We start from the raw sequence: 57,671 nt of genomic DNA on the forward strand, positions 1-57,671 counted from the left end.
CGACCGTGCCGGTGGCGATGGTCGAAGCAAAGCCGGTATGGCGCGAGCGCGGGGTCTATGTGATCACCGGCGGTTTTGGTCGACTGGGCTTGGCGTTGGCGGAGGAGCTGGCGCAGGGCTGGCAGGCGCGTCTGGTTTTGCTGGGCCGCCGCGGCGCGGCCGCGGCGCCGGAGCGGGTGGCGGCGTTGGAGGCGGCGGGAGCGGAGGTCATGGCGGTGGCGGCCGATGTGGCCGATGCGGCGGCGATGCGCCGGATGCTGGATGACGTGGTGCAACGCTGGGGAGCGGTGCACGGCGTCGTGCACGCGGCGGGTCTCACGGGGGCGGAATCGGTGGTGCCGGCGTTGGGCGAAACAACGGCCGCACAGATCGAATTGTTGTGTCGGGCGAAGCTCGAGGGCTGGCGAGCCCTGGCGGCGGCGACGGCGGAGCGGGAGCTCGATTTTCGCGTCGCGATTTCCTCCTTGGTCACGGTGGTGGGAGGCGCGGGCCTGGCCGCGTATGCGGCCGCCAACGCCGCGATGGACGCGGCGATTGAGGCCGAAGCGTCGTCGGGGTGGATCAGCATTGCCTGGGGCGCGGTCGGCGCCGGGGCGGAGTTGAACGGCGCGGTGGGACGTGACGTGATCGAACGGCTGGTGGCCCGGGGCGAACCGGGCGTGTGGGCGGTGACCTTGCGCGGGACGGCGAGCGCGGGACAGCCGGCGGCGCCGGTCGCGGCGGAGAAGCCGGCTTGGTCGCGCGCGGAAACCGAGCGTCGTCTGGCCGGGTTGTGGGAAGAGGCGGTGGGGCAGGCGCCGGCGAGTTTGCAGCAGAATTTCTTCGAGGCGGGTGGCGACTCGCTGATCGCGGTGCAGTTGGTGGCGCGCATCAACCACACGTTTGGTGCGGAGCTCAGTGTCGCGGCCTTTCTCGATGCGCCGACCGTGGCGGAGGTGGCCGGTAAACTGACGCCGCCGGCAACCTCGCCCGCACCTCGGACAGCGGCGACCGACGAAGGCGCGGACGTGGTGCCGGTGCGGAGGGGCGCCCGCCGCCGGCGTTTGCGCGAGTTGGAACGGGGAGGTGAGTCATGAGTGCGGCGATCGATCCCAATGCGATTGCCATCACCGCAGTGGCCGGTCGGTTTCCAGGCGCACCGGACGTGGAGACGTTTTGGACCAACCTGCGTGGCGGGGTGGAGTCGATCCATCGCTTCACGGACGCGGAGTTGCGCGCGGCCGGAGTGAGCGCGGACTTGTTGCGTGATCCCAACTACGTGAAGGCGCGCCCGGTTTTGGCGGAGGTGGATCAGTTCGACGCCGCCTTTTTTGGCATCCCGCCGCGCGAGGCGGAGGTGATGGATCCGCAACAGCGCCTCTTCCTTGAAATCGCGCACGAGGCGCTGGAAAGAGCGACGCTCGTGCCGGAGACCTTCGCGGGGTTGGTGGGCGTGTTTGGCGCGACGTCGACGAGTTCCTACCTGCTGCATCACCTCAACGGGCACCCGCGGGCGGCGGAGGCGGGGGCGGCGCTGGGCACGGGTAACTTTGCGGACAACCTCACCACGCGCGTGAGCTATAAACTCAACCTGGGTGGCCCGGCCTTCACGTTGCAGACCGCCTGTTCGGGATCGCTGGTGGCGGTGCATGTGGCGGCGCAGAGCCTGCTCAATCTGGAGTGCGACGCGGCGGTGGCCGGCGGAGTGAGTGTGAGTCTGCCGCAGAACACCGGTTATCTCTATGCGCCGGAAGGCGTCGCCTCGCCGGACGGGCATTGCCGCACCTTTGATGCGCGGGCGCGAGGGACGATTTTTGGCAGCGGAGTGGGCGCGGTGGTGTTGCGGCGGCTGGCGGACGCCCAACGAGACGGTGATCCGATCCTCGCGGTGATCAAGGGATCGGCGATCAACAATGACGGGGCGGTCAAGGCCGCCTTCACCGCACCGGCGGTGCGCGGCCAGGCCGAGGTCATCGCCGAGGCGCTGGCGAACGCGGGGGTCTCGGCGGCGGACATCAGCTACGTCGAAGCGCATGGCACCGCGACCCCGCTGGGTGACCCCATCGAAATCGCGGCGCTGACCCAAGCGTTCCGCGAGACGACCGACCGCCGCGGCTACTGCGCGATTGGTTCGGTGAAGACCAACATCGGTCACCTCGACGCCGCGGCGGGAATCGCCGGTTTGATCAAAACCGTGCTCGCACTGCGGCACCGCGAGTTGCCGGCTTCGCTGCATTTTGAGAAGCCGAATCCCAAGATCGATTTTGCCCAGAGTCCCTTTGTGGTGAACGCGGCCCTGCGTCCCTGGTCGGTGTCGGCCGACGGGCAACCGCGTCGCGCCGGCGTGAGCGCGTTCGGCGTCGGCGGCACCAACGCCCACCTGATCCTTGAGGAAGCGCCCGCTGTCCGCGTGGAGGCGTTGTCGCCGAGCCGCACCCGCACCCGCGAAGTGCTGGTGCTTTCGGCGCGAACGGAAGCGGCCTTGCAGGCGGCGACCGCCCGCTTGGAGACCGCGCTGGGTGCGGATGACACGCCGGACCTGGCGACCGTGGCGCAGACTCTGCGCGAAGGGCGGCGGGCCTTTGAACACCGGCGAGTGGTCGTGGCCCGGGATGCGGCGGATGCGCGGGCGGCGCTCGTGCAGGGTGACGCGGCCCGGGTGGCCACGGGGGTGCTGAAACCGGGCAGCCGCGAAGTCGCGTTCTTATTCCCCGGTCAAGGTGCGCAAGCTGTCGGCATGGGGCGCGAACTCTACGCCACGGAGCCGATCTTCCGCGACGCCTTCGATCGCTGCGCGGCGCTGTTTCAGCCCTTGCTGCAGCGGGACCTGCGCGCGGTGGTGCATTCGGACGCGGCCACGCCGGCGGCGGAGGCCGAGGCAAGGTTGCAGGCGACCGATCTGGCGCAACCGGCTCTGTTCGCGATCGAGTGGTCCTTGGCGGAGATCTGGCGGGCCTGGGGTGTCGAACCGGCGGCGTTGTTGGGGCACAGTTTGGGCGAAGTCACAGCGGCCGCGGTGGCCGGCGTGTTGTCGCTGGAGGATGCGGTGCGGATGGTCGCCGTGCGCGGGCGCCTGATGCAGGCCCTGCCGCGAGGAGCCTTGCTGGCGGTGAGCCTGCCGCCGGCGGAAGTGAAACCCTTGCTGCCGCTGACGGTGTCGCTGGCCATCGTGAACGGACCGCGCGCCTGCGTGGTCGCGGGCACGCCTGGTGAAATCGCGCGCTTGGAGGACACCTTGCGCGAACGCGGCGTGCCGGCGCGGGTGTTGCCGACCTCGCATGCCTTTCAGTCGCATCTGATGGAGCCGGTGGTGGCGCCCTTCCTCGCGGAAGCCCGCCAGCTGACCTATCATGCCCCGCAGATTCCCTTCATCTCCAACGTGACGGGGCGCTGGATCACCGCGGCGGAGGCGACCGATCCAAGCTACTGGGCGCGGCAGTTGCGGCAGACCGTGTATTTCGGAGACGGGATGCGCGAACTCGCCAAGGAGCCCAACCGTGTCTTCGTCGAGGTCGGTCCCGGTCGCATCCTCGCCGGTTTATTGCGCCCCAATCTGGATGCGGGCGACGCGCGCAGCGTGTGGGCGACCTTGCCCGATGTGCGCGAGCGCAAGTCGGAGGAGGCCACCCTCTTTGGCACCCTGGGCCGTTTGTGGATGGCGGGCGTGCCGGTGGATTGGCGAACATTCCGGGGCGCGGAGCCGACCCGACGATGTGCCTTGCCGACCTATGCATTCGAGCGCCAACGCTTCTGGCTGGAGCCGGCGCCGCCGGCCATGTCCGCAACCGGGCCGGGCGAGCGGCGCGAACCCTTGGAGCGCTGGGCTTACACGCCGCGCTGGAAACAGGCCGAGTGGGACGAAGCTGAGCCCGCGTTGCCGGCGAATGCGAGTTGGATCGTGTCGACCGATGCACAGGGCTGGGGCACGGCGCTGGTGGAACGTTGGCGCGCGGAGGGACGCACCGTGGTCGTGCGCGCAGCGCGACAAGCTTGGACGGAGGTGTTGGCGGCGGCGATTCAGGATGGTCGACGGCTGGCGGGGATCGCGTGGCACAACGTTGTCGACGCACGCACGGCCGAGCAGGCGACGGCGGCGTTCCACGATGGCATGGCCTTGGTGCAGGCCCTGGTCGAACACGGTGTGACGGACCCCTTGCGAATGGTGGTGCCGACCTGCGGCGCTCAACGCGTGCTGCGATCCGACGCGGTGCAACCGGCGGGCGCCTTGGCGCTGGGTTTGGCGCAGGTGCTGCCCGTGGAGCTGCCGATGCTGGATGTGCGGGTGGCCGATTTCGCGGCGGACATCGATGTCACCACGGCGGCGACGCAGCTGGCCGACGAATTTACCCAGGCGGACGGTGCGCGCCTGGTGGCGTGGCGGGCACAATCTCGCTGGGTGCCGCATTTTGAGCCCTTGCCCTTGCCGGAGGTGCCAGCTGCCCCGCTCCCGTCGCGAGCGGTGGTGGTCATCACCGGTGGCTTCGGCGGGGTGGGCCAGGCGATCGCCATGGCCCTGGCTCGGCGGGTGCAGGCGCGTCTCGTGTTGGTGAGCCGGCGCGGCGGAGCGGGACAGGATGCGGCTGTGGCGGCCTTGCAGCGCGCGGGGGCCGAGGTCCTCGCGGTCGCGGCGGATATCGCGACGCCGGCGGGTTGGCGCGACGTCTTCGCGGCGGCGCAGGCACGCTGGGGGCGGGTGGACGGCATCGTGCACGCGGCGGGGGTGCCCGGCCGGACGATTGCGGCGCGCAAAACCCCGGCCGAAGCGGCGGCGGTGTTTGCGCCCAAGGTCGACGCGGTGGTCGCCTTGAGCACGGTGCTGACGGAGGACGGGTTGAAACCGGAGTTCGCCGTCCTGTGTTCTTCGCTGGCGGTGTGGTCTGGCAGCGCCGGACAGAGCGACTACGTGGCGGCCAACGCCTATCTGGATGCGGCGGCGCAGGTCCTGACCGCCGCCGGCACGCGGGCCATCGCGATCAACTGGGACCTTTGGAGCGACGTCGGCATGGGCGCGAGCGAGGCGGCCGCGACCGATCTGGCGATCCGGCCCGACGAGGGCGGCGAAGCCTTGCTGCGCGTGCTCGCGGCGGCGCGGGGCAACGTGATCCTGTCGACCGCGCGGTTGCCCGACCGGCTGGAACGTTTGCAGGCCGCGACCACGGCGCCGGCGGCGGGGGAGGCGTCGGCCGCGGGGCCGCGTTACCCCCGACCCGCGCTCACGACCGAATACGTGGCTCCGGCGGCGGGCCTGGAGGCGACCCTGGCGGCGCAATGGGCGCAGGTGCTCGGGCTGGAGCAGGTCGGGGCGGACGACAATTTCTTCGAACTGGGCGGTGACTCGCTTACGGCGATGCAGGCCATCGCTGCCCTCCGTCGCGACCCCGGGGTTTCGCTGGCGGTGACGGTATTCTACGACCAACCGACCCCGCGGGGGCTCGCTCCGCTGGTCGCCGCCGAACGCGCGGCGGCGCGCGGTGACGCCACATCGTGACTTGTTCCGTCTTGGCCCCGCCCGCGATGGCCCCCTTGCTAACACTTCCTCGCCTTTCTGACTGCCTATGAAGACCCCTTCGGCATCCTCCCTGGATCCTCAAAAACACATCGCCATCGTCGGCCTGCAACTGCGCTACCCGGGTGCCACGACCTTGGCGGAGTTTTGGCAGAACCTGCGCAACGGCGTGGAGTCGATCAGCTACTTCACCCCCGAGGAGATGATCGAGGCGGGTTACCCGCCGGAACTGGTCCGGAGCGCCAACTTTGTGCGCGCCAATCCGCACGTCGGAGACACGGCGGGCTTTGATCCGGCCTTCTTTGGTTTTACTCCGCACGAGGCCGAGGTGATGGATCCGCAAATCCGCCTCATGTTGGAGTGTTCCTGGCAGGCGCTGGAGGATGCGGGGTATGACGCGGAGCGATTTGATGGCCGCATCGGCGTCTTCATGGGCGCCAACCTGAGCAATTATTTCATGGCCAACCTCATGCCCCAGATGGACGACCTGCTGGCGGGGCAGGGCGGCATCTCGGCGCTCACCCTGTTCAACGACCGCGATTCGTTGGCCACGATCATTTCCTACAAGCTCAACCTCACCGGGCCGAGCGTGACGGTGCAGACCTATTGCTCGACTTCGTTGGTGGGCGTGCACCTTGGCTGCCAGAGCATCCTGGCCGGCGATTGCGAGATGGTGTTGGCCGGCGGCGTGTCGTTGAACAACGAAGTGGTGTCGGGTTACTCCTATGAGGAGGGCAGCATCAAATCGCAGGACGGCCATTGCCGCACCTTTGATGCGCAGGCGAGCGGCACGGTGTTTGGCAACGGCGTCGGGGTGGTGGTGCTCAAGCGCCTCGACCGGGCGATCGCCGACGGCGATTTCATTCACGCGGTCATCCGTGGCTCGGCCATCAATAACGACGGATCGGTCAAGGCCGGTTACACCGCGCCGAGTGTGAAGGGGCAGGTCGAGTCGATCGGCGCGGCGCTGGAACGGGCGGCGATCGATCCGGAAACGATCGGTTTCGTTGAAGCGCACGGCACCGCGACGCTGGTCGGGGACCCGATCGAGGTGTCGGCGCTCACGCAGGCCTTCGATGCCGCCGGCGCGAAGCGGCGCCAGTATTGTGCGCTGGGATCGGCCAAGACGAATTTTGGCCACCTTGACCGGGCGGCCGGCGTGGCGGGCCTGATGAAGGCGTCGCTGGTCGTGCGCGAAGGGCTCATTCCGCCCTCGCTGCATTACACCAACCCGAATCCGAAGATCGATTTCCCGAGCAGCCCGTTCTTTGTGAACACCAAGCTCTCGCCGTGGGAGCGCACCGACGAGGTGCCGCGTCGCGCGCTGGTGGCGTCGCTCGGTGTGGGCGGCACCAACGCGCACGCGGTGGTGGAAGAGCCCCCGGTGACCGAACCCTCCGGGCCGTCGCGGGCCGCGCAGCTCGTGGTGGTGTCCGCGCGGTCGGAAGCCTCGCTCGGCGCGGCGACCGACCAGCTCGTCAAATTCCTCAATCAGAATCCGGACGCGCCGCTGGCCGATGTCGCCTTCACGCTGCAGCACGGCCGCAAGGTTTTTGGCCATCGCCGCATCGCGGTGGGGCGCGACGCGGGCGAGATCGTCGCCGCGTTGCAGGATCAGCGCATGGGCATGAGCGCGGTGGGCGGCGGCAAGCCCCGCCGGCCGGTGGCCTTTCTCTTCACCGGACAGGGTTCGCAATACGTCGGCATGGGCCGTGACCTTTACGCCACCGAGCCGGTGTTTCGGGCCGAGGTGGATCGTTGTGCCGAGCTGCTGCAGCCGCACCTCGATCTCGACCTGCGCTCGGTGCTGTATCCAGAGGGTGGTGACGTCGAGGCGGCGGCGGAACAGCTCAAACAGACCGCGCTCACCCAGCCGGCCCTCTTCGTGATTGAGTATGCGCTGGCCCAGTTGTGGCGCAGCTGGGGCGTGCAGCCCGAGGCCATGATCGGCCACAGCATCGGCGAATACGTCGCCGCGACACTGGCGGGTGTGTTCAGCGTGGAGGATGCCCTCGCTTTGGTCGCGGCGCGCGGTCGCCTGATGCAAAGCATGCCGGCCGGCGCGATGCTGGCGGTGCCGCTGACCGAGGACGAACTGCAGCCGCACCTCGGTGAAGACGTGGCGGTGGCGGCGATCAACGCACCGGGTTCGTGTGTGGCGTCGGGGCCGTTTGCCGCGATCGATGCGCTGGAGGCTCAACTCGCCGAGCAGGGCGTGCAGGCGCGACGTCTGCAGACCTCGCACGCGTTTCATTCCGGCATGATGGATCCAATCCTGGCGGAGTTCACGTCGCGGGTGGCCGAGGTGTCGCGCGCGGCGCCGCAGATTCCCTACGTGTCCAATCTCACCGGAACTTGGATCACCGCCGAGCAGGCAACCGCCCCGGCCTACTGGGCGCAACATCTGCGGGGCGCGGTGCGTTTCACCGATGGCGTGGGCGAGCTGCTCAAGGACGGCGTCCGGCTCGGACTCGAGGTCGGCCCTGGTCGCACCCTCAGTTCACTCGCGCGCCAACGACCCGAAATCGGCGCGGCCCTCGCGCCGGTGACCTCGTTGCGCCACCCGCAGGAAAAGACGCCCGACGATCTCTTTATCCTGACGGCGCTGGGCCGACTCTGGATCGGTGGCGTGACCATCGACTGGGCGGGTTTCACGGGCGCGGAACGACGCAGGCGCGTCGCCCTGCCGACCTATCCCTTCGAGCGTCAGCCGTATTGGGTGCAGGCGAAGAAGGTGGAGCCGGTGGCGCTGCCGGCGGCCGCCAGTGCGACGGCGGCGCCGGTTGCTTTTCAACGGCAGGCCGATTTGGCCGATTGGTTTTATGCGCCGGAATGGACGGCGACGCCGGTGGGCGCGGCGGCCACGCCCGCGAGTCCGGCGTGGTTGGTGTTGGCGGAGCCGGGCGAACTGCGTTCGGCGCTGCTCGCCCGGATCGAGGCCGCCGGCGGCCAGGCGACGGTGGTGGAAACCGGCGACGCGTTTTCATTGGTGGCCGACGGGCACTATGCCATCAATCCGGCCAACGCGGAGGACTATACGACCTTGTTCACCTTGCTGCGCGGGGAGAAGCGCCTGCCGCACACGATCGTGCAGGCGTGGAGCGCGACGCCGCATGATGGCGATCCGTTGGATACGTTCACGGCCACGCAGGACCGTGGCTTTTTCAGCCTGCTGCAATTGGCCAAGACGCTCGGCGACGAAAACCTCTCCGAGCCGGTCCGGCTCGGCATCCTCTCCACGCAACTGCAGAGCGTGCAGGGCGAGGCGATCGTGGCGCCGGAGCGCGCGACGTTGATCGGTCCGGCGAAGGTGATCGCGCAGGAATACCCCGATATCGCCAGCGTGGCGATCGACGCGGCGGGCAGCGTTGACGAGATCGCCGACGCGGTTGTTGCCGAACTGGGTGCGGTGCCGACCGAACCGGTGGTGGCGTGGCGCGGGGCCGAACGATTTGTGCAGACCTTTGCGCCGCGGCGTTTGGATGCGCCGGGCGCGGAGATTCCGCTGCTGCGCACCAACGGCGTATACCTGATCACCGGCGGCCTGGGAGGCATCGGCCTCAAGGTGGCTGACTGGCTGGCCCGCAAGGTCAACGCCCGCCTGGTTCTCACCAACCGATCGCCCTTGCCGGCGCCGGCGGAGTGGGATGCCTGGGTCGAAGCCCATGGCCAGACCGACCGCGTTTCCCGCCGCATCGCCGCCGTGCGGTCGCTGGAGGCCAGCGGCGCGGAGGTGTTGCTGCTCACGGCCGACACCACCGACCTGCCGGCGATGCAATCGGCGGTGGCGACGGCGCGGGAGAAATTCGGTCGCATCGACGGTGTGATGCACGCCGCCGGCGTGGCGGGTGACGGCATCATTCAACTCAAGGAGCGGGCGGTCGCCGCCAAGGTGATCGAGGCCAAGATCAAGGGCGCACTCGTCCTCGCGGCCGCCCTCGGCGAGGAGCAGCCGGACTTCGTGGTGCACTATTCGTCGATCGCGGCGGTGGTGGGTGGCTTTGGCCAGGTTGACTACTGCGGCGCCAATTCCTGTCTCGATGTGATGGCCGCCGCGGCGGCGACTCAGGCCGGTGCGCCGCCGACCCTGTCGATCAACTGGGATGCCTGGGCCGAAGTCGGCATGGCGGTGGAAACCGTCGCCCGACCCAACGCGGCCAAGGCGCTGCAACAAGCGGCCGCGTTTGAAGAGATCGAGCACCCGCTCTTCCAGCGGATGCGCGCGCACGGCGACGAGCTGCACTACATTGCGGAGTTTTCCACGGCGGGTCCGTGGTTGATCACCGATCACGAACTCTACGGTAAACCCACGCTGCCGGGCACCGCGTATCTGGAGATCGCCCGGGCGGCGTTCGCCCGTCACGTCGAGGCGGAGAGCTATACCTTCTCCGACATGTTCATCCTGGCGACCTTCTCGGTGGAGCCGGGCCAGACCCGATCACTGCACGTGGTGCTGACCCAGGCCGAGGACGGCTACGATTTTGTGATCAAGAGCCGGCCGCCCGGTGGCGGCGACGATGACTGGCTCGAGCACTCACGGGGCCACCTCGCCGCGGGCACGAGCGAACCGGCAAAGCAGGTCGACGTGGCCGCGATCGAAGCGCGCTGCACGGCCGACTTCATCGAGGTCAATGCCGCCGACCAGATCGAACCGGGCAAGATGGTCGACCAGGCCGCGCACTTGCGGGTGGGACCGCGTTGGATGACGCCCGATTGGGTGAAGCTCGGCGAACGCGAAGGCATCGCCCGACAGCGCCTGGGGACCGATTTCGTCGACGACCTCAAGGATTTCCCGCTGCACCCGGGCCTCGTCGACCTTACCTCGTTCTTCCCCTTCAAAACCTCGAGCGTCTACATCCCGTTCTCGCATGGTTCGGTGCGGGTCTACGGTCCGCTCACGCCGCAGATCAGCAGCTACATCCAGCAGCACGATGACCTGTTGAGCGGCCGTCCGACGGCCAACTTCTCGGTGCAACTCTTCGATCCGAACGGTCGCGAACTGGTCGTGATGGAGGACTACCTGTTGAAGCGGGTCGACGCGACCAGTGTGAGTGCGGCCAGCGGCGGCCAGGATGCGGCGGCGGCGAAACCGGTCGACCGTTTTCCTTTCCTCCCGGGGGCGGAGAACTTTCAGGTCAACATGGCGGCGCTTGGTCAGCTCGACACGCTGGCCTTGGAGCCGAGCGAGCGGGTCGCGCCGGGCGCGGGCGAGATTGAAATCCAAGTCCACGCCGGCGGCCTCAACTTCAAGGACGTCCTGCGCGCGTTGGGCATGTTGTCCTCCGAACACGACGCCGGTCTCGCCCAGGGATTTGGCGGCGAAGGCGCCGGCACCATCGTGCGGGTGGGCCCGAACGTGACGGAGTTCAAACCGGGCGACCGGGTGATCCTGATGGGCGCGAAGTGCTTTAGTGGATACGTGACCGTGGCCGCCAACGCGGCGGCGCCCTTGGCGCCCGGCCTGTCCTTTGAAGACGCGGCCACGATCCCGTTGGTCTTCCTCACCGCGCACTACGCCCTGCAGGTGCAGGGACGTCTCGCCAAAGGTGAGCGGGTGCTCATTCACGCCGCGGCTGGCGGAGTAGGTCTCGCGGCCATCCAGTGTGCGCAGCGCGTGGGGGCGGAGGTTTACGCGACCGCCGGCAGTCCACAGAAGCGCGACTATGTGAAGTCGCTGGGCGTCGAGCACGTCTTTGACTCCCGCTCGCTCTCGTTTGCGGACGACGTCATGGCGGCGACCAACGGCGAAGGCGTCGACGTCGTGCTCAACTCGCTCTCGGGCGAATTCATCCCGAAGGGACTCGGGGTGCTCCGGCAGTTCGGGCGCTTCGTGGAAATCGGCGCGCGCGACATTTACCAAAACAGCCAGTTGGGTCTGCGCCCCTTCGCCAACAATTTGTCCTTCCTCGCGATCGAGCTGGGACCGCTGATGCTGCAGCGGCCCGACTACATTCGTTCCATGCTGGATGAGATCATGGGTTACTTTGCGGCCGGGCAGTTCCGCCCGCTGCCGACGGAAGTCTTTCCGATCACCGACGTGGGTGAAGCTTTCCAAACCATGGCGGGCGCGCGGCATATCGGCAAACTGGTCTTGGCCATTACCCCGCCCGCGGTCGCGGAAACCCTCGCCGGTGTCGATGCGACGATGGCGGACGGCGGCCTGGGCAGCGCGACGGCCGACTCCATCAAACCAACCGAAGGCATCGATGCGCTCGAGCGCATCCTGGCGGCCGGGGGCGCGCAGCTGGTGGTGTCGCCGCGACCGCTGCAGCCGATCATCGATCACGTGCGAGGCCGCGGGCAGACGGCGGCGCCGCCCCCCGAGCCGAGTGCGGCCGCCGCGGCCCCGAAGCCGGCGGCGCGCAAACGCTATCCGCGACCGGCCCTGGGCAACGCCTATGTGGAACCCCGTTCGCCGCTGGAAACGGACTTGGCCGAGATTTGGCAGAGTCTGCTCGGCATCGAGCAGGTGGGCGTCGAAGACAATTTCTTCGAGTTGGGCGGCGACTCCCTGATCGGCGTGCAACTCGTTTCGCGGGTGAAGAAGGAGTTTGGCGTCAACTTGGCCTCCTCCGCGCTCTATGAAGGTCCGACGGTGGCGGAACTCGCCCTTGCCATCGAAGCCGCGCAAGCCTGAACCCAGCTCCCTCAATCCCTGTTGCCATGAGTGCCTCTTACGAACGCCAGATCCGTTTCGCCGATGTCGACGGCGCGGGCTTTGTTTACTTCTCCAACTACCTGTCGATCTGCCACGAAGCCTACGAGGCGAGCGTGGCAGCGGCGGGACTGGAGCTGCGCAGCCTGTTTGCCGCCCACCAGTTGCTCATCCCGATCGCGAAGTGTCAGTCGCAGTTCCTTGGTCCGCTGCAGAGCGGGGACCGCGTGCGGGTGGAGTTCACGCGCAAAGTCTCGGGCCCGGACAGCTTCACGCTGAACTACCGCGTCCTCAACGCCGGCGCGGGCAACAAGCTGGTGGCGGTCGCCTTCACCGATCACGTTGCGATCGACCTGCAGACACTGGAGCGCAAACCCCTGCCCGAGGCTTTCGTGGCGTGGCTGAACCAAACGGGAGCCTGAACCATGTGGGTGCTTGGCTTCACCGGCGGACTCGATCCGATTCACAGCGAGGCGCACGCGCTGCCGTATGACTTTATCCATGACGCCGCCGCGGTGTTGGTGCGCGACGGCGAGGTGGTGGCGGCGATCGAGGAGGAGCGGCTCAATCGCATCAAACACTCCAACAAGCGCCCGCACCGCGCGCTGCGGTTTTGTCTCGAAACGGCCGGCATCGGTGTGGGCGATCTCGATGCGATCGTGTTCTATGCGACCGAGCCCTACGTGAAACGCGTCCTCGAGTCGCTGCATCTCGGCGATCTGACGCAACGCGAACTGCTGACTCCGCGGGCGATGGTGCAGCGGCTGGTGCGCGATGAGATGGGCGCGGAGATCGACCCGCAAAGGATTCACTTCGTCGATCACCACACCGCGCACGCCGTGAGTGCGTTGGCGGGGTCGGGATTCGACGAAGCGCTGGTGGTGACGCTCGACGGCCAGGGGGAGGGCATCGCCGGGGTGGTTTATGACGGACGGGGCCGCAGCCTGACACCACTGCACCGCTACCCCGAGCAGCACTCGCTGGGTTACCTTTACCGCGATGTCATCCGGTTTCTCGGTTACGAGATGTTCGACGAATACAAGGTGATGGGCATGGCGCCCTACGGCGACCCGGCGCGCTACCGCGCGCTGTTTGGCACCTTCTACGACCTGCTGCCGGACGGCGATTACCGTCTCCATCTCGGACGGATTTCAGCGCTGTTTCAAATCGCGCAGCCGCGGCGCAAAGGCGACCCGTTCACCGAGCAACACCAGCACATCGCGGCGGCCTTGCAGGAGGCGGTCGAGGTGATCGGTCTGCATGTGCTGAAACACTTTCGGGAGCAGACCGGCCACCGCCGGCTGTGCTTGGCCGGCGGCGTGGCCCACAACTGTTCGATGAACGGCCGCGTGCTTTATGAAGGCGGTTTTGAGGAACTCTACGTGCAGCCGGCGGCGCACGACGCGGGCTGCGCGCTGGGGGCGGCGCTGGCGGTGCAGTTGGCGCTGGCGCCGACCTCACCGGTGCAACCGCTGCGGCATGTGTTCCTGGGCAGCGACATCGGCGGGAATGCGGAGATCGAGCCGCAACTGCGCGGATGGGAGTCGCTGGTCACGCTTGAACGCTGCGACGACATCGTTGCGCGCACGGCGGATCTGTTGGCCGAACGCCAAGTCATCGGCTGGGTGCAGGGGCGGTCGGAGTTTGGCCCGCGCGCGCTGGGCAACCGCAGCATCATCGCCGATCCGCGACCGGCGGAGAACAAGGACATCATCAACATGATGGTGAAGAAGCGCGAAGCCTACCGGCCGTTCGCACCATCGGTCCTGCGGGAGCACGTCGACGACTACTTTGTGACGACGGCGACGCAGAAGGATTTTCCGACGATGAGTGTGATCCTCGACGTGCGGCCGGAATGTCGCGAGTTGCTCGGTGCGATCACGCACGTGGACGGGACCGCGCGCGTGCAGACGGTGACCCGGTATACGAACGCGCGCTATTGGGAGCTCATCCGCGCTTTCGGCGACCGCACGGGAGTGCCGATGGTGCTGAACACCTCCTTCAACAACCACGCGGAGCCGATCGTGGAGACGGTGGCTGAAGCGGTGACCTGTTTTCTGACGACCGACCTGAACGCGCTGGTGGTGGGCGACTGGTTGGTGTGCAAGCGTGAGCCCGCGCCGGACCTGTCGGCCTGGCTGGCTCTCGTGCCTTCGCTGCCGCTGATGGTGGCGTTGCATGAAGAGCGCCATTGGACCTCACCGACCGAGAGCGGGTGGCGCCGGCAAATCCGACACACCTACCACCACGGCAAGCGCTTCAACGTGTCGGAGTCGGTCTACCGGTTGCTCGGCATGGCCGATGGCGCGATGACCCTGGGGGCCTTGATGGACCGAGTGGACCTCCCCCCGGAAGCCCGGGCGGAGGTGGTCGCCGAGCTGCGCGAGCTGTGGGGCAACCGGATGATCGGGCTGGCGCCGGGGGCCTGACGCCGCCCCCAAAAAAAAGAAAAACGCCGGGGTTGCAAACCCGGCGTGTCATGAAAAAGGTGATACGGGCGCGGGGTCGCGCGGCTCAGAACTTGTATTCGAAGCCCGAGGTGATCGTGAGCGAATCCTTCTTCTGGGCGTCGATCGTGACGGTGGTGCCGCCGAAGGGGAAGCTTACCGGGCCGAGCGAGTTGTCGTAGGTGTAGGTGAGGCCCACGGAAACGCCGAGTTTGGCGGAGAGCATGCCCTTGAAGCCGAGGTAGGCGTCGACGAGGTAAACATCGGAGTCCTCAAAGCTCTGGCGGAAGAGCAGGCGTTGTTCGATGGAGGCGGCGGCATGCGGGTAGAAGACGAGGTTCTGCAGGAAGCCGCCGCCGACCTGCAGGTCGCCGTCGTTCACCGTGCCTTTCTTCTCCTGCAGGGCGACGAGGCCGGGCACGATGTCGAACTTGAGCTGCTGCTCGTCGATCACCTTGTAGCCCACGCCGAACATCTGCAGGGCGGAGTAGTCGATGTTCTTGATCTGGTCGACGCTGTAGGAGGTGCGGCTGACGGTGTAGCTGCGGTCGCTCAGTTTGTGATTCCACATGAAGGTGGCCGAGTAGTTGTCGGTCTGGGTGCCGGCCGGCTCGTAGTCGACGTAGTTGTAGGCGAGGTCGAGGGCATGCACATCGGACAAGGTCGCGCGCATGAAGGAGGCGCTGGCTTGCACGCCGAGAACCTTGCCGGGCAGACCGAGGGCCGCGCCGGTGGTGCCGGCCGGGGTGTTGGGGATCTGGCCCTGAATGTAGGTCGGGCTGACGTAGTTGCCGCCGACTTTGAGGGTGCGGGTCCAGACGGGTTTCTGCGGATTGTCCTTTTGGCCCTGGAAGTTGGAGTTGTTGGCGGTGGAACCGCCGCTGGCCGGAGCGGCCGCGGAGACGTTTTCGCCGACCTTGAAGGCCACGACATCGGCCTCGTTGAAGGTGATCTCGCCGAAGAGGTCACCCTTGAGGGTCACCTTGCCGTTGGCGCGGTTGGTGATCTTGCCGGTGAGGGTGTCGCCATTCTTGAGGCGAACCACATCCGCGGTGAGTGCGGTGGCGAAAAACGTGAGCAGCGCCGTGCAGGCGGCGAAGGTTTTCGATTTCATGGGGGGACGATGACAGAGGTTGGCGTGGGAGGTGAGTTGACGGGACGGGGGACCGCGATTGGGGGTAGATGCGTGGTCAGGTCTTGGCAGGGGCCATGGGCTGGGGGGAAACCAGATACATGTCGATCTCGCCTTTGCCCTTGAGCTCGATCTTGCCGCGGTAGTCGCAGGCGTGGCGAGCCCGGACTCGTTCGTAGGTATAGGCGGAAAGGTTGATACGACCGGGTTCGCCGTGGCTCTCCATCCGGCTGGCGATGTTCACGGTGTCGCCGAAAATGTCGTAGATGAGACGGCGTTTGCCGATCACTCCAGCCACTACGGCGCCGGTGTGCACGCCGACGCGCATCTGCCATTTTACGGCTGAGTCCCGGTTGCGAGCGTCGATGCAGGCGGCCATGTCGAGGGCGGCATCGACGGCCCGGATGGGCGCATCCTCGGCAGTCTCGGGCATGCCGCCCACGGCCATGTAGGCGTCGCCGATCGTTTTGATCTTTTGCAGGCCGTGGCGGTCGATGATGTCGTCGAACTGGTTGAAGATGTCGTTGAGTTCGGCGATGAGCCGGTCGGCCGGCATCGTGGCCACGGTGTTGGTGAAACCTCGAAAGTCGCTGAAGATGACGGTGACATCCTCGAAGCGGCGAGTGCGGGCGTGGCCGGTGGCCTTCAGCTCATCGGCGGCATCGGCCGGGAGGATGTTGTAGAGCAGGTCGTCCGACTTCTGTTTGGCTTCCTGCAGCTCCGCGGTGCGGGCCGATACGAGGGCTTCGAGGTCGCGGTTGCGGTCGGTGATGAGGCGTTGTTTTTCCTTCTCCGCCGCGAGATTGCGGCGGGACAGGTCCTCGACCTCCACGAGCTTCGCAGCCAACCGGTCCGAGACGGCGATGAAGTTGCGGGCGACGATGAGGGACAGGGAGATCAACGCGCACAGACCTCCATACGCCGGCAGGTAAACAATGCCATTGAAGCTCGGCCCGATCCCCAGGGTGGCGAGCAGGCTCACAAGGATCGCGCCGGCGAACAAAGCCATGCCGGTGCTCAGAATGCCGGCGCTGGGTGCGTGGGTTTTCCAACCTTCAAAGATCCACCAGCCGGCTACGACCGAAGCGAGGATTAGCAGGCCGATGAGCGCGACGTAGGCGGGGTTGCCGGGCGCCACCAGGCTCCAGGCCGCGACTCCCAGGCTGAGCGCGGCCAGAGTGGTGAGCCGCCTCGACCGACGAATCTCCAACAACGTGTGAAGCGTAGCCAGCCAGGCGAGGGTGGCGATGGCGGTGGAGCTGAGAAAGAGTTGCGCCAGCGGCAGGCTGAACGTGGCGGTGTCCAAGCCGGCTTCGAAATTCACGAAGATGACGATGCCCAAGGCCAAGGCGAAGAGGGCGCAGAGGAGATTCTCGCGCCGTTGCCGTTGAAACGCGAAGAGCCCGAGATGCAGCGTGGCGAGCATGAGCGCGGCTCCGGCGAAGAACATCTGGTGTGCGCGGAGCGTCGACGGATCAATCGCGATCAGGGAGCTGTTGATATCCGGAGGCATGCGAGGGCGAAGGTTTGTTAATGACGCTGAATCATCCAGATAAAACCGGGAGCCGTCGCTGGCAGAATGCCGGGTAGATCGCGCACGACGTCGTCCAGCGCGGAGTCGGGGTGGGCGGCCAGAAAGACCTGCAGCGCGGAAGCATCTTCAGGCGCGAGCTCGGCCAAAGGCAGAAACGCGCCGGTCGCCGCAGGCAGATCCAACGCTTGCAGCTTCGAGCCTTCTTGTTGCCAGGCCGTCCAGGTCTCGGTGTCGAAGTGCAGCACGCGCAGGTGCCGCAGACCGAAGGTGGCAAGGGTGTCCTGCAGCGCGGCTTTCCAGTCCGATTGGCGGCAAGCTGCGATGAGGTATTCCTGGGCTGCCTGAATGCGCAGTGGGTTCTGCAACGGACCGGCATCCGGCAAGAGTCCGAGGTAGGCGAGGTTGCCGCCGGATGGAAGCGTGAGGGTGTGGTGCAGCACGACGGGTGAACCCACCCGCACCAACACGCCGCGGATCCCGGCCAGGGTCCAGTCATCCGGTTGGGAGCGCTCCGGGGTAAAAACGGTGGCGAGCGCGCGATCGTTGCGGCCGAAGTCGCGATCCAGAATTGAACGCCGCGTCTTGGCCAAGGTCTCTTGCAGCACGCTGTGCATGACCTTGAGGATGTCGCCCACGTCAGCGACTTCCTTGATGCGGGTATCGGCGACGTTATCGGGAAACTGTGACTCTCCGAGCGTTCCGGCGACGTGGCCGAGGCGTTTGAATTCATGGGAAATCAGCCAGGCGAGGGCACCGCAGACGGCGAGGCCGCCGAGCAGGGTCCAACCGGCCAACCAACCGGCATGGCGCAGGATGGCGGCCCGGCGTTCCCGGTAGAGTTTGGCGTTGAGTTCCAGGCCGACCCGCAAGCCCCGGCCCGCGTCGACGAGGATGGGGCGCACCCATTGCCCGTCTTCGTTTGGTCCCACCATCCCGAGGTGCAGGCCTTCCGGTGACAGGGGACTGGCCGGATCCACCCGGGGGGCGTGGCCGGAGTGCCCGGTGTCAACCAACGTCCGTCCCTCTGTATCGAAGACGAGGATACGCTCGAGCTGACCGGCGCGCCGCAGGCGCTCAAACACCTCCGCGCAGGCCTCCTGTTCGGCGAGGCCGAGCGTGCCGGGCGTGGCCGTGGGAATGACCGGCAGGAACTCGCGCATCGCGACGGCCGCGGTGGTGGCCTCGGTGTCGAAAGACTTTTGTTCCGCCGCCAGTTGCAGCCAGACCGTCAGCGCCGAGCCGAGCGCGGCCAGGCCGACGAAAAGCGGCATGACGTAGAGCAGAATCTGGCGGCGGGTGGTCATGTGCGATGGGGTCCGGGCAAATCGGGTCCGGTGAGCAAGGCGTGCACAAATTGCGGACACTCCCGCATGAGGGTGAACACGTAGCCGCGCCGGAGCACGATGATGGCGGCGCCGTCCGGACCAGCGTTGAGGGCTTCGCCGGGCTGAGAGTGCAGCAGGCCGAGGAGGCCGTTGAGTGGCGACGCGGCGGTGCCATCGGCGAACACGAGGCTGCCGGCCACCGTGACCCAGAGGCTGGTAAACGGGCGGTCGCCGGAAAAGGCCGGCTCATGGGCCGCGAGCTGTCGGGGTTCGGCGACCTCGGCGAGCAGCGTCAGCTCCTCCTCGGTCAATTGGTCAAACGGCGGCACCCGGCGCAGCGCGAGGGTGCGGCCGAGGAGGGTGGTGATCGTGGGCGCGTCCTTTTTCATGCCGGCAGATGGACGAGGATGAAGTGCCCCGAAGGCAGTGCGGTTTGCAGCGAGCGGAGGTAGGCCGAAGCGGCGGTGCGTTCGGCCGGCTCTGGCAATGGTTGCGCGGGCGGCGGGCTGATCCAAACGCGGGCTTGGTCGCGATCGCCGAGGCGGGCCTCGAACCACCGCACGGGCGACGACGTGCCGAGTGAATCGGTGCCGTGTTGGGTCAACTGCAGCCAGGTGGTGTCGGGGGAGACCTGCGCCAGCGCCGCACCGAGATCGGCCGGGTCGGCGGCGTGGCGGGCGCGCAGGGCGCGGGCTGTCTCGGCCAGCACGGCACGGCGTTGGGCGGTTTCCGCCGGGCGGGTGCCGGGGTCCGCCGGTCGGAACCAGGCGATCATGGCGGCGCCGTCGGGGATGGCGCCGTGGCACAGGGCATCGAGTGAATGCAGACCGGCACTGGGGCCCCAGGCCCACGCACCGTGTTGGCCGCTGGCACCGCCGAGCTCTTGCAGGCGGCTCTGGAGGGCGTTGCGGTTTTGTCGCTGTTGGCGTTCGCGGATGGCGGCTCCAAGGGAGGCGATGAGGGCGTTGAGTTGGCTGGTCGACTGGGTGAAGGCCCGGGCCACGCGCTGGAGTTCGAGCGGCGAAGCGACCGCAACGGTTTGGGCGTAGTTGCCGGCCGCCGCCTGCATGGCCGCTTGGCGAATGATGTCGAGCGGCGCGGTGATGCGGCGGACGATGCCCAGGGAGAAGACACCGGCGAGGACCATCAGGAGCACGCCGGCACCGATGGTGACGACCAAGGCGCGGTGGGTGGTTGTTTCGATCGCGCTGATGTCGATGTCGGCGCCGGCCATGGCCACGACCGCATCGCTTTCCGGATCGCGAATGGGCGCGAAGGCCGTCTTGAGCAGCCCCCATTGGTCCCACTCCAGGACATCGCTGACGTAGACCTTGCCGGTGGTCTGCAACTCGTGCACGGGCTCGACCAGCTCATCCGGCACGACGTCGACCGCCAGCAGTGAGGTGTGGTCCTCGCCAATGGAGGCATCGAGTCCGTAGCGCAGGTTGGCGCGGTCATACACGACCTGGGTGTAGAGGTAACGCGTGCCCACGGTGGCGTGCAGGTTGCGCATCGGAGCAACGTAACGCAGGTAGATCGGAGCCAACTCGTGACCGAAGGCGGGGAGGCGTTCGCCGGTGGAGACGTAACCGGTGTCGCGGTCGATCAAGAACAGGGAGTGGGAGGTCGCAAACAATTGCCCGGTTTGGTGGTCCCAATCGAGCGCGGTGAGGCGGACCTGCTCGCTGGGGTTGATGTGATCGGCGGGCTGATCGGGATCGTAGTTGAGGGTCTGGCGTGATTTGATCTCGCCGGTGATGGGATCGATTTCGACGAGGTTGTTGCCCGTTTGATCAAGCGCCCAAAGCACGCCGCGTTCGGTGTCGTAGGTGAGGTCGCGCGGGGCAAAGGGCAGGTCGGCGAGCACAGTGGTTTGGGCGGTGGACCAGTCGTAGCGCAGGAAGTCGCGGCCGGCGATGAACAGCCAGCCTTCGGCGGGGGCGGAGGCGAGGGTATGGAGCGGAGGTTCGAACGCGGAAAAGGGCGCGAGTTCACGCGTGCCGAGGTCGAAGGACCGGATGACGCCGGTGCCGCCATCGACGACCAGCAGGTGGTCGGGGTCCTGTCCGGAAGCCACCACGGAAAAATCCTGCGGAAGAGCGATGTCGGTCCACGTGGCGATGCCGGTGCCGCTGTCGATGTGCACCAACCTGCTTTGCGCGAGGTCGGCGCTCCAAAGGCCGCCCGCGGCATCGTCGGAGACCAATCCGCCGAAGTGCGGCGGTTCCATCAGTCGCCGGTGGTCCGCGGGGTCGATGAACGCGGCGGTGGTGGTGCACACGGCGGTGAGCATGCGGTCAAATCCCTCGAGGATGGTGGTCCGCAGTCCACGGTAAGTGAGCACCGCATAGGCTACGGTGAGGAGGCCGAGCCCGGGCAGGGTGCACAAGAGGAACCAGGTGCGGAGGGCGAACTTGCGACGGGTGGTCCTCACGGGCGGACTTTTCGCTTGAGCATGAGAATACCGAAGGCGGCGTGCGTTTCGATCGCGTGGCGGATCGCGTGCGCCGGCACATGCAGCACCCGGCTGCCGGGCTGGGCGACCAGCGCCGGGGCCAGGGCTTGGCCGGCAAAATAGGCGTCGAGGCCGAGGGTTTCGCCGGCCCGGTGCACCTTGCCGTTGGCGGCGCGCACCTCGCCGGCGAGCACCTGCCAAAAACCGTCGGGCGCCGTGGCGCCTGGGTGCAGGGTATGGGCATCCGTCGCGGCGAGGTGGCGCAGGTTGGCGGCGAGCGCCTCGTGGTGAAGAAAGCGGGCCTCGGCGAGTGCGGGGATGTGCATCAGCTCATGCACGAGCTCGACCGGGGTCGGCCGGTCGACGGTGCCCTGGTCGCGTTGGAGCAGGGTGAGGTAGGTCGAACGGGGCATCGCCTGCGGCTGGGTGCGCAGGCGTTTGAGGATCGCCTCGCGCGACACCTGCGGGTCACTCAGGTGCAGGGCTTGGAGTGCGGCGGAGGCTTCAAGCGGAAAACGCGCGGTGAGCGCCCGGTGCAGCACGGCGGTGGAATCGGTGGACGTGATAAGCCCCTCCTCCCGGCCGTAGGCCACTTGCTCCTCAATGGAGCGACCGTCGATGAGGGGACGCAGCAGGGCGAAGATCCGGCGCGTGCAGGCCTGTTCCACGGCTTCGATGGCGTAGCCACGTTCCTTGGACTGGCCGCTGCCGAAGGAAATGATCGGCGCTTCCTGTCCGGACAGACGACCGGCGATGGTCAGGATCTCGAGCGTGATATCGACGGTGAGCGCGGGGAAGTCGCGGTAGATGCGGGTCAGCACCGCGAAGCTGGGGTCTCGGTCGGCGAGCGCAGCCAGGGTATGGTGGTTGGCGAGGTAGGTGTAGGAACGTTTGAGCGTGGCCTCGATGAGGGGTTGCGCGACCGAGTCGACTTGGGCGGCGGAGAGTTTGCCGATGCCCTGCAGGGCGATGCTGCGCGCGGCCATGGTGAATCCCGGGCTCTGCGCGACGGCCGAGAGCACGGGCACCGCGCGGGGACCAAACTCGACGACGAGGCGCTTGGCGCGCCGGCGTTCGGCAGGGAGAAATGCGCCGGCGCGTTCCAGCACCTGTGGGATGATCTGGGAATCGCCGATGCGTTCGATGGCGTCAAAGGCCAGGCGGCGATCTTCCGGCGAATCGGAAGCCAGGGAGGCGATCAGGTCACTGAGCAGGGAGTGACCGGTTTCCCCGACCAGGCCCGTGATGGCCCGGAGCGCGGTGGCCCGGACGGCCGGTTCCTTGTGGTCGAGAAAATCGCGCAGGCGGTAGGCAAACTTGCCATCGCGCATGAGACCGAGGGTTTCGATGCCGAGGGTGACATGGTCGGGCTGATCGGAGGTCAGCAGCTGTTCGATTTCGGCCAGAGCGTGGTGGTTGTCCGGCAGGGCGGCGCTGCGCCACAGCATGACGGCCCCGGAGGCGCGCGCGCGTTTTTCGGCGGCGATGAGCAGGGCCTTGGCTTGGTCGGGTGCCAGCAGCCCGTGGCGACCCAGGACCTCGATCAACTCAATGTTTTCGATCTCCGGTTGTTTCTCCAGCCAACGCTGAATCTCGAGCGCCGCCTCGGAGCCGCGGTCGGCCATGATTTGGTCAAACAGGGGGCGGGCGTGTTGGCGGTGCAGCGCGTTCGGGTGCCCCAGCATGCGCATGAGCGCCGGGGCTGCGCGGGCCGGATCGTTGAGGCTGAGGAAGCGCAGCGCGAGGGCCGCTTCGCGGGGATCGGCGGACTCGACGCTGGCGAGCGCCAGCTCGACCTCGGCGGGGGTGCCGCCGGTGAGGGCGGTGTCGTGGCGGCGGGAGAAATCCAACCACTCGAGGCGCAGGTTGGCGGCAATGGCGGCGGGGAAATCCGTTTTGATGATGAACACCAGGATGAGACAGCCCGCGGCGGCGAGAATGCCCCACATCGACAGTTCGGCCCCGCTAAGCCGGGTGCCGGCGAAGAAGAGAAACACACCGGCGGTGGCGGTGGCGAAGGGTTCGCCAAAACCTTCGATGAAGGTGCGGATCTGTTTGCGCCGGGCGGCAGGCAGGCCGGAGAACAACAGGTTCACGTTGTTGTAGTCGATGGCCGTCATGATGCCTTGGTAGGCGAGGAAGCCGGCGGCGGCGGAAAGGAACCCGCCGTCCAGCAGCAGCCACGTGAACACGATGCCGTAGGCGATGGGCTGGATGAGCGCGACGTTGGGCACCCCGAGACGCGCGACGAGCTTGTTGAAGAAGAAGAGGGTGAGGGCGAAGTTCAGGACGTTGACCATCGCGTTCAGCCGACCCAGCAAGCCGGCGAGCTCGGCCTGATCCAGTCCCTGCGAGAAGATGCCCATGTATTGGTATTCGCAGATCGTCGCGGTGACGAGGGTGCCGAAGAGCAGCAGGGTCAGCACGATGGCGTAGCGCGAGTCGAACAGCGCCCGGAAGCCTTCCAGCGGGGAGTCAGTTTCGCCCGTCTCGACGCCTTCGCCATCGTCGTCATCCTCGGCGTCCAGACGCTTGAAGCGGTGGCGGATGTTGGCGAGCAAGGGCCACGCCAGGAGAGCGGTGGCGGACCAGGTGAGAAACAACAACGCCACGCCAAATCGCTCGGAAATGGGGCCCACCAACGAGCCTCCGATAATCGCTCCGATCGCGGAACCGGCGGCGAAAATCGAGAACACCCGCTTGGCATCGACGAGGTCGAAGAACCCGTCGATGAAGTTCCACAGCAAGGTGTAGAGTCCGACGATCCACAGCGCGACGTAGAGCTTGGCCGCGTAGCACAACAGGATGGGCTCGGCGCCGGCGGTTCGGTGGAAGGCGAAGGCCAGGGCGCCGCCGCCGGCGATGAGCAGGCCGAGGGTCAGGTCGAACACCCGGTCGATGCCCCAGCGCGATTGCAGGTAGGAATAGGTCGGGATGTAGGCCAGCATCATCACCGGGGTGAGCAGGTAGATGTGCGGCAGCTTTTCCGCGCCGACGTTGACCAGGAAGAGGGAGTCCGCTCCCGCCATCCCGAGGGCCAGCCCGGCCTGCACCAGCAGACCCAGCAAAGCGAAGCGAACCACCTTGGGGCCCTCGCCGGCTTCGACCGGAATCAACTTCTGCAGAACGCTCATGGGGGGCAGGCCGCGGGCAACTCAGGTCAGCGAGCGGCGGGCGAGCACGATGCGACTCCGGTGGTGATGGTGTTCAGTGCGAAAGTTGGGGTGCGCCTCTTCCTCCCAGTCGAGTTCGCGAGCCGTCACGGTGGTCAGACCGCTGCGTTCCAGCAGCGCGTCGAACTCCGCGGGTGCGTAGAAACGGAAGTAGTATTTTTCCTGATACATCCAGCCGCCGGACTCCCCGGGTTGCATGTCGATCCCGGCCACCCCGTCATCGGGTCCGGGAATGTTGGCGAGCAGGAGTCCGCCGGGAGCCAGCAGGCGGGCGAATTCGCGCAGCACGGGTTCCGGCTCCGGCAGGGTTTCAATCACGTCGCTGGCGAGGATGAACGCGAAGCTGTCATCGGGTTCGGGAACGTGCGCGAGGTCGCAGGTGTGGGTGCGCAGGTGCGGTCGCAAATCGGCGGGGATCTTGGCCAGGGCGGAAGGCGAGGCGTCGCAGGCCACCAAGGGCCGGCCCAAGCGCGCGAGCACCGGCAGGTTGCGGCCTTCGCCGCTGGCCGCGTCGAGCACCGCCCCGGTGGGGGGCAGGTCTTCGGGGCGCGGCAGGGCGGCGGCGAGAAAACCCACCGGTTGACGGCCCCAAATGGCGTCGTCGGTGGACGAGTAAAGGTGTTCCCACGCAGACTTGTTCCGAAAATTGAGGTCCATAAAAGGGCGCTGGATCGGCGGTCAGAAGTTCGTCGCCCCGTGGGGGACGATAAAGGAAAAAGTGGATCGATTGCGCGTGGGGGCCCGGTCTACTCCACCCGGTCGGCGGCGGCGCCGAAACCGCATTGCAGCAGGGAGAGACCGGCGGCGGGTGTGTGGATCGCGCGGCGCGGGGCCAGTTCCCCCAGGGCTTCGAGTCGGGGTCGGGGCAGGACGCCGCCATTGAGCCAGACCTCGGTCGACCAGGCGCGTTGGGCCAGACTGCGCAGGATGAGCTCATGCAGAGCCGTGGGGCCGCCGAGCGGGTAGGCGGAGATCGGCGGCATGGCGTGATAGTGGATCGAGCCGCGTTCCGGGTCGTAGAGCGTGTCGTCGTCGCCCCAGGGCGGATCGCTGTAAACGAGGTCAGGTGGGGGCAAGTCCTCCGGCCAGCTGTCGAAGAGGTCGCTCTCCACCAGCCGGACGTCGAGGCCGAGGCGCTCGGCGTTGGCGGCAGCGACAGCGAGCGGATCCGGATCAATGTCGAGCCCCACCAGCGTCACCGCCGGAAGATGTTGTTTGATGCTCAGCGCCAGCGACCCGCAGCCGATGCCGATTTCCGCGATGAGCGGCGGGCGGCCATAGGTGCGGGTGAAACCCTCGGCGGCGGCGATCACCGCGTCGACCAAGTGGGTGAGTTCCGGGTCGGTCACGTAGGCGCGTTTGTCGATGTGCAGCTCCAACTCGCGGAAGCGCAGCACGCCGGTGATGTGGGCGAGGGGTTCGCCGGCGGCGTGACGTTTGAGCCAACGTTTCAGTTGGGCCGGGTCGGTCGCCTGCTCGGCGAGCAGGGCGATGTCGTGCGCCGGCAAGGGCGGCAAGGGACCGGTCTCGGCGGTGAGTTCCGCCAAGACGCGTTGCGGGTTGGCGACGCTCATCGGGCGCGCGGGGGCAGCAGCACCTCGGAAAATTCACCGCGCAGGCAGTGGTTGCTCGCCATCGCCGCGCCGTAGCCGCCGGCATTGAGGAAGGCGACCAAATCGCCGTTGCGCAGAGGAGGGAAGGGGATGCCGGCGTGCAGCACGTCGAGCGCCTCGTTGATGTTGCCCACCAGGGTCACAGGGCGAAGAGGCGTGCGGGCGGAAGGTTGAATACAAGTCACCGGATGAAGCGGAAGGGAATAGAAGGCGGGTTCGGGATGAAGGGAAAATCCGCCGTTGGTCCCAGCATAAAGCGTGCGACCCTTGGTTTCGACGGTGTTGACCTCGAGCACCAGCACGCCGGCGTCCTTGCTCAGGTAGTCGCCGGGCTCGCACCAGATCTCGTCGGCCGCGCCGGCCCAGTGTTGGCGCACGAGTTTGGCCCAGGCGTCGAGGTCGAGCGCGCGGTCGTCGGCCGTGAGCGGGATGCCGAGGCCGCCCCCGATGTTGAGGTAGCGCAGGTGGGGTAGCTTGGCGACGAAGGGTTCACAGGCCTGAAAGATGCGATCGAGCACCGGCAGTTGCGGCGTCAGGTAGCCGCAGCCGGAGTGGACGTGCAGGCCTTCGATCACGAGGCCCGCCTGACGGGCGCGGCGCAGCGCGGTGGCGAACTGTTCGCGGTGGATGCCGAATTTGGTGCCACCGCCGCCGGCGTAGCGCAGGAGGCGATTGCGGCGGTAACCGATGCCGAGTCCCGGGTTGATGCGCAGCCCGATGCGGCGTCCGGGCGCGAGCGCGGCGACGCGTTCGATGTCGTGGAGCGAGTCGCAGTTGAGGACGAGGTCCGGGTGCCGCATCAGTTCGGCCAGGTCTAGGTCGCTCAGGGACGTGCCGGTGTAGGAGATGTCGGTGGATTTGAAACCGGCCCGGCGCGCACGCCGCACCTCAGCGGGCGAACAGGTGTCGATGCCGCCGACCCCCGCCCGGCGCAACCCGCGCAACAGGTCCAGGTGGCGGTTGGACTTCATCGCATAGAGCACCCGGTGGGACAGTCCCACGGCATCGAGGGCGGATTGCAGACGGTGGAGGTTTTGGCGGATGCGCTCGCCGTCATAGACGTAGAGCGGCGTGTGGTGAGTCCGGGCGAGTTCGGTGACGGGAACGCCGCCCACTTGCAGCACGCCGTCGACATATTCCAAGCCGGAACGCTGCCACCAGGGGACGGAGGAGGAAGGCTTGGCGGAGGGACGTCGCGGCATCCTCGTCACAACGTCATTTGCGCCGGGCGGATTCAATGCGAATTGGCCTCGCCGCGCGCCGGACGCGGCTCGATTCCCGCCATTTGCACACAAAAACGCCCGGAAGACGCGAGGTCGTCCGGGCGCAGTTGCCACGCGCAAAATGGTGGAGGTGGCGGGAATTGTTCAGCCTGGCGAAGCCGGGCTAGCTTGACACCCGCGCAGACGCGGCTCGATTCCCGCCATTCGCACACAAAAACGCCCGGAAGACGCGAGGTCGTCCGGGCGCAGTTGCCAGGTGCAAAGTGGTGGAGGTGGCGGGAATTGAACCCGCGTCCCTCTGGCCTTCTCGGCCCGCGTCTACCGGCGTAGGTTCAGTTTGATCTCGCTGACGTCAGGCAGTGAACCCAGCCAAAACGTCAGCCAACCCCCGGGTCGAAGATACGGCGCAAACTCCGCGGGTCGCAGAATGCGCTATGCCTGAAGTCGGCGATCACGTCAGCTATCAGGCGTCACTGGGCGATCGTCGCGGCGGTTATTAAGCCGCGAGGGGCATTTCTTCGTAGGTGCCGTTTATTTTTGTGCGAAGGAGATTTATCGAGAGACCTTCATACTCGGCCGGCAGCGAGACAATCCAACCAAAGGTCGAATCCAGAACACCCCCGAAATGGGAAGGGTGACTCACGGGGCGGTGAAGCCGCCGCGAACCACGTGTTCGATTGAGAACTCGCTCAATCAAAGAACGGACCGCTCAGCGTAGGGCCGCCTCTGCTCAACGCAAGCTCGGCGCGAGGGACATTTTTTACGTGCACTGCCCGCCGCCTGCACCTTTGGTCAAAGGCGCTGTGTTGAGCGACTCCCAACTCAAGCTCTTCAGCACTGCCTGTGTTGAGCTCTATCGTCCTGGCCTCGGTTTGGGGAATTACGCGGAACGCACGTTTGCGTTCCTCGAACAACTGGTGCCGAGTGAGTTGATTGCCTTCGGCTCCCTGAGCACCGAGACCTCGCAGCTTGACATCGGCTTCAACAACACGGTGCCGCAGCTCGAAACGGCGATGGAGGCTTTCGGCGCGTTGATGCTGAAGTATCCGCTCTACCGCTGGGACCAAACCGTCAACGATGGCAAACCGTTTGCCCGGAGTGATTTTTTCTCCCGGCGGGAGTTTCGTCAGACCGACATCTTTGCGGAGGTCTACAAGCGGCTCGGCATCGATGATCATTGTGCGGTTTTTGTGCCGGGCACGGCGGGTGAAGTGTGTTTCTTCGGATTGGAGCGCTATAAAGGAAGCGACTTTTCGACTGCTGAGCGCGAACTGTTGCAGTTCGCCCAACAACACCTTGGCAACGCCCGCGAACTGGCCAGGTCGTGCGATGAGTTGGCCCATCGCGGCGCGTCGCCCGAACCCTTGGTGCGCGCCGGTCTCACGGTGCGTGAGGCGGAGGTGCTGGCTTGGCTGGCGGAAGGCAAGTCCAACGAGGAGATCGCCATCGTTCTTCGCCTGCAGCTCTACACGGTGAAAGGCTATGTGAAGACGATCTTCCAGAAAACGGGCGCGCCCAACCGGCTCGCGGCGGCACTTTGGGCCTTGCGCGTCTGCCGGCAGGACGAAAGCCGTGACGCGGGGACCGCCCGGCGTTTCGTGCAGGTGCCGGTGGCGGAGCCGAACTGAGGTCGGGGAGGGAACACGCGTCGGCCAACAGGCCGAAGCAGGGGCTTCCCCCCAAAAGAGGGGTATGCAGATCTTGGCCAATCCGTAGGATACGGTCCTGATCGTGGTGAATTCTACCCCCAACCTCCGTTCTACCCGATGCCGCGCGAATGCGGGCGCCGGCCAGCTCCGTTGACGATGGCGGTTCGGCGCGCCGAGTTTGAGCAACCTTTTGCCCTCGAGGCTCTCGAGCCTCGCATCATGTTGTCGGCGGATGGTTTTGCGGCGGGGGTCGGCGTGGCGGTGGCGGAGGCTGGCGCCCGCATCGAACTGCTCGCGCAGGCCGACGATTTTCAAACTGATGCGCTCGCGATCGTCGATGAATTCGGCGGGAGCGACGAACCCATCGCGATGGCCGACGAAACCATCGAGGCGACCTGGATCGATGCCGATGGCGGCGACTGGAACGACAGTGCCAATTGGCAGGATGGGCACGTGCCGGTCGCCGGCGACGATGTGGTCATCGCGGGCCTCAACGAGGGTGCCAGCATTTCGCTCAGCGGCGACACGGCGGCCCTCGCCAGCCTGAGCATCGACGGCGCGACCGTCACGATTTCCGGCACGCTCAGCACGGTCGATCTCGACGTCAGCAACGGCGGCGTCCTCCACCTGCAATCGGGGGCCAGCACGATCACCGGCAACGTGACCTTCGCGGCCGGCACGAGTTTCGAGCTGCAGTCCGGCGCGAGTCTCACCTGGTCGGGCGCGACGTGGGACCAGGGTGGTTTCGCCCACGTCACCGCCAGCACCACCTTCACGCAGACCAGCGGCGTGCTGAGCACGAGCGCCAGCAGTCAGTTTGCGATCAGTGAATCCTATGTGATGACCGGCGGTGAACTGGTCGTGAACGCCGGCGGCGTAAACCTCTACCACGATTCCAGCCTGCAGGTGACCGATGCGACGGTCACCCTGAACAACGGCACGCTTTCCGCCTACAATGAGTCGGTGGTCACGTTCACCAACAGCGTGCTGCAAGGTAGCGGCACCTATCGGCTCAACCAGCAGCTCAATTTCGTTGATTCGACCCTGCGTCCTGGCGGCGCAGATACAGCCGGTTCGATCGATTTTGTTTACGGCGAGGACAACGTCTCCGGGACGTTCAACTTCAGCGGTGCGTGGGCGATTGAGTTGGAGGTGTTCGACGCGAGCAGCGTCGACACGGTGTCGATCCAGGCGGCGGTTGCCTTCGGCGCTTCTGGCGCAATCGACCTCGATGCGTCGGCGGCCGACTTTGGCGACACGGCGCACGAAACCTCGCTCGGCAATCTGCTCACCGTGACCGGCGCCGGCGTGACCGGTGGCGCCCCGACGGTGCAGATCACGGCGGGCGCCGATGACACCGTGACGGCGGCTTGGAGCGACGATGCGCTGACGGTCCAGACCTACTCGCCTTTGGTTGCCACGTGGATCAACGCCGCCGGCGGCGATTGGAGCGACACCGCCAACTGGGCCAATGGTCGCCTGCCGAACGCGGGGGCGTCCGTCGCCATCACCGGCCTCAATAGCGATGCCGTGATCACCGTTGATGGGCTGGCGCTGGCCCTGGGTGACCTTTCCCTTGATGCGGGCACCTTGAGCCTGAGCAATTCGGCCTATCTGGCGATCGGCACCGGTGGGAGCCTTTCGCTCTCCGGTCTCTCCCTGGTCGGTTCGACAGTCACGCTGTCCGGCAACGCCACCGCCACCACCAGCGGCGACGTCACGGTCGACACGTCCTCGCGGATCGAGGTGCAAGACACCGCGCACTGGCAGCAAATGGGGGGCACCTGGAATCTCAACGGCGCCGCCTACCTGCGCCTCAGCACCAGCGCCCGGTTCACGCAGAGTGACGGCCTTTTCGCATCCAACGATACCTCAGTGCTGCGGGTCGAGGATGCGTCCACCTGGACCTTCAGTGGCGGTGAATACCGCCTGGTGGCCGCGGCGAGCGCGGAGTGGTTCGACACCGCGGCCCTGGTGATCAATGGCGGCACCTTGAACTTGTTGGAGTCCGGCGCTCATCTGCGGGCGGCGGCCGCGATCGACTTCAGCGCCGGCACCTTGACTGGTCAGGGCCTGCTCACCGCCAACGGCGGTATCACCATCGCCGGGGCGGTTGCGCCGACCGGCGCGCTGCGCATCGCGGGCGGTCAGGCCATCACCTTCACCGGGGCGTGGAGCGTGACCCTCGACATCCTCGCGACCGACGACTTCGACTCGCTGAGCCTCACCGGCACCGTCACCTTTGGCGGCACCGGCGTGATCACGCTGGATGCCAGTGCGGCCGATTTCTCGGGCATCGATGAAGGCACCGCGATCGATGACCTCGTGGTTATCACGGGCTCGATCAGCGGTGATCCGGCCGCGGTCAACGTGACCGCTGGCACCGAGTTTAGTGTCGCGGCGGACTGGGACGGCACGACGTTCAACGTGACCACGATTGGCGGCGTGCCGGCGGAAACCACCGCCGATGTGGTCAACGCCGGTCTCAGTGCGGCAAGCACCACGGTGCAGGGGCTCGTCAACAACTTCGATCTTTCGACCTCCACCCTAGCGGTGCCGACCCTGCCGACCGCGCTGGACGATCTCTTCGAGCTCGGCGCGCTGAGCGCCTCGCTGGCCTTGCCGACCATCAGCGGTGCCACCGACTTGGCCTCGACCATCGCCGCGTTGCAGAGCGCCGGCTACACCGTCGACACGAGCGTGGCGGGGACGGACTTCGTCGCGACGTTCACCCGGACCGTGGCGACCGATCGGACGCAGGCCAGCGCGTTCGACACCGCGTGGGTTCAACCGGCGGATCTCTTTGCTGGTTTCGCCGACAACGCGAGTTTGACCGCGGTCCTCAACCTCGCCGCGAGTCTGGTCCAGCACGTGGTCTTCGAACTGCGCGACGGTGTCTTCAACCTGCTGGCCGATACCTACCTGGCGCTCGCCATGGCCGGCGGTGCGACGCTGTCCGGTTCAGTCCGCCAAGGCGGTCGCACCGTGGCAGCGACCGGCAGCAGCACGGTCGACGTGGAAGTGCGGGTTCACCACGGAGCCGATGGCGCCGCGGTGACAGGGGAGGGCACGGTCGACACCAGCTTCGCGCTCACCTCCGGTCCGCTGGAACTTATTTATGCTCGCGACTACGGCCTGAGCCGCGACCTCACGATTTTCCTCACCACCATCGATTCCACGCCCACCTTGAACGCGCAGCTGTCGCTGGCCGAAGTGGCGGGCGGCGACCTCGACCTCGTCGGCACCTTGGCCGGTGACGGCCAAAGCTGGACGCTGGCGGGCACCGGCAGCTCCATTTCCTGGCTCGGTTTTGATGTCGCGGACTGGTCCTTCAGCGTCGACCTGAGCTCCACCACCTTCAACGGCAGCGGCAGCTTCGACACCGCGCTCGACATCCTGAGCAATGCCGGCGTCACGCCAGCAGTGAGCTTTGGCGCGACCTTCGATCAGGAAGAACTCACCTTCACCGGCACCTTGTCCGACGATCTGATCGCGGTCGCCAATCCGGCCGGTGGCACCTACCTGAGTATTGCGGACTTCAGCGCGAGCGTGAGCGTGATCGGCGATCTCGACGCCGGCACCTGGAGCGGCTCGCTGACCTTCAGCGGTGGCGAAACCACAGTGGGGCCGGACGGCGCGGCGTTCACGGCCACCATCACGGATGGCGATGACGCCGATACGGTGGCGGTGACCGGCAGCTATGACTTCGCGACCCAGACCTTCACGACCACGGCGGACCAGTTTGAAATGGTGGCCGAAACCGTGGTGCGCGCGACCGCGGCCGGCGTGGTGTTGCGGCATCAGCGCGATGTGACCGACGAGCAGGAGCTCGTGAAAGTCGACGAGGTCACGGTCGAACTCCTATTCCTGACCAGCGCCCCGAGCACCGGCCCTCCGAGTTTGACGGCTGCCGACCTGTCGATCCGCACCAACGGGATCACCATCGGAGCCGGCAGCCTGACCAACCTCAACCTGCAGATCGGTTCAGTTCTCACCGTTGGGGGTGCCTCCGTCAGCTTCGCCGGATTCTCCTTCCTCGACGGCAACCTCTCCGGAGACAGCGTCACCCTCGCGGCTGACTCCGCCACGCTCTTCGCCGACAGCACGGTGTTCACCGCCACCGCCACGGGGCTGAGTGGCACCTACGATTTTGGCAGCGCCACCGATCGACTCACGCTGAGCGCCGACGCACTCGCTTTGGCCGTGGGCGATCTCATCACTTTCACCGCCGCCGACCTCACGTTGCGCCCGGAAGGTGCCACCGTGTTTGCCGCGGCCAGCATCGGCGCCGAACTGCCGGACCTCGGCGTGAGCGGCACCATCTCGGGTCTGGAACTGTCGGCCGCCGGCGAGTTGACCGTCACCGCGCTGACCTTGGATACGAGCGAGTTCACCAAGACCTTGCGTCTGGGCGGTCTGTTGCCCTTCACCTTTGACGGCCTGCAGGTCGACTTTCTCGGCGACACCAACGACAACGGGGTGCGGGACGCGGGCGAAACCTTCGCGCTCAACGAATTTGACCTCACGGTCGCGGGCACCTTCGACTTCACAATCCTGGCGGGCCTGCCCTTCACCCCGGTCATCCGCGTGGGCGAACAGGCGGTCGATGACGGCGCGGATGCGGTGGCCTTCACCCTGCGGCACAGCGCCGGTGACTGGACCCCGTGGGATGTTGGTCCGATCGAACTTGGCGTCAGCGACCTTCATATCGGCGAGAGTTTCACCTTTGCCGGCAGCATCATGCTCGGCGGCTATGAGAACGGCGTCTGGGTGGCCGACTTTGGCGGCAGCCTGACGGTTTCGGCTGGCACCAGCACCAGCGATCTAGTGGGCGAGTTCACGACGACCATTACCGGCTCGCTCGATGTGGACACGGGCGTGCTGACCGTGGGGGCCTCCTTCGATCTGGATTTTAAGGTCGGGTCCTACGTCAGCGTGACCGATGCGCTGATCAACTTCGCCATGACCATCGTGACGGTCGACGCGGAGTCAGGTGATGGTTTCACCCTCGATGATACGGTGCTGGAGGTGCAGTCGGCTTCGATCGGCAGCCTGGCGGTGACCTTTGGCGACCTGCTCGACCTTGAGGCCACCGAAGCCGTTTTCGATTTCAACGCCACGGGCAGCGATCCCTTTCTTTCGGTCGGTTCGCTGACCGCGACGCTGCGCGGGGTGGGGTTGACTGGCACTGCGAGCAATTTCGCCGTGGGGGCGAACGGCCTGCCGCTGCCCCTGGAGGACTTCAAGGTATCCTTCTCCTTCACCACGGCCACGCTGGGCGCAATCCAATGGCCGGACTGGTTGCCCATCGAGGTGTCGGTTTTCGAGTTGCAGTGGCCGGACCTCTTGGCCGATCCGCTCGACTTCACCCTGCGCCTCAGCGCGGCGATCAATGTGTCGAGTCTCGCTGGTTCCAATCTCACGCTGGACGGCAGTATACAGAATCTGGTGATCGATGTCGGCGCCCTCAAATCCGGCGCCTTCCCGATCGTTGGGCTCGGGGAAATCGCCATTGCCGTGGGCGGCAAGATCTCCAGCGCTGAGGTTTCAGCCGGGCTCATTCTCGGGCTCCTGCGCCTCGACGCCGACGGCAATGCCATCGCGAGCGACGACACCACCACGGCGGTCGCCGACGGTCTGCTGTGGGGGGCCGTCCAAGGTTCGATCAACATCGCGGGTTACGGCGGCCTGGAGGTCTACCTGGGACTTTCCGAATACGGGCCGCTGCAGGGTTACATCAAGGCGACCGTGCCGGTGACGATCCCCTACGTGGGCATCGCGTTCACCGACTTCCGGGCGGGAATCACCTTCAACTCCGCGATGGAGTCGGTCGACGATCCGCTGGAGCTGAAGGAGAATCCCAGCTTCAAGCCCGCAGGTGATCTGAGCTTCGTGCAGTGGAAGGCGCTCATCGAGTCGTCGCTCGCCAACCAGGTCGCAGCCCACGCCGAAGCAGGCAACTTCGGCGTGTTGCTCAACCCCTTCACGATCGAAGGGGGCGTTACCATTTTCTCCATCTACGCCAGCACCGCGACCTTCAACATCCAGGCCGACTTCAAGATGGACTCGACGGGGAAATTTCTCGCCCGTGGCGCCTTCCAGCTGGGTGGTTCGATCAGCTTTACGGCCAGCCTCTACATCGACATGAGTGGCTTCATCACGGAAGGGGAGGGCACGGTGCTCTTCCTCGCCACGGTGCCAGCCGAACTGCCGGTCGCCTCAATCTACGGTGCGCTGACCTTTGACTTCGGCGAGACCATCGATCCGGACAATCCGCCGGAGGCACCGTTTGAGCAGTTCACGATTCGACTGCTGGGCGGAGCGGAGCTCGCGATCGCCGGACTGCCGGGATTCACCATCGAGGGGGAGATTGCCTTCGAAGTCGCGCTCAACGCGCCCAGCCTGCACATCACGACGAGCGGGCGGGTGGCGCTGCCGCACCTCGGTGACGTGATCGGTCTCGCCGGCGACATGCGGCTCTTCTTCGCCGACGACGGCACGGTCGCGGCCGAGGGCATCATGGCGCTGACTCCGGCCGACTTCGCCTTGCTCGAACCGATTGGGGTCACGCTCGATGCGATCGCGCTGTTGCGCTTTAATACGACCGGCGAGGCGGTTGAGCACACGCTGACCATTCCCGGTCAGACCGAACCGCGCACCTTCACGCTCGCCGCCGGCGAGGCAAGCATCCTGGTCGAAGGTGTGATGGGCCTCGCTCCGGGTGGCGTGGAACTGTTCCGCCTCGGCGGCGTGTTCAGCATGACCTTTTCGACCAACGGCTTTGATGTGCTCGCCAGCGCCGTGCTCACCGCCGGTCCCACCACGGCGCCCCTGCTACGCTTCGATGCCCAGGGTTACCTGCACCTCGAAGTCGACGGCATCCTGCCGGGAATGGCCGCGCAGTTTGTGCTCAATCTTGATCCCAACGACGATGTGCTTGCGGCCATCGGGGTTGAACTCGAGGGCCACTACGAGTTCATCATGAACACGACCGGCGACGACGTGGACTTCGCCTTGCCCACCGAGCTCGCCGCGACCGCCGCCGTCGAACGCATCCATTTGCCGCGCGGCCCTCCGTCCGCCGACGGCGAAACGGTCGGCGCCGCCGGCCCCTATCTCATCGTGCGCGCCGAAGGCACGCTCAACCTCCTCGATCTCGTCGATCTCGAGGGCGTGTTCGACTTCCAGGTCGCCGATGGTCAGGTGCAGCTCGACTACGAGGCCAAGGTCCGTCTCGGCGTCGGTGCCGTCACCTTCTACGAATACGACGCCCAGGGCGTCTTCCGCCTCGATGCATCCGGCATCTACGGTCAGGCGGATCTCGTGATCAACGCCTCGATCGGCCTGCCGGCGCTTGCGCTCGGTTTCTCGTTCGACGCGACCTACCAACTGCAGGTCAACACCACCAACGCCGACCAGACTCTCGGTGACGTCACGCTCGCCGCCGGTCACTACGCTCGGGTCCGCGCCGACGGTGCACTTATCGTGGGAGCGTGGCGTTTTGTTGGCACCTACGACCTCTTTGCCGGTGTGGATGGTGTCTCCGCGACCGCCGCCGGTTCGGTCAGTCTCGGCATTGGCGACGTTGAGTTCGCGTCCTTCGACTTCGCCGGCACGCTGCTCATTCGCGACGACGGCATCTTCGCCCAACTCGCGCTCGCGCAATCCCGCAGCGCGCCCACGGTCTACGGTTTCGGCTTCAGCGCCGACGCGAGTTACGAGCTCTCGCTCAACACCACGCAGGAGGAGATCGATGGCGTCGCCGCCGGCCTCGGCGCGCGCATCGTGGTGACGGGCGCGCTGGAGATCGGCAACTGGCAGATCGACGGCGTTTACACCCTCAACGCGACCACCACCGGCATCGGTTTTGCAGCCTCCGCGGCGCTGATCTTCAAGGCCGGCGACGATGAGCTCTTCCGGGTGCCGCTCGACTTCGAGATCGAGTTGGAACTGCCTGGCATCATCGAGCAGATCGACCTGTCGCTTTCGCTTGAGGACCTGGGGATCAACATCCCGGGGCTCAAGCTGAGCGGATCGGCGCAGATCCTGATCAACACCACCGGCGAGCAGCAGGGCGACATCCCGCCGGGGCCGATCCTGCGTTTCAATATCGACGGGCAGGCGGTCATCGGCGGACTCGCCCTCGACGGCACCTTTGGCTTCGAAAGCACGCTCGGCGGCGTGACGATGTTTGGCGGCTTTGCCGCCAACCTCGGACCGGCGGGCGATCCCTTGCTCAGCTTCACCGGCAGCGGCGAATTTGAACTCACCCTGCTTGGCGTGGCGGGCTACGCCGACCTCGCGCTGACCGGTGGCGTCGACACTTTCCGCGACTTTTTCAACGCCGATTTCAGCTTCTTCATCACGGCCAACACGCGGCCGGTGCCCTACACCCTCGGCGAGCGCGAGCTGCCCGCCGGGCCGACGGTAAAGATTGGCGCGACGGGTTCACTCGACGTGCTGGGCTATTCCTTCAGCGGTTCCTACACGCTCGCGGCGGGTGGCGCGGGCGTGGACCTCACCATGGACGCGACGGCGTCGGTCGACCTTGGCGACTTCACACTGATGTCGTTCACCGCCGTGGGTGGGCTGCATCTTGGTCTGGACGGACTGGTGGCGGCCTTCGATGTCACGCCGGATGTGGTGGACTTCGCCGCCGTCGGCCTGTCGCTCAACACCGACGCCAACTTTGCGTTGCGTATCAACACCACCGGCGAGAGGCAGACGGTCGGCGAGATCGAACTCGCGGCCGGCCACTACGCCCGCGTCACGTTCACGACCAGCCTGACCTACGGCATCTTCCACTTCGATGGACTCTTCAGTCTTTCGGTGGTCGATAACACCGCCGAGCTGCTGGTCGATTCCGAGTTGATCGCGGCCTTGCCGGGCATCGGCGGCGCCGATCCGGTCGAGCTCTTCCGCCTGAACGCGCAGGGCGGCATCCGCATTGCGCCCGAGGGCGTGGTGGCGGCGATTGAATTGGATCGCGGCGCGTTGGATCAGTTGACCCTGCTCGACGTGCGGCTGCCGATCGGCGTGAGCCAGGACTTTGTGCTGCACCTGAACACCACCGGCGAGGCAGCGACGCTCGGCGAAGTGGAGCTGGCGGCCGGCCGCTACGCGAAGATCGTGACGACCGGCGAGATCGAGGTCGGACCGGTGCGCATCTCCGGACTCTACACGCTGTCGGCCGGTGAGACCGGCTTGGAGATGGCGTTCGATGCGGACGTCTTCCTTGGCGTGCCCGCCACCGAGATCAGTCTCATGCGCTGGCACGCGCAGGGTGGTTTCCAGATCAAGGCCAATGGCGTGGCTGGCGCCTTCCAGTTGGAAGCCGCCGCGGGCTTGGCCGGGCTCGACACCATCGGCCTCGACATCGAGACCATCGGTCAGGACGTGCTGCGCCTCTTCCGCATCAATACGACCGGCGAGGAGATTGTGATCGGGGACGTGACGCTGGAAGCGGGTCACTACATCGAGGTCGTGCTGCACGATGCGTTTTCGATCGGTCTCGCCCGTATCCTCGGCACGGCGACGTTCCGCCTCGGGGGCGACGGTCTGTTGATCGACGCGCACGGCGAAGTCTTCTTCGGCCTCCCGGGGGTGGCGGGACAGGACGACGTGGGCTTCAAGTTCAATGTCGACGCGGAGTTCGCCATCGTGGGCGACGGCATCTACGGCCGGGCTGCGATCGAACCAGGGCTGCAACCGCTCACTGTGGCCGGGGTCAACTTCACGCCCGATGTGGCGGTGGGTCCGGTGTTCACCGTCAACACCACCGGCACCGACAAGATGGTCGACGGCGACACGATCCGCGCTGGTTCGATCAATCTCGCGGTTCGCGTCGAGGTCAGCCTCTTCGAGCAAAGCGCCAACTTCGGCGCCGTTTTCACCATCGATTTTGAGCGGCAGATCATCGCCGCGATCGTGCAGGGTCGCATCGCGCTGTCGGTCGGGGAGTGGACGCCCTACAGCTACAACGCGACCGGCATCGTGCTCATCGCCGCGGAGGGCGTGGCGGTCGACCTGAGCCTGGCGCTGGATGCGGGCGACGGCATCCCCGGCGTGTCGGCCAACCTCGACTGGGGCCTGCGCGCGAGCACCTTCGCCGGGCCGACCACGATCGAAGGTTTCACCATCGGCCAGGTCATCGTGCCGACCTTGGTGTTCGATTCCGGCGGCGTCTACCGCGTTGGTGGGGCGGGCACGCTGGAGATCGGCGGCCTGTTGCTCGACGGCAGCTTCTTCTTTGAGGTCACCGATGGTCCCGAGCTGTTCGACGTCACCCTCACGGTGACCTTCGACGCGACGGTGAAGTTGGAAGTCGGCGATACGATGCTGCTGGAGTTTGCGACCGCCGGCGGCCTGAGCGTGAGTGTCGACGGCATCTGGGGCGGCATCGACCTGACCTTGCCGGCTTCGGGTCTGGACACCGCGGCGCTCGGTTTCGCGTTGGAGGCCACCTACCGACTTGAGATCAATACGACCGGTGCGGCGCAGACAGTGGGGCAACTCGAACTGCCGGCCGGGCCGTATGCGCGGGTGCAGATTGCGGGCGACCTATTGGTCGGCGCGCTGCGCATGAGCGGCGCCCACGGCTTCGCGGTCGGAGCCGACGGTGTCCGCATCGACTCGGTGGGCAGCGTGGCCCTCGCGGTCGCCGGCATCACCTTCTACGAATATGACTACGCGGGTGAGTTCTTGCTCGATGCCAGCGGACTCTACGCGAGCCTGTCGCTGACGGTCGGCTCAACCAACCGCGACCAGTTCGGCTTTGGGTTCAGCGCGGACGCGACCTACACCCTCGGTATCAACACCACCCATACGGAGCAGGACGGCGTGCCGCCGGGCTTGGGCGCGCGAGTGCGCGTCGCCGGCAACCTGGAGATCGGCGACATCTCCATGGCCGGCGTTTACGACCTGACCGCGACCACCACCGGGATCGGCTTCGCGGCCTCGGCCGCCCTCGTGCTGCGCAGCGACGACACCGTGCTGCTCGAAGTGCCGGTGGACTTCAGTTACGAATTGGAGATTCCGGGCATCGTCGACGAGATCGCGCTCGATCTCGCCGCGGAGGATCTGGGCATCGACATTCCGGGCCTCGATTTTGCCGGCGAGGCCGCGATCGTGATCAACACCACCGGCGTGGCCCAGGGCGACATCCCGGCCGGACCGTTGCTGCAGCTCGCCGTCAACGGCACCGCTACCGTCGGCGCCATCGACCTCAACGGTCGCTTCGCCTTTGAGAGCTCACTCAACCGCACCCGGATGATCACGTCGTTCACGTATCATCTCGGGGACGAGAATGCTCCCTTGCTCAGTTACAGCGCGACGGGCGCGTTCAACCTCGGTCTGGACGGGATCGCGGGGATTTTTGACCTCGAACTCACCGGCGGCGATGCGGCGATTCGCGAGCACCTCGGCACGGATCTCACCTACCAACTCGTGGTCAACACCACCGCGAGTGAATACCAGCTCTTCGACCAGACACTGCCGGCGGGACCGCTTTACCAGATTGAGGCGCACGGCGACATCGACCTCGGCGGACTCACCTCGAGTGGCGACTACATTTTCCGCATCGACGGCACGGGCCTGCTGCTGGAAGTGGAGAGTGAGATCGACGTTGCCATCCCGGCCTTCGGTGGCGGCGACGACCTGTTGCTCTTTGGCTTCGAGGTGGACGGTGGTCTCGCCATCAATCGCGACGGCATCGCGACCGCCCTCGATCTGGTGCCGACCTTTGCGAGCCTCGATGCCTTCGGGCTGACGATTGGTCCGGAGGCCGTCTACCGGCTCGCGGTCAACACGACTGGCGGCAGCTACACCTTCGGCGATGTCGAACTCGAGGCGGGGGTTTATGGGCGCTTCGAGTTGAGCGGCAGTATGTCCTTCGGCATTGCCACCATGACGGGCCTGTTCCGTTTCGAAGCCGACACGGCGGGGGCTTTTGAGATGCAGGGCATTTCGGAGTTGGAGCTCAATGTTCCGGGGCTCGGCGAGTTGGCGCGCTTCTCCTACTCGGGTGGCTTCCGCTTTGATTCGACGGGCGTGATCGGCTCGGCCGACCTGGAACGCAGTGCTGCTTCCGAGCGCATCGAGGTCGGCGGGGTGACCCTCCCGTTCAAGGCGGAGCAATCCTTCCTGCTGCGTCTGAACACCACCAACCAGGCGCGTGAGATCGGCGGGGTGGAGCTTGAGGCCGGGCATTATTTTGCCATCGATACGGTGGGTGAGATCGACTTTGGCATCGCGCGCTCGGGTGGACCGATGTCGCTCGTGGTGGAAGGGCACAATCTGGACATCGAACTCGATCAGGAGGTGTGGGTCGGCATCCCGGGCACCGAGCTTGCGCTCTACAACGCGACGATGACCGGCGCGCTGCATCTCGGCAGCGATGGCATCTGGGCGGCAATCGACATGCGCCGTCAGGTGGGCGCCGATGCAGCCGCGGCGCTCGGCCTCGACTTTGGCCCGATCGGCGCGGAGGAGACGATTCAACTCTCGCTCAACTCCACCGGCACCGAACAACAGGCCGGCGAGGTCACCCTGCGCGCGGGGACCTACATCGAAGTGCTGCGCGCCGGGAGTATCGGGGTGGGGGTTGCCGCCATGACCGGCGATCAACGCTTCTACGCGGGTGAGGCGGGGGTGATCTTTGAGAACACTGGCACCGTTTCGGTTGGCTTGCCCGCTAGCGGTGACTTCGACGGGTTCACGCTCTTTGAGGCCAACGTGGTGGCCGACATGGTCATCACGGGCGACGGCGTGTGGGGCGCCTACAGTGTGACGCGGTCGACCGAATCCATCGCGGTCGCGGGCATCAGTCTCACGCCCGATTTTGACGCGGGCATCACGATGGCGCTGAACACGACGTCCACGGTGCGCGAGGCGGGCGGCGTGACGATCGCGGCCGACTCCCTGCGCATCGCGGGTCGCATGAGTTTCGATTTCCTCGGCGCGCAGCTCTCCGGTCAGTCGGTGCTCACGGTGGATTGGGAACAGGGCTACGGTGCGATCGCCTTTGACGGCAACGTCGCGATCGGCATCGGCGACTGGCGACCCTTTAGCTACGATGCGTCCGGGTTCATCCTCATTGGCGAAGCCGGGGCGGTGACCAACCTCGACCTGACGCTGAACGGTGGCACGGGGGTGGCGGGCATCAGCTTCGAAGGCGATTGGGCGCTGCGCGCCAGCACGATGAGTGAAGGCGTGACGGTTGCGCCCTTCACTGTCGGAGACATCGACGTGCCGGAGATCTCGATCGAAGCCGGCAACCTGCTGCGCACCCACATGAGCGGGTCCGTCACCGCCCTCGGCGGCCTTACCCTCGCGGGTGACTTCGACCTGAGTGCGAACTCCGTCGAGTTCACCATGGCGTCCTCCGGCACGGTGGACTTCTTCGGCGTCACCTCGTCCTACACCGGCAACATGTATATCCATCCCGAGCGCGGAATGGTGGCCAATATGGCGATGGAGTGGGGCGGCATCGACAACGCGTTCATGGCCTACGAGGGCGATGTTTTCCTGCGCATCAACACCTGGGATGGCGTCTGGGAAGACGTCGCGCCCAACACCTTCGAAGTCGGGGTCGACCACGGCGCGCTGCGGCTCGGTTTCACCGAGCTCACGGGCTCCGGTGCGTTCCGTTGGGCGGACGGCGAGGCGCAGCTCTGGGTCGACATGGACTCCACCTTGTTGCCGGGCATGGACGGCCATTTCGACGGCTTCATCACCTCGGCCGGCGCATACAATCTCAACGGCAGCTTCACCCTCGCGCTGGGTGATCGTGACCTGGCCGGCGCCTTCGGCACGCTGCAGGCCAACCTAAACAACACGACGGGCCTGACCGGCACGGTCAGCGGCGACCTCTACGTGCCGGGCGGCGACTATGGTCGACTGGCCGGCAGCTTCGCGATGACCTCCGACGAGGCCCGGCTCACGATCGACGAGACCGCGTTTGTGATGCTGGGCGGCACGGTGCGGATCGACGCTGGCTTCGAGGCCGCCCTGCGCGAAGGGGTGTTCAGTATCGCGGTCGATCAGGCGCAACTGACCTTGCGCGTGCCGGGCATGGAACAGACGGCGACGGTCAGCGGCCACATCAACTCCCTCGGCGTCTTCGACCTGCAGGGCACGATGGCGGTCGACCTCGGCAATGAAACGCTCGGCGCCGATGGTTCGATTGAACTGCGCGTGAGCAACAGTGGCATCAGCGGTGCGATTGCCGGTTCGCTGTATGTGCCGGGGGACTACGGCAGCTACAGCGGCACCTTTGCGGCCGACGCCAATGGCTACGAGATCGCGGCTTCCAGTCGCTTCGTGTTGCTCGGGGGCATCGTGCTGTTCGACGGTTCCTTCAACCTGGTGCACACCACCGAGCGCCTGCGGCTGACCGTGGAAGAGATGACCGCCGAGTCCCGGGTGCCGGGCCTGGGATCGACCTTTGCCATCCACGGTTACATCGATGGCAGCGGTGAGTTCGAGCTGACCGGCAGCACCTCGTTCACGATCGGCAACCGCACCGTCGGGGCAGAGGTCGAAGTCGAGGTCAGCATCACCGACCAGGGTTTCGCCGGCGCCTACTCCGGCAGCATCTTCGTGCCGGGTGACTACGGCAGCTTTTCGGGTTCGCTCACGGCCGACGCCAGCGGCTTCGATCTCGACGGCACTTCCCGTTTTGTCCTGCTGGGCGGTATCGTGCTGCTCGATGGGAACCTGAACATATGGCAGCGCAACGGCGTGCTGGAGATCGCCATCAACCGCATGACCGCAACCAGCCGTATTCCGGGTTGGGACTCCAGCTTCACGCTCGATGGCTACGTCAACTCCAATGGCACCTTCGACCTCACCGGCACGGCTGCACTTGATGTCGGCAATTCAGTGCTGGGTCTGGAGGCCGACATTTCCCTGCGGGTGCGCAATGACGGGATCTCCGGCGAGGTGAGCGGCACCTTGTATGTGCCAGGAGACTACGCGGGCTTCAACGGAAGTTTCGAGGCCGGCGCCTGGGGCTTTAGCGTCACGGCGTCCTCGCGCTTTGTGCTGCTTGGCGGAGCGGTGCTGTTGGATGGCGGCATGCTGATCGAAATGCGCAGCGGCGTGATGACCGTGGCGTTCGACAACATCCTGATCGAAACACGGGTGCCGGGTTGGAGCACCACCTTCCGGGTGGATGGTTACCTTCGCTCCGACGGCGACTTTTACCTCACTGGCTCCACGTCGCTGGCAATCGGCGACGACACCCTCGGCGCGACCGCCACCCTGGACGTCGTGGTGCGCGACGAGGGGATTGCGGCCGATGCGGACGGCCGTCTGACGGTGCCGGGCGACTACGCGGACTTCAGCGGATCGTTCCGCGCCGACCTCGACGGGTTCGACCTGGAGGTCAGCTCGCGCTTCGCCTTGCTCGAGGGACTGGTGATTCTGGATGGCGGATTGGGCATTTCCTACCGCGGCAGTCTGCTGCGTTTCGACTTTGACAGTATTCGCGCTGAATCGGGCATTCCCGGACTCGGCACGGAGTTTACCGTTGATGGCTATATTCGATCCGACGGCGACTTTTACCTGGCTGGTCGATCAGATTTGCAAGTCGGCGACACGGTCCTGGGAGCCGAGGCGACCGTCGACGTGGTGATCCGCGACGAGGGGGTGTTCGGAGCGCTCAACGGTCGTCTGTATATCCCTGGTGACTTCGCTGACTTCTCCGGAAGCTTTGAGGCCGGTGCCTGGGGCTTCAACCTCACCATCGATCAGATCCGATTCGTCCTACTCGGTGGATTGGTGCTGCTGGATGGCAGCATGCTCATGGAACAGCGGGGGAGTGACCTGCGGCTCTACATCGAAAACATGACCGCCGAGCTTCGTCTGCCGGGCTTCAACCAGACCTTTGGCATTCGGGGCAGCTTCAACACCGCGGGAGGCTTCGACCTGACCGGCACCGCGCGTCTCGACATCGGCAGTAGCCACATCGGCGCGACCGGTGACCTCGAAATCACCATCGATGACCTCGGCATCCGCGGCAGCATCCGCGGCACGGTGTATGTGCCTGGTGACTACGCCGGCTACAACGGCACTTTCAGCGCGAACGCAGAGGGCTGGTCGGTCAGCATCGATCGCGTCCGCTTTGTGCTCCTGAGCGGCAACTTCCTGGTCGATGGTTCACTCGAACTGCTGTCCCGCGACGGCGGGCTTTACATTTCGCTGCCGCGCGCCTCGGTTTACCTGTGGGGCATCGACGGTCATATCAGCGGCTACTTTGACAGCACGACCGGACACTGGCGGGCCGACGGTGAAGTCGGTTTCCGTTTCGGCAGTGACATCGGCGCGTGGGGGCACATCGAGTTCGACATCGGCCACGATCGCGCCAATGCGCACGTGACCGGCAAGGCCTGGGCGGAAAAGGACTACTGGTTATTCGGTTGGCGCACTTACAGCGACTGGGCCCGGATTGACGGCAGCATCGACCTCTTCGACGGGCGGTTGGACGTGCGGATGAAGTTCTGGAAGTTCACCATCACGGTGCACGTGCGCTTGAAAGGTGGCTTCCGCGTGTGGCTCTCCAACGTTGGCGGCTCCACCGTCTTCCTCGACGTCAACCGCAACGGCGTGCTCGACGAGGGTGAGCCGTCCACGCAGACCGATGCGAACGGGAACTTCGATTTCGCCGAGCAGTATGACCCCGAGGCTGAGGGCGACACGCCGCTGGAGGGGGAGGCGCCGGAGGTTGCATCGACACTCGGCGAGCTGGCGGTGTTCGATGCCAACGAGGATGGGATCCTCACCGCCGACGAGGTGCAGCTTTACGCCGTCAACGCCGTCTCGGGTTCCGAGTCGTCCGATCTGCGTCGCCTCTTCCGCGACGACAACGGCAACGGGGTGTGGGATGCGGCCAGCGAGGTCGCGCTCGAGGCCACCTTTGAACAACTCGCCGGTCTCGACCAGAGCTCCATGGCGGTGGCGGGCACGATCTTCGCGGTCTTCGATGACGACGGCGACGGCGTCCTCAATGCCACCGAAGCGACCAACCTGTCCTTTGAACTCATCGGCACGCGCGTCCCGCTCACGCTGCTGCCCACCGAAGTCACCGGTGGCGTTCCCGGCAAGGTGGCCGATTTCGTCTTCGCCGATGCCAATGGCAACGGGGTCTACGATGTGGGAGAGCCGAGCGTCACTCCGGACGAATACGGCATCTACACCTTCCTCACCGGGAGTGACGCCGCTCCCACCACCTCGCTGGGTCGGCTCGCTCCCTTTGACACCAATGGCAACGGCCGCATCGATCCGAGCGAAGGTGTCTTCGTGGTCATTGGCGGCACCGATACCGACAACGGCGTGACCAATCCCGTCGCCGCCACGGGCGTCGCGACCAACTACGGCGGCGGTATCGAACAGACCATTAACCCGCTAACCTCACTGCAGGTTGCGCTCGTCGACCGCGGCCTTTCGAGCGATGCCGCTGCCGACCTCGTGGCGGATGCTTTCAACCTGCCGCTGGGCGTCGATGTGGATTCCTTCGACCCCAATGCCGACACCGCGGGCGACGCTGCCGCCGAGGGTGCCGCCCTGGGCGCGGGCGCGATGGTCACCTCCCTCGTCACCGGTGGCGCCGGCCTGTTGGGCGACGATGCCAACGCGGACCTGCAGGACGCGGTGCTCGATCAACTGGCCGATGTGCTCATCGCCGATGCCAATGACGGCGACGGCGTCGTCGACCTAGACCTCACCGATGCGCAGACGGTCGCCACCGTCATCGTGGGGGCCGGCTCCCGCGCCGGTCGCAACGTGGATGCAACCGTGGCCAACGCGGCCGCCACGGTGCTGACCAACGTCAACCGAAACATCGCCGAGACGGTCGCTGCCGGCGGCGACGTCGACCGTGCGCTGGCGGCCAACAAGGCCGTGTTCCTCAACAACGTGAATGACGCGCTGACGAACCTGGGCAACGGCACCGCCAGCGCGTCCGATCTTGAAAACGAGTTCAGTGACGAGGCCCTCGACGCGCTGCAAAACGAGGTCGAGCTCCTGCCCACCATCGCACCAACCATGGCGGAGCTCAGCGATCAGGTGGCGCTCGGCGCCGACGTCGCGCGCATCACGCTGACGGTGGCCGACGCCGACAGTCGTGCCTCCGAGCTCGCTTTCACCGTCACCTCCAGCGACGAGGCGATCGTCTCGGCCGCAGATGTGACCTTTGAATACAACAATGGTGAATGGACCATGCTGGTGCCGACCGCGGTCACAGCCGCCGGTGCCACGGTGCTCTCGGTCACGGTGAGCGACGGTGACGCCACCGCCTCGACCACGTTCACGCTCTCGCTCGACGGACTCAACCCGGTGGTGCAGGCGATCGCCAATGTGCCGAGCCAAACCCTCTTCGCCGGGCAAACCACCACGCTCGATCTCGCCGATTACTTTGACGACCCGAACGGCGACGCGACTTACACCTTGGTCGCGGTGGGGGCCAACGACACGGTCGATGCCGCCATCGTCAACGGGCAGGTGGTGCTCACGGCGCGCACCGATCTCAGTGGCCTGGCGATCTTCGATCTCGTGGCCACCGACGCCAATGGGACTGCCAGCACCCGCTTCTCGGTGGTCACCTATCCGGACGTCCTGGTCTCCGACGAAGTGCGCACCACGGCCGACGGGCGTATCGAAATTGATGTGACGTTGTCCAACCCGGCCACGCAGTCGCTCACCTTGCGCTACAACCTCAGCAGCAACGCGCCGGACGCCGCCGGACCGCTCAGCGGCCGGCTCACCTTCGCGCCGGGCGAAACAACGAAGACGCTCTCCTTCGACCTCGTTGCCAGCGGCCTGGGCGATGTGCGGGTGAACGAGCTTGCCTTTGGTGTCAGCGGCTCATGGGTCCAGGGCACCTACGCGGTCGACATCGACAACCGCAATCCGGTCGAACTCTTCGATCTGCAGCGCCGCGCCCACCTGCGCGTCGCGATCGCTTACGACTTTGTGATCATCGCCGCGCAGGCCAACGAAGGTGGATGGGCCGAGGTCTTCGCCCCGGCGGCGGCGGATCCCGCCGTGGTGGTTTTGGGCCAGACGGCTTCCGTGACCGCCGCTGCGGCCGCGGGTGCGACGCCCGATCTCGTCGCGGCCACGAGCTTGGCGGGACTGGAAACGCCGCGAGCACTGCGCGGGCTCTGATTTCGCTCCAGGGCGGAATGCGGGAATACCCCCCATGGAGGGGTCGTGCGATTGGTGTCTGGTTGTTAACCTGAGGTGCATGTCCCTTCACCGGGATCTTACCCACCTGCTCAACTTCCATCCCGAACATGTCTTATACTCCCGCTGCCGTCGCAGGCCTGGCGATAACCCTCGCCGCCTCGCTCGCCGCGCAAAGCCCGCTCACCGAACGCGCTGCCTTGGAGCGCGCTTTGGAGGCCAATTTCGATCTTCAGGTTGAAACCCTCACGCCACAGATCGCGGCGGCCGAAATTCTGGTGGAGGAGGCGGCTTTTCTGCCCGTCGCCTTCGCCGAAGCCAATTATGAGGACAACCAAAAGTCCCAGAACTCAATCGACTTCGCCGCGCTGCAACAGCGCCTTTTCGAGGAGGAGAACGTGGTCATGCGGGGTGGTGTGGGCGGCAAGTTGCCGTGGGGCACGTCCTACGAGATCTCGCTGCAGCTCCGCGAACTCGACAATTCCGTCAATCGCGCCGGCTTGCCGAACGCACTCTTTTCGCCGGAGTTCGATGCTTTCGGCGGCCTGAACATCCGCCAGCCGCTGCTGCGCGGATTCGGCCGCGACGCCAATCTCGCCGACCTGCGTGTCGCGCGGGCCCAGCTCGTCATCTCCGAGCGCACCCGGGAGATCGCGGTCAACAACAAGTGCGTCGAGGTGCTCAACGCCTTCTACGATCTCGCCTACGCCGAAGCCAACGTGGCCGTGAAGCAGCGCGCCGTCGGCGTGGCCGATCAGTTCCTCGCCGAGACCAATCGTCGCCGTGAGCTCGGCATGCTCAGCCCGGTCGATGTTTCCGAAGCCAACGTGCGCGTGTCCGAGGCCAACGAGGAGCTCATCCAGGCCCGCGATTTCCTGCGCGAGCGCCAGCTCGAGATGGTCCGCCTGCTGGCCTTGCCGAGCGCCGCCGATGGTTCGACGCCGCGCCCGACGGTCTCGGCCGTGCTGCTCGACTCGGCGCCGGTGTTCGCGATGCGCGAGTTTTACCCGGCTGCCCTCGAGGCGCGACCCGACTACCTGCTCGCACAGGAGCGGGTGACCCAGGAAGGCGTGCGCAAAGCCGCCGCCCGCCGCGAAACCCTGCCGCAGCTCGACCTGCATTTTTCCTACGGCCTCTACGGCCTGGCCGGTGACTACAACGACGCGCTGGATCGCGCCTACTCGGCCGATGAGCCGCAGTGGAGCGGAGGCATCAGTCTGACCGTTCCCCTCAGCCTGCGCGAAGGCCGCGCCCGCAAGCAGTCCGCCGCGCTGCGCCTGCGCCAGGCCGAACTGCGTGTCGATCAACTCGAGCACAGCATCGCGCTGCAGGTGGAGAACGCGGTCAGCCGACTGGAGGTCCTGGGCCAGCGCCTCGAGACCGCCCGCAGTTCGGTGAAGTTCGCCGAGGAAGGCCTCCAGCTCGAACGCGCCCGGCTGGAAAATGGCCAGACCTCGGGTTTCGCCGTATCCGAATTACAACGACGTTTGGCCGATGCGCGCACCCGCGAACTCGCCGCCCGCGTCGACCTGACCAAGGCGGTGACCGAACTTTATTCCGTGAGCGGCCGCCTGCTGGATCATCACGGCATCGAGGTCACCACCACTGTCGAGGCGACGCGCTCTGGCCCGAACTTCATGGCGCCCTTCGACGCGCTGATGCGATGAGCGCCCTGTGGATAAGTCTATTTTTACAGGAGGAAACAGAGGTGAACAGAGCCTTCAGCCTGAGTTTTTCCCACACGAAGGTCGCGAAGATAGCAAAGGCAGTGGCGACAGGAGGGCTTGGCGTCCTTCGCGGTCTTGGTGTGACGTCGCGCGGTGGAGCGGCGCTGTTTACCTCTGTTTCCTCCTGTAAACGTTATTTCGCTTTGCTGGGGGGCCTATGGGGCGGTGTGAGCGCCATCGCCACGCCGGTGGAGGTGGTGCTCGAGCCGGTGCGTTCGATGGTGGTCAGCGCGCCGGTCGATGGTGTCATCGAATCGATGGCGGTCGACGAGGGCGACACCGTGGAAACCGGCGCGGCCTTGGTGACCTTGGTGCACGCCGCCGAAGACCTTGCCGTGGAGCGTGCGCGCGAGGTGTTGCGCAAGCGGGAGTTCGATTTCGCGGGCGTCGAACAACTCTTCCAAGACGACATGACCAGCGAAACCGAGAAGCTGGAAAAGGAGATCGAGCGCCGCGTGGCGGAGATTGATCTGGCCAATGCCCTCGAGCAGCGCGATCGGCGTCTCATCACGGCCGTGCATGACGGGGTCGTCACGGTGCGCCATCACGAGGCCGGCGAATACGTCGAACGCGGCGAACCGTTGCTTGGTCTGGTCGACGCGAGCGAGCTCGACGCCCGCTTCTACGTGCGGCCGGAGGAGGGACTGGAGCTTGCCGTTGGCGACACGGTTTGGATCCAGGTGCCCTTGGCCGAGGCCACCTTGCCCTGCCGCATCGTGTTTGTGGATCCCTTGATCGATCCGTCGAGCGGGCTCATGCGGGCGCGGGCGCGGATCGACAACGCCGATGGTCGCTTCAAGCCCGGCCTCCGCGGCTGGGTGAGCCTGGGGTCGGAGCAACCCACCTCGTGGCCGTGAAGCCGCTGAAACCTCTGGAATGGCTGGCGCCGGAAGCGGCGGCTGATGAACCGCAGTTTTGGCGCGAGTGGTTGCGCCTTGCGGCGCCGGCGCTCGACGCGACCTGCGTGATGATCGTGCGGCCGGCGGCGGGCACCCAGCCGCAGCGCACCCTGTTGCGCGCCGGCGAACAAACGCGCAACCTGCCGACCGAACTGATCGGCGCCGCGTTGCGTTCCACGCCATTGCAACTTACCTCACACGCGCTGGGTGGTGGCTCCTTCGCAGTCCGCCTGCCCTGGGACGATACCAGCGATGCGCCTCTGGTCGCGGTGGGCGAGGTGCGGGCATCGGCGTGGGGGAGCGACGGCCCGGATCAAGCTTGGCAGGATCGAGCGCTGTTGTGGGCGACGGCCGCCGGTCGGCGGCGCCGCAAACGTGATTTTGAGTCGACCCGGCAGCGCGCCGACGAGTTGGCCAACGCCTTGGAGCTCGCGGTGCTGGTGCGCGCGCAACCGAACTTCAAGGCGGCGGCGCTGGAGACCTGCAACCAGTTGGCCAGCCGGCACGGGGCCGACCGCGTCGTCCTGGGCTGGTGGCGCGAGCCTTACGTGAAGGTCGCGGCGGTGAGTCAGATGAATCAGGTCGAGCCGCACATGGCGGCGGTCGGTGCCACAGAGGCGGCAATGGAGGAGGCGATCGAGCAGGACGCCACACTGATCTGGCCGGAACCTCCGGTCCCGGAGGATGGACCGGCGGCGACCGAGATTCTGGCGCAGCATCAGGCCCTGAGTCGCGACCAAGGGTTTGCCCACCTTTGCACGCTGCCGCTGCGAGCCGGTGACGCGCTGGTGGGCGCGGTCACTTGGCATCGACAGGACGAGCCGTTCACGCCGCAGGAAGCGGCGGGTTTTGCGTTGGTGCTCGACGGCCTGGCGCCGCTGTTGGTGGAAAAGGAACGCGCCGAAGGCTGGTGGGGACGCCGGTTGAAGCGCGCCGCGGAGGAGGCGGCACGGCGCCATTGGAACCTATCGCACCCGTGGCCCAAACTGGCGGCGGTGGTCGGCGCGCTCACGCTGGCGGTGCTCGTGTTGGTGCGGGTGCCCTTGCGGGTCGAGGCCGAGTTCACGCTGCGGCCGGAGCGGCAAATGGTGTTCAGCGCGCCCTTTGACGGATTTATGGAAAGCATCGCCGTGGCGCCGGGCGATTTTGTGGAAACGGGTGAGGCGCTCTTTGCGCTCGACGGCACGGCGCTGCGCCTGGAGGAGGCCGAGCTGTTGGCCGACCTGAGTCGCTTTGCGCGCGAGCGGGAGCAGGCCGAGGCCAAGCGTGATCTCGCCGCGATGCGCGTCGCGGAGGCGCAGCGCGATCAGGTTCAGGCGCGGCTCGCGCGCCTGCGGCGGCAGATCGATCAAACCACCGCGACCGCGCCCTTTGCCGGCTTCGTCTTGGATGACGGCAACCTGAGCGAACGGCTTGGCGCGCCCGTGCGGCAGGGGGACGCGTTGTTGCGCTTCGCTCAGCTCGATGGGCTGTTTTTTGAGCTCGAGGTGCCGGAAGCGGATGCGCCGCTTATCGCGGTCGGCACGCCGGTCGAGGTCGGCTTTCGCAGTCGGCCCGACGAGACGGTGCAGGCCACGGTCACGCGCATCGAACCGGAAGCGGTGGTGCGGCCGGAAGGCGCGCGCTTCATCGTGCGCGCCACGGCCACCTCCGCGCTGCCCGATTGGTGGCGGCCCGGCATGACCGGTATCGGGAAACTCATTACGGAGAAGCGCAGTCTCCTCGACATCTTCACCCGCCGCCTCCGCGACTGGCTGCGCCTGCAGCTGTGGTGGTGAGCGCAATCGTTCCGATGAAGCGGATTCTACAGGAGGCAACAGAGGTGAACAGAGCCACTCCACCGCGGTTTATTTTACAGAAGGAAACGAAGGAAACAAAAGGGGGGGCGCGTTGGAGTGGCTTCGTTCCCTTCGTTTTCTTCTGTAAATATTCCTGCAGGCTGACGGCTCTGTTAACCTCTGTTGACTCCTGTAAAAACAAATCCCTGCAAGGAGGGCGTTGCTAGTGGCGGGGGGCGCTGGTTTGTTGAGTGATCGCTGGCACCTCGTGGCGGGGTTGCGGGTGGGGCTGCGGCCGGATTGCCCGGTGCGGCGGCAGTCGTTTCGGGGGCAGACGTGGATGGTGATCTCGGATCCGTTTTCCAACCGGCACTACCGGGTGCGGCCGGCGGCGTGGCGCTTCATCGCGCGGCTGAATCGGGCGGAGACGGTCGATGAGGTTTGGCAGCGGGTGATTGAGGACGACCCGGAGTCCGCGCCGGGGCAGCGGGAAGTGATCGAAGTGCTGACGCAGTTGCACGGGGCCAATCTCTTGGTGGCCGACGCCGCGCCCGAGACGTGGTCGATGGTCGAGCGCCGTCAGCGCGAGCAGCGCCGCATGGCCCGACAGCAATGGATGAACTTTCTCTTCCTGCGCGTTCCGCTCTTCGATCCGGATCCGATCCTCGAGCGCTTGCGTGGGCTGGGGCGCGTGTTGATCGGGCCGATCGGATTGCTGCTTTGGCTGGTCGTGGTGAGCTTGGGGGCCAAGGCGGTCATCGACCATTGGGATACTTTTCGGGAGCAAACCCAAGGGGTGTTGGCGCCGGGTAACCTCGTCTGGCTCTACGTGGTGTGGTCGCTGGTGAAGGTGGTGCATGAGCTCGGGCACGGCATGGTGACCAAACGCTACGGCGGCGAGGTGCGGTCGTGCGGCGTGATGCTGCTCGTCTTCACGCCGGTGCCGTTTGTTGACACCAGTGCGGCATGGGCTTTTCGCGCGCGGTGGCAACGCCTGCTGGTGGGAGGCGGAGGCATGCTCTTCGAGTTGTTTCTGGCCGGTGTGGCGGCGCTGGTCTGGGCGCGGGCGGGGGGCGAAGGCACGGTCGGCAACCTGGCCTACAATATCGTCTTTCTGGCGTCGGTTTCGACGACCCTGTTCAACGCCAATCCGCTGCTGCGTTTCGACGGCTACTACATTCTGGCAGATGCGGTCGGAGTGCCGAATTTGCAGCGGCAGGCGTTGTTGCAATGGCGCCGTTGGTTTGAGCGCTTGGGGCTGGGACTGGACGGACCACCGCCGGTGGCGCGCAGTCGGCGCGGCGCGGCCGCGCTGGGAGCTTTTGGCGCGGCCTGCGCGGGCTATCGGGTTTTTGTGCTGCTGGTGATCTGCGCCTTCATCGCGGGGCAGTTGTTTGAGGTTGGCTTTGTGATCGGGATCGTCGGGCTCGTGGTCTGGCTGGGCGGGCCGCTGGTGAAGTTTGGCCAATACCTCGTCAGCTCCCCGGCGACCGAGCGCCAACGCAAACGCGCCACGGCCTGGGCGGTCGCCTTGCCGGTCGTGGTGCTGGGCTTCCTCGCGCTGGTGCCGATGCCGCATGCCGTGCGGGCGCCGGGAGTGGTGACGGGAGCGCAAGTGAGTGATGTGTTTGCGGGAGTGGAGGGACGGATCGCCGAGGTGCTGGTGCCGAGTGGTGGGGAAGTGGCCGCAGGCCAGTTGTTGTTGCGCCTGGAAAACCCGGCCTTGCTCGATCTGCAACGCGAGCTGGCGGCCGTGCGGCGGGAAGTGGAGGCACGGCGTGCGTCGGCCTGGTCGCGTTTGCCGGCCGTGCTGCAGCCCTTGGACGAGAGGCTGCGTTCGATCGCCCAGCAGGAAGCCGAGGTCGCCGCGCAGCTCGCCGCGCTTGAAGTTGTCGCGCCGCAGGCGGGCGTATGGTCCGCGCCCAACTTGGAATGGCGGCTCGGGGCACGGGTGCCGCGCGGCACCCTGCTCGGTCGCCTGCGCTCGGGCGGTGCGTTGGTGTTTGAGGCCGTGGTGGCGCAACGCGACGTGGACCGCCTGACCCGCAGCCGCACCCAACACCCCGAGGTGCGGTTGCGCGGCAATGCCGGCGAAGCCTTGGCGACTGAACCGGGGGTGCTGCGACCGGCGGAAAGCCGGCGTTTGCCGTCCGCGGCGCTGGGCTGGCGGGCGGGTGGTGTGGTGCCGACTGATCCGAGTGACCCCGATGGTGAGCGGGCGCAGGAGCCGTTCTTTAGGCTGCGGGTGAAGCTGCCGGCGGACCGGGCGCCGGATCTGTTTCTGCGCACCGGGGTGCTGCGCGTGGGATTGGATTGGCAACCGTGGGGCGTGCAGGCGTGGCGGCGACTGCGGCAATTTGTGCAGGAGCGTTATGGTCGATGAGCTGCGGTTGCCCCGGCTGAAGCGTCCGGGGCCGGTGCCGAAGGGGCTGGAGGCAGTCCTGGAGCGTGTCGCCGGATGGTGGATACGATGGCGTGCCCGCCGGGTCGACCTGGCAGGAGAGGCGACCCGGATTCGCACCGCGACGCTGGCGTGGGACGGCGCGCGCAACGAAAAGTTGGATCTGGCCCTGCGGGAGGCGCGGCGGGCGTGGAGTCATCGTCGCACGCGCACGGCGACGGTGCGCGAAAAGGCCCTGGCGGCGATCGGCGCGGCGGCGGCGCGGGAGTTGGGATTGGTGCCGCATCGCGAGCAATTGATGGGCGTGCTGGGGCTGCAACGCGGGTGGTTGGTGGAAATGGCGACCGGCGAGGGCAAGACGCTCACGCTCGCGATGGCGGCGGTGCTCGCGGCCTGGCGAGGTCAACCGGTGCACCTGCTCACGGCTAACGACTACCTGGCGTCACGCGACGCCAAGACGTTGGCGCGGTTTTACGAGCGTTGCGGCGTGACGGTGGCGGCGGTGCTCGGGGAGGACGCCCCGGAGGCACGCCGGACGCGTTACCGGGCGCAGGTGGTCTACACGACGAGTCGCGAGTTGGTGGGTGATTTCCTGCGCGACCGCTTGCGGCTGGGGCGCCGGGTGACGGTGGAGGCCTGGCGGCCGTGGGTGCGGCGGCGGGGAGGGGGACGGCCGGTGGTCGTGCTGCCGCGGATACACACGGTGTTGGTGGATGAAGCCGATCAGGTGTTGGTCGACGAGGCGGTGACGCCGCTCATCATCAGCGTGCAGCGCGCCAATGACACCCTGAGCGAGCTGTGCCGGGGGGCGCTGGAGGAGGCGCGCGGGCTGCGAGCCGGGGTGGACTTCGATTTGGATGAGACGCGACGCGAGGCGAAGGTTGATCGGCGGGTGTCGGTCGGATCGGCGGCGGCGGGAAGTCAGGTGTTGTTACGGGTGCCGCGCTGGCGCGAGGAATGGCTGGGCAAGGCGCTGGTGGCCTTGCACGTGTATACGGCGGGCAAACACTACGTGGTGCAGCGGAACAAGATCGTGCTCATCGACGAGTCGACGGGGCGCACCATGCCGGACCGCAGCCTCGGCGAGGGCATGCATGCGTTATTGGAGGCCAAAGAAGGCGTCCCGGTGAGCGCGCCGACCGAAACGATGGCCAGCCTGAGTTTTCAGCGTTTTTTCCGCCAAGTGCCCCGACTCGCTGGCGTGACCGGCACGGCGATCGACGCGGCGGCGGAGTTTTGGAATCTCTACCGCCTTCCGGTGGTGGCGATTCCGACCCACCGACCGGTGCGGCGACAGGTGAAACCCTTGCGGGGATTCGTCGATGAGGCCGCGAAGTGGCGGCATGTCGCGCAGCGGGTGAAGGCCTGTCGGGAGGGTGGTCAGGCGGTGTTGATCGGCACGCGCACGGTGGCGGCGAGCGAAGCCTTGGCCGAGGTGCTGCGAGAGGAGGGCGTGCGGTTTACTTTGCTCAATGCGGTGCGCAGCGAGCATGAGGCCGAGGTCATCGCGGCGGCGGGTAGTTTGGGGCAGGTCACCATCGCGACCAACATGGCGGGGCGGGGCACCGACATCGTGCCGAGCGACGAGGTCTTGGCGGTGGGTGGGCTGCGGGTGATCGCCACCGAGCGGCACGAGTCGAGCCGGGTGGACCGACAACTCTTCGGACGGTGCGCCCGGCAGGGACAACGCGGTGTGGTTGAGCCGCTCGCCAGCTGGGAGGACGAGGTGCTGCGGCATCATTTGCCGGGCTGGTGGCGGCAGCAGGGTGCGGCGTTTGGTGGCGTGCGAGCGGTGCTGCGGCTGAGCCTCGCCGTCGCCCAGTGGCGGGCCGGCCGACGTGATGCGAAGCGGCGGCTGGCGGTGTTGCGCCATGATCAATGGCTCGATGAGAACCTGAGTCTCGGCGGTGCCGGCCCGACTCGCCGTGATCGCCCGCGGTGGCCAACGCCTGCGCCGCTCCCGGGCAAGGCGGCGGTCTAAAGCGGGTTACACAACCGGACTTTGTTTGGACCGGAGCGCATTCCTCTGGCGATCATCGCCGAGGGCTCTAGGGTGCCCCTGATGTCTGATCCGGAACCGATCATCGAATTGGAGCCGCGCAACCCGTTCTCGTGGCGCGTGGTGATTGCCTTTGTGGTCGCGTGGTTGATGGCGCTGGGAGCCGCCTTGCTGCTCAAGAACGCCATGGTGCGTCTGCTCCTGCCACTCATCGCCACGATCTTCGTGGTCTACGTCGGCGTGTGCACCCTCGTGTTCCTGAAGAACCGCAGACGATAATTTCCAAAATATGAAACAAACCCTGTCCCTCGTTGCCACCGGCGTCATCGTCGTCGTGCTTATTCTAGCCAGCATCTTCATCGTCGATATCGAGACGGTGGAGGGCAATCAACTCGGCGTGAAGGAGACGTGGTCGGGCGGTGTATTGCCCGATCCGCTACAGCCGAAGACCTATGTGCTTTTTCCCGGCTTCACCCAAAAAGTATTCCTCTACGACATGTCGTCGCAGGTCTTCGTGATGAATGACCAATCCAACGACACTTACGGCGAAGGCCGCCGGCGCGACAGCTACCTTGTCCAGTCTTCCGAAGGTCAGGACATGCGCATCTCGCTCAACATTCGCTGGCGGCGTGACCCCGCCCACATCGTCGACCTGCACAAGACCGTGCGCGAGAATGTGGAGGAAAAGATTCTGCGCCCCGAACTCATGCGCGTGGTGAAGGATCAGGCCACCACGCGATCCGCCCTCGATGCCTATTCCGGCGAGGGGCTGGTGTCCCTGCAGAGTGACATCTCCACCGCCTTGATGGCCCCTGAGGCCGAACTGCGCAAACGCGGTGTCATTGTGGAAAATTTTGTGATCGAGCACATCGGACTCGACCCGTCCTATGTCGAACAGATCAAAGCCCGCCAAGTCGCGGTCCAGGCCCGCCTGCGCGCGATCGAAGAAACCAAGGCCGCTGAAGCCATGGCCGAGCAGGCCAAGGCCGAGGCA

23 protein-coding genes and 1 other RNA gene (2 of these 24 only partly in view) are annotated in these 57,671 nt (G+C 66.2%); 14 read left to right on the forward strand and 10 right to left on the reverse strand.

Features of this window, described 5'->3' with window-relative positions; all coding sequences use genetic code 11:
• The 5 genes from AC0MRV_RS11120 to AC0MRV_RS11140 form a co-directional block, all read left to right on the forward strand.
• Positions 1 to 1,076 carry the final stretch of an SDR family NAD(P)-dependent oxidoreductase gene (locus AC0MRV_RS11120; RefSeq protein WP_472764541.1) on the forward strand. It extends 2,011 nt beyond the left edge of the window, so only the last 1,076 of its 3,087 coding nucleotides appear in the window; the start codon falls outside the window, past its left edge; it ends in the stop codon at positions 1,074 to 1,076.
• Positions 1,073 to 5,467, forward strand: a complete 4,395-nt coding sequence (locus AC0MRV_RS11125; RefSeq protein ID WP_472764542.1) for a type I polyketide synthase — start codon at positions 1,073 to 1,075, stop codon at positions 5,465 to 5,467. The genes AC0MRV_RS11120 and AC0MRV_RS11125 overlap by 4 nt, the downstream gene beginning before the upstream one ends.
• Positions 5,468 to 5,534: 67 nt before the next feature.
• Positions 5,535 to 12,122, forward strand: coding sequence for an SDR family NAD(P)-dependent oxidoreductase (locus AC0MRV_RS11130; RefSeq protein ID WP_472764543.1), 6,588 nt, complete (start codon positions 5,535 to 5,537; stop codon positions 12,120 to 12,122).
• 26 nt (positions 12,123 to 12,148) lie between these two features.
• Positions 12,149 to 12,562, forward strand: a complete 414-nt coding sequence (locus AC0MRV_RS11135; RefSeq protein WP_472764544.1) for an acyl-CoA thioesterase — start codon at positions 12,149 to 12,151, stop codon at positions 12,560 to 12,562.
• Between the two features lie 3 nt (positions 12,563 to 12,565).
• Positions 12,566 to 14,569 carry a carbamoyltransferase family protein gene (locus AC0MRV_RS11140; protein ID WP_472764545.1) on the forward strand — a complete coding sequence of 668 codons (2,004 nt, stop codon included), beginning with the start codon at positions 12,566 to 12,568 and terminating at the stop codon, positions 14,567 to 14,569.
• 85 nt (positions 14,570 to 14,654) lie between these two features.
• Here the strand turns inward: AC0MRV_RS11140 and AC0MRV_RS11145 are convergent, their stop codons facing one another.
• From AC0MRV_RS11145 to ssrA, 10 genes are all read right to left on the reverse strand, one after another.
• A complete protein-coding gene (locus AC0MRV_RS11145; RefSeq protein ID WP_472764546.1) occupies positions 14,655 to 15,701 on the reverse strand; it encodes a DUF481 domain-containing protein in 1,047 nt (348 codons plus the stop codon).
• Positions 15,702 to 15,777: 76 nt separating this feature from the next.
• A complete protein-coding gene (locus AC0MRV_RS11150) occupies positions 15,778 to 17,232 on the reverse strand; it encodes an adenylate/guanylate cyclase domain-containing protein (RefSeq protein WP_472764547.1) in 1,455 nt (484 codons plus the stop codon).
• Between the two features lie 17 nt (positions 17,233 to 17,249).
• The gene (locus AC0MRV_RS11155; RefSeq protein WP_472764548.1) at positions 17,250 to 18,557 is read right to left on the reverse strand and encodes a hypothetical protein; all 1,308 of its coding nucleotides are present in this window, start codon (positions 18,555 to 18,557) and stop codon (positions 17,250 to 17,252) included.
• Positions 18,554 to 18,967 (reverse strand): hypothetical protein, encoded by a 414-nt coding sequence (locus AC0MRV_RS11160; RefSeq protein ID WP_472764549.1) that lies wholly within the window; start codon positions 18,965 to 18,967, stop codon positions 18,554 to 18,556. The genes AC0MRV_RS11155 and AC0MRV_RS11160 overlap by 4 nt, the downstream gene beginning before the upstream one ends.
• On the reverse strand, positions 18,964 to 21,012 hold the full coding sequence (locus AC0MRV_RS11165; protein WP_472764550.1) for a HAMP domain-containing protein: 2,049 nt from the start codon (positions 21,010 to 21,012) through the stop codon (positions 18,964 to 18,966). Before AC0MRV_RS11165 ends, AC0MRV_RS11160 begins: the two co-directional genes overlap by 4 nt.
• On the reverse strand, positions 21,009 to 24,167 hold the full coding sequence (locus tag AC0MRV_RS11170) for a hypothetical protein (RefSeq protein ID WP_472764551.1): 3,159 nt from the start codon (positions 24,165 to 24,167) through the stop codon (positions 21,009 to 21,011). The genes AC0MRV_RS11165 and AC0MRV_RS11170 overlap by 4 nt, the downstream gene beginning before the upstream one ends.
• A gap of 21 nt (positions 24,168 to 24,188) precedes the next feature.
• Entirely contained in the window at positions 24,189 to 24,863 is a 675-nt protein-coding gene (locus AC0MRV_RS11175; RefSeq protein WP_472764552.1) for a class I SAM-dependent methyltransferase, read from the reverse strand.
• Positions 24,864 to 24,952: 89 nt separating this feature from the next.
• Positions 24,953 to 25,780, reverse strand: a complete 828-nt coding sequence (locus AC0MRV_RS11180; RefSeq protein WP_472764553.1) for a methyltransferase domain-containing protein — start codon at positions 25,778 to 25,780, stop codon at positions 24,953 to 24,955.
• Positions 25,777 to 27,021: a diaminopimelate decarboxylase gene (locus tag AC0MRV_RS11185; protein WP_472764554.1), complete on the reverse strand. Its 1,245-nt coding sequence runs from the start codon at positions 27,019 to 27,021 to the stop codon at positions 25,777 to 25,779. The genes AC0MRV_RS11180 and AC0MRV_RS11185 overlap by 4 nt, the downstream gene beginning before the upstream one ends.
• A 285-nt stretch (positions 27,022 to 27,306) precedes the next feature.
• Positions 27,307 to 27,664, reverse strand: a transfer-messenger RNA (tmRNA) gene (ssrA, locus tag AC0MRV_RS11190).
• A 184-nt stretch (positions 27,665 to 27,848) separates the two neighbouring features.
• On the opposite strand from ssrA, the gene AC0MRV_RS11195 reads away from it, so the two are divergent.
• The 9 genes from AC0MRV_RS11195 to AC0MRV_RS11235 all read left to right on the forward strand — a co-directional run.
• On the forward strand, positions 27,849 to 28,670 hold the full coding sequence (locus AC0MRV_RS11195) for a helix-turn-helix transcriptional regulator (protein ID WP_472764555.1): 822 nt from the start codon (positions 27,849 to 27,851) through the stop codon (positions 28,668 to 28,670).
• 177 nt (positions 28,671 to 28,847) lie between these two features.
• Entirely contained in the window at positions 28,848 to 47,855 is a 19,008-nt protein-coding gene (locus tag AC0MRV_RS11200; RefSeq protein WP_472764556.1) for an LEPR-XLL domain-containing protein, read from the forward strand.
• A 230-nt stretch (positions 47,856 to 48,085) separates the two neighbouring features.
• A complete protein-coding gene (locus AC0MRV_RS11205; RefSeq protein ID WP_472765300.1) occupies positions 48,086 to 49,540 on the forward strand; it encodes a TolC family protein in 1,455 nt (484 codons plus the stop codon).
• A gap of 227 nt (positions 49,541 to 49,767) precedes the next feature.
• Entirely contained in the window at positions 49,768 to 50,457 is a 690-nt protein-coding gene (locus AC0MRV_RS11210) for an efflux RND transporter periplasmic adaptor subunit (RefSeq protein ID WP_472764557.1), read from the forward strand.
• Complete coding sequence (locus tag AC0MRV_RS11215; protein ID WP_472764558.1) at positions 50,454 to 52,277, forward strand: efflux RND transporter periplasmic adaptor subunit; 1,824 nt, start codon at positions 50,454 to 50,456, stop codon at positions 52,275 to 52,277. The genes AC0MRV_RS11210 and AC0MRV_RS11215 overlap by 4 nt, the downstream gene beginning before the upstream one ends.
• A gap of 247 nt (positions 52,278 to 52,524) precedes the next feature.
• Positions 52,525 to 54,660: a hypothetical protein gene (locus AC0MRV_RS11220; protein ID WP_472764559.1), complete on the forward strand. Its 2,136-nt coding sequence runs from the start codon at positions 52,525 to 52,527 to the stop codon at positions 54,658 to 54,660.
• Positions 54,650 to 56,659 carry a preprotein translocase subunit SecA gene (locus AC0MRV_RS11225; RefSeq protein WP_472764560.1) on the forward strand — a complete coding sequence of 670 codons (2,010 nt, stop codon included), beginning with the start codon at positions 54,650 to 54,652 and terminating at the stop codon, positions 56,657 to 56,659. Before AC0MRV_RS11220 ends, AC0MRV_RS11225 begins: the two co-directional genes overlap by 11 nt.
• A gap of 81 nt (positions 56,660 to 56,740) precedes the next feature.
• Positions 56,741 to 56,956, forward strand: coding sequence for a hypothetical protein (locus AC0MRV_RS11230; protein WP_472764561.1), 216 nt, complete (start codon positions 56,741 to 56,743; stop codon positions 56,954 to 56,956).
• 10 nt (positions 56,957 to 56,966) lie between these two features.
• On the forward strand, positions 56,967 to 57,671 hold the 5' portion of the coding sequence (locus tag AC0MRV_RS11235) for an SPFH domain-containing protein (RefSeq protein ID WP_472764562.1). The gene runs 462 nt beyond the window's last position; only the first 705 of its 1,167 coding nucleotides appear in the window; its start codon is at positions 56,967 to 56,969; its stop codon lies beyond the right edge, outside the window.

This window comes from Actomonas spartinae (assembly GCF_051209155.1).
Lineage (GTDB): Bacteria > Verrucomicrobiota > Verrucomicrobiia > Opitutales > Opitutaceae > Actomonas.

Excerpts from the sequence above, each read along its gene's own strand:
- AC0MRV_RS11125 (WP_472764542.1), top strand. The coding sequence starts at position 1,073 with ATGAGTGCGGCGATCGATCCCAATGCGATTGCCATCACCGCAGTGGCC.
- AC0MRV_RS11130 (WP_472764543.1), top strand. The coding sequence starts at position 5,535 with ATGAAGACCCCTTCGGCATCCTCCCTGGATCCTCAAAAACACATCGCC.
- AC0MRV_RS11135 (WP_472764544.1), top strand. The coding sequence starts at position 12,149 with ATGAGTGCCTCTTACGAACGCCAGATCCGTTTCGCCGATGTCGACGGC.
- AC0MRV_RS11140 (WP_472764545.1), top strand. The coding sequence starts at position 12,566 with ATGTGGGTGCTTGGCTTCACCGGCGGACTCGATCCGATTCACAGCGAG.
- AC0MRV_RS11145 (WP_472764546.1), bottom strand. The coding sequence starts at position 15,701 with ATGAAATCGAAAACCTTCGCCGCCTGCACGGCGCTGCTCACGTTTTTC.
- AC0MRV_RS11150 (WP_472764547.1), bottom strand. The coding sequence starts at position 17,232 with ATGCCTCCGGATATCAACAGCTCCCTGATCGCGATTGATCCGTCGACG.
- AC0MRV_RS11155 (WP_472764548.1), bottom strand. The coding sequence starts at position 18,557 with ATGACCACCCGCCGCCAGATTCTGCTCTACGTCATGCCGCTTTTCGTC.
- AC0MRV_RS11160 (WP_472764549.1), bottom strand. The coding sequence starts at position 18,967 with ATGAAAAAGGACGCGCCCACGATCACCACCCTCCTCGGCCGCACCCTC.
- AC0MRV_RS11170 (WP_472764551.1), bottom strand. The coding sequence starts at position 24,167 with ATGAGCGTTCTGCAGAAGTTGATTCCGGTCGAAGCCGGCGAGGGCCCC.
- AC0MRV_RS11175 (WP_472764552.1), bottom strand. The coding sequence starts at position 24,863 with ATGGACCTCAATTTTCGGAACAAGTCTGCGTGGGAACACCTTTACTCG.
- AC0MRV_RS11180 (WP_472764553.1), bottom strand. The coding sequence starts at position 25,780 with ATGAGCGTCGCCAACCCGCAACGCGTCTTGGCGGAACTCACCGCCGAG.
- AC0MRV_RS11185 (WP_472764554.1), bottom strand. The coding sequence starts at position 27,021 with ATGCCGCGACGTCCCTCCGCCAAGCCTTCCTCCTCCGTCCCCTGGTGG.
- AC0MRV_RS11200 (WP_472764556.1), top strand. The coding sequence starts at position 28,848 with ATGGCGGTTCGGCGCGCCGAGTTTGAGCAACCTTTTGCCCTCGAGGCT.
- AC0MRV_RS11225 (WP_472764560.1), top strand. The coding sequence starts at position 54,650 with ATGGTCGATGAGCTGCGGTTGCCCCGGCTGAAGCGTCCGGGGCCGGTG.
- AC0MRV_RS11230 (WP_472764561.1), top strand. The coding sequence starts at position 56,741 with ATGTCTGATCCGGAACCGATCATCGAATTGGAGCCGCGCAACCCGTTC.